This is a genomic window from Streptomyces sp. NBC_00554 (genome assembly GCF_041431135.1).
GTDB lineage: Bacteria > Actinomycetota > Actinomycetes > Streptomycetales > Streptomycetaceae > Streptomyces.
This window is the reverse complement of sequence record NZ_CP107799.1, coordinates 4,359,470-4,416,228: the sequence shown is the minus strand read 5'-3', so window position 1 is coordinate 4,416,228 and position 56,759 is coordinate 4,359,470. Positions and strand designations below refer to the sequence as shown.

At 68.7% G+C, this 56,759-nt stretch carries 48 protein-coding genes, 2 rRNA genes and 1 pseudogene (1 of these 51 cut by a window edge); 30 read left to right on the top strand and 21 right to left on the bottom strand.

Annotated features, from left to right (window positions below; translation table 11 throughout):
- The 10 genes from OG266_RS19220 to OG266_RS19175 form a co-directional block, all read left to right on the top strand.
- A 23S ribosomal RNA gene (locus tag OG266_RS19220) occupies window positions 1–1,619 on the top strand; it begins 1,507 nt to the left of the window's first position.
- Between the two features lie 87 nt (window positions 1,620–1,706).
- A 5S ribosomal RNA gene (gene rrf, locus OG266_RS19215) occupies window positions 1,707–1,823 on the top strand.
- Window positions 1,824–1,906: 83 nt separating this feature from the next.
- Window positions 1,907–2,551, top strand: coding sequence for an HAD family phosphatase (locus OG266_RS19210; RefSeq protein WP_266456888.1), 645 nt, complete (start codon window positions 1,907–1,909; stop codon window positions 2,549–2,551).
- Window positions 2,552–2,685: 134 nt separating this feature from the next.
- Window positions 2,686–3,918 (top strand): MFS transporter, encoded by a 1,233-nt coding sequence (locus OG266_RS19205; protein ID WP_371547246.1) that lies wholly within the window; start codon window positions 2,686–2,688, stop codon window positions 3,916–3,918.
- Window positions 3,869–5,041, top strand: a complete 1,173-nt coding sequence (locus tag OG266_RS19200; RefSeq protein WP_266456884.1) for an acetoin utilization protein AcuC — start codon at window positions 3,869–3,871, stop codon at window positions 5,039–5,041. Before OG266_RS19205 ends, OG266_RS19200 begins: the two co-directional genes overlap by 50 nt.
- A 366-nt stretch (window positions 5,042–5,407) precedes the next feature.
- Window positions 5,408–6,223: a phosphatase gene (locus OG266_RS19195; protein ID WP_266830710.1), complete on the top strand. Its 816-nt coding sequence runs from the start codon at window positions 5,408–5,410 to the stop codon at window positions 6,221–6,223.
- 129 nt (window positions 6,224–6,352) lie between these two features.
- The gene (locus OG266_RS19190) at window positions 6,353–6,565 is read left to right on the top strand and encodes a helix-turn-helix domain-containing protein (protein WP_004984898.1); all 213 of its coding nucleotides are present in this window, start codon (window positions 6,353–6,355) and stop codon (window positions 6,563–6,565) included.
- Between the two features lie 183 nt (window positions 6,566–6,748).
- A complete protein-coding gene (locus tag OG266_RS19185; protein ID WP_003948845.1) occupies window positions 6,749–6,847 on the top strand; it encodes a 30S ribosomal protein bS22 in 99 nt (32 codons plus the stop codon).
- 312 nt (window positions 6,848–7,159) lie between these two features.
- Entirely contained in the window at window positions 7,160–8,221 is a 1,062-nt protein-coding gene (locus OG266_RS19180) for an NAD-dependent epimerase/dehydratase family protein (protein ID WP_326721475.1), read from the top strand.
- Window positions 8,222–8,235: 14 nt separating this feature from the next.
- Complete coding sequence (locus OG266_RS19175) at window positions 8,236–9,285, top strand: lysophospholipid acyltransferase family protein (protein WP_266456876.1); 1,050 nt, start codon at window positions 8,236–8,238, stop codon at window positions 9,283–9,285.
- A 115-nt stretch (window positions 9,286–9,400) separates the two neighbouring features.
- Here OG266_RS19175 and OG266_RS19170 read toward each other — a convergent pair whose 3' ends face one another.
- The 3 genes from OG266_RS19170 to OG266_RS19160 all read right to left on the bottom strand — a co-directional run bounded on the left by OG266_RS19170 (window position 9,401) and on the right by OG266_RS19160 (window position 13,364).
- The gene (locus OG266_RS19170; protein ID WP_266456873.1) at window positions 9,401–10,630 is read right to left on the bottom strand and encodes a DUF5667 domain-containing protein; all 1,230 of its coding nucleotides are present in this window, start codon (window positions 10,628–10,630) and stop codon (window positions 9,401–9,403) included.
- 264 nt (window positions 10,631–10,894) lie between these two features.
- Complete coding sequence (locus OG266_RS19165) at window positions 10,895–11,665, bottom strand: ECF subfamily RNA polymerase sigma factor, BldN family (protein WP_266456870.1); 771 nt, start codon at window positions 11,663–11,665, stop codon at window positions 10,895–10,897.
- A 757-nt stretch (window positions 11,666–12,422) separates the two neighbouring features.
- The gene (locus OG266_RS19160) at window positions 12,423–13,364 is read right to left on the bottom strand and encodes an HAD family phosphatase (RefSeq protein WP_266456868.1); all 942 of its coding nucleotides are present in this window, start codon (window positions 13,362–13,364) and stop codon (window positions 12,423–12,425) included.
- A 159-nt stretch (window positions 13,365–13,523) separates the two neighbouring features.
- Between OG266_RS19160 and OG266_RS19155 the strand changes: the two genes are divergently transcribed.
- From OG266_RS19155 to OG266_RS19135, 5 genes are all read left to right on the top strand, one after another.
- Window positions 13,524–13,832 (top strand): glutaredoxin family protein, encoded by a 309-nt coding sequence (locus OG266_RS19155; protein ID WP_371547240.1) that lies wholly within the window; start codon window positions 13,524–13,526, stop codon window positions 13,830–13,832.
- 324 nt (window positions 13,833–14,156) lie between these two features.
- Window positions 14,157–14,918 carry a redox-sensing transcriptional repressor Rex gene (locus tag OG266_RS19150; protein ID WP_266456864.1) on the top strand — a complete coding sequence of 254 codons (762 nt, stop codon included), beginning with the start codon at window positions 14,157–14,159 and terminating at the stop codon, window positions 14,916–14,918.
- On the top strand, window positions 14,915–16,807 hold the full coding sequence (locus OG266_RS19145; RefSeq protein ID WP_371547237.1) for a glutamyl-tRNA reductase: 1,893 nt from the start codon (window positions 14,915–14,917) through the stop codon (window positions 16,805–16,807). Before OG266_RS19150 ends, OG266_RS19145 begins: the two co-directional genes overlap by 4 nt.
- Window positions 16,804–17,763, top strand: coding sequence for a hydroxymethylbilane synthase (gene hemC / locus OG266_RS19140; RefSeq protein ID WP_371547235.1), 960 nt, complete (start codon window positions 16,804–16,806; stop codon window positions 17,761–17,763). The genes OG266_RS19145 and hemC overlap by 4 nt, the downstream gene beginning before the upstream one ends.
- On the top strand, window positions 17,760–19,502 hold the full coding sequence (locus OG266_RS19135) for a bifunctional uroporphyrinogen-III C-methyltransferase/uroporphyrinogen-III synthase (RefSeq protein WP_326721469.1): 1,743 nt from the start codon (window positions 17,760–17,762) through the stop codon (window positions 19,500–19,502). Before hemC ends, OG266_RS19135 begins: the two co-directional genes overlap by 4 nt.
- Before the next feature lie 58 nt (window positions 19,503–19,560).
- Here OG266_RS19135 and OG266_RS19130 read toward each other — a convergent pair whose 3' ends face one another.
- A complete protein-coding gene (locus OG266_RS19130) occupies window positions 19,561–20,970 on the bottom strand; it encodes an FAD-binding oxidoreductase (protein WP_371547231.1) in 1,410 nt (469 codons plus the stop codon).
- 496 nt (window positions 20,971–21,466) lie between these two features.
- On the opposite strand from OG266_RS19130, the gene hemB reads away from it, so the two are divergent.
- Together hemB and OG266_RS19120 are read left to right on the top strand one after the other, a co-directional pair.
- Window positions 21,467–22,459 (top strand): porphobilinogen synthase, encoded by a 993-nt coding sequence (hemB, locus tag OG266_RS19125; RefSeq protein WP_371547228.1) that lies wholly within the window; start codon window positions 21,467–21,469, stop codon window positions 22,457–22,459.
- A gap of 132 nt (window positions 22,460–22,591) precedes the next feature.
- Window positions 22,592–23,830 (top strand): PLP-dependent aminotransferase family protein, encoded by a 1,239-nt coding sequence (locus OG266_RS19120; RefSeq protein WP_371547225.1) that lies wholly within the window; start codon window positions 22,592–22,594, stop codon window positions 23,828–23,830.
- A 10-nt stretch (window positions 23,831–23,840) separates the two neighbouring features.
- On the opposite strand, the gene OG266_RS19115 is transcribed toward OG266_RS19120, so the two are convergent.
- Window positions 23,841–24,548, bottom strand: a complete 708-nt coding sequence (locus tag OG266_RS19115; RefSeq protein WP_371547222.1) for a DUF4232 domain-containing protein — start codon at window positions 24,546–24,548, stop codon at window positions 23,841–23,843.
- Window positions 24,549–24,775: 227 nt separating this feature from the next.
- Here OG266_RS19115 and OG266_RS19110 point away from each other — a divergent pair, with 227 nt between their 5' ends.
- Together OG266_RS19110 and OG266_RS19105 are read left to right on the top strand one after the other, a co-directional pair.
- A complete protein-coding gene (locus OG266_RS19110; protein ID WP_371547219.1) occupies window positions 24,776–26,053 on the top strand; it encodes a helix-turn-helix domain-containing protein in 1,278 nt (425 codons plus the stop codon).
- A 130-nt stretch (window positions 26,054–26,183) separates the two neighbouring features.
- A pseudogene (locus OG266_RS19105) lies at window positions 26,184–27,085 on the top strand (SAM-dependent methyltransferase).
- Window positions 27,086–27,113: 28 nt separating this feature from the next.
- Here OG266_RS19105 and OG266_RS19100 read toward each other — a convergent pair.
- From OG266_RS19100 to argS, 3 genes are all read right to left on the bottom strand, one after another.
- A complete protein-coding gene (locus OG266_RS19100) occupies window positions 27,114–28,028 on the bottom strand; it encodes a DUF4253 domain-containing protein (protein WP_371547217.1) in 915 nt (304 codons plus the stop codon).
- A 54-nt stretch (window positions 28,029–28,082) separates the two neighbouring features.
- Complete coding sequence (locus OG266_RS19095) at window positions 28,083–28,988, bottom strand: hypothetical protein (RefSeq protein ID WP_371547214.1); 906 nt, start codon at window positions 28,986–28,988, stop codon at window positions 28,083–28,085.
- 289 nt (window positions 28,989–29,277) lie between these two features.
- Entirely contained in the window at window positions 29,278–31,041 is a 1,764-nt protein-coding gene (argS, locus tag OG266_RS19090) for an arginine--tRNA ligase (RefSeq protein WP_371547211.1), read from the bottom strand.
- A gap of 168 nt (window positions 31,042–31,209) precedes the next feature.
- On the opposite strand from argS, the gene lysS reads away from it, so the two are divergent.
- Window positions 31,210–32,949 (top strand): lysine--tRNA ligase, encoded by a 1,740-nt coding sequence (gene lysS / locus OG266_RS19085; RefSeq protein WP_371547208.1) that lies wholly within the window; start codon window positions 31,210–31,212, stop codon window positions 32,947–32,949.
- Window positions 32,950–33,054: 105 nt separating this feature from the next.
- On the opposite strand, the gene OG266_RS19080 is transcribed toward lysS, so the two are convergent.
- The 3 genes from OG266_RS19080 to OG266_RS19070 all read right to left on the bottom strand — a co-directional run bounded on the left by OG266_RS19080 (window position 33,055) and on the right by OG266_RS19070 (window position 36,403).
- Window positions 33,055–34,383 carry a DUF2637 domain-containing protein gene (locus tag OG266_RS19080; protein WP_329546227.1) on the bottom strand — a complete coding sequence of 443 codons (1,329 nt, stop codon included), beginning with the start codon at window positions 34,381–34,383 and terminating at the stop codon, window positions 33,055–33,057.
- Between the two features lie 163 nt (window positions 34,384–34,546).
- Window positions 34,547–35,407 carry a DUF3558 domain-containing protein gene (locus tag OG266_RS19075; protein WP_266456826.1) on the bottom strand — a complete coding sequence of 287 codons (861 nt, stop codon included), beginning with the start codon at window positions 35,405–35,407 and terminating at the stop codon, window positions 34,547–34,549.
- A 147-nt stretch (window positions 35,408–35,554) separates the two neighbouring features.
- Window positions 35,555–36,403, bottom strand: a complete 849-nt coding sequence (locus OG266_RS19070; RefSeq protein ID WP_371547205.1) for a DUF3558 domain-containing protein — start codon at window positions 36,401–36,403, stop codon at window positions 35,555–35,557.
- Window positions 36,404–36,572: 169 nt separating this feature from the next.
- Between OG266_RS19070 and OG266_RS19065 the strand changes: the two genes are divergently transcribed.
- Window positions 36,573–37,766 carry an RtcB family protein gene (locus OG266_RS19065; RefSeq protein WP_371547202.1) on the top strand — a complete coding sequence of 398 codons (1,194 nt, stop codon included), beginning with the start codon at window positions 36,573–36,575 and terminating at the stop codon, window positions 37,764–37,766.
- A 56-nt stretch (window positions 37,767–37,822) separates the two neighbouring features.
- Here the strand turns inward: OG266_RS19065 and OG266_RS19060 are convergent, their stop codons facing one another.
- The 4 genes from OG266_RS19060 to OG266_RS19045 all read right to left on the bottom strand — a co-directional run bounded on the left by OG266_RS19060 (window position 37,823) and on the right by OG266_RS19045 (window position 41,110).
- The gene (locus tag OG266_RS19060) at window positions 37,823–38,698 is read right to left on the bottom strand and encodes a hypothetical protein (RefSeq protein ID WP_371547199.1); all 876 of its coding nucleotides are present in this window, start codon (window positions 38,696–38,698) and stop codon (window positions 37,823–37,825) included.
- A gap of 146 nt (window positions 38,699–38,844) precedes the next feature.
- Complete coding sequence (locus OG266_RS19055; RefSeq protein WP_371547196.1) at window positions 38,845–40,113, bottom strand: tyrosine-protein phosphatase; 1,269 nt, start codon at window positions 40,111–40,113, stop codon at window positions 38,845–38,847.
- A gap of 47 nt (window positions 40,114–40,160) precedes the next feature.
- Entirely contained in the window at window positions 40,161–40,343 is a 183-nt protein-coding gene (locus tag OG266_RS19050; RefSeq protein ID WP_266456817.1) for a hypothetical protein, read from the bottom strand.
- Window positions 40,343–41,110 (bottom strand): SDR family NAD(P)-dependent oxidoreductase, encoded by a 768-nt coding sequence (locus OG266_RS19045; RefSeq protein ID WP_371547194.1) that lies wholly within the window; start codon window positions 41,108–41,110, stop codon window positions 40,343–40,345. The genes OG266_RS19050 and OG266_RS19045 overlap by 1 nt, the downstream gene beginning before the upstream one ends.
- Before the next feature lie 199 nt (window positions 41,111–41,309).
- Between OG266_RS19045 and OG266_RS19040 the strand changes: the two genes are divergently transcribed.
- Window positions 41,310–41,750, top strand: a complete 441-nt coding sequence (locus OG266_RS19040) for an ester cyclase (RefSeq protein WP_266456813.1) — start codon at window positions 41,310–41,312, stop codon at window positions 41,748–41,750.
- Between the two features lie 47 nt (window positions 41,751–41,797).
- On the opposite strand, the gene OG266_RS19035 is transcribed toward OG266_RS19040, so the two are convergent.
- Window positions 41,798–42,133, bottom strand: coding sequence for a YnfA family protein (locus OG266_RS19035; protein ID WP_266456809.1), 336 nt, complete (start codon window positions 42,131–42,133; stop codon window positions 41,798–41,800).
- A 139-nt stretch (window positions 42,134–42,272) separates the two neighbouring features.
- On the opposite strand from OG266_RS19035, the gene OG266_RS19030 reads away from it, so the two are divergent.
- Entirely contained in the window at window positions 42,273–42,758 is a 486-nt protein-coding gene (locus OG266_RS19030; RefSeq protein ID WP_266456807.1) for a hypothetical protein, read from the top strand.
- A gap of 211 nt (window positions 42,759–42,969) precedes the next feature.
- Here the strand turns inward: OG266_RS19030 and OG266_RS19025 are convergent, their stop codons facing one another.
- A complete protein-coding gene (locus OG266_RS19025; protein WP_266456806.1) occupies window positions 42,970–43,371 on the bottom strand; it encodes a helix-turn-helix domain-containing protein in 402 nt (133 codons plus the stop codon).
- A 135-nt stretch (window positions 43,372–43,506) separates the two neighbouring features.
- Between OG266_RS19025 and OG266_RS19020 the strand changes: the two genes are divergently transcribed.
- The gene (locus OG266_RS19020; RefSeq protein WP_371547189.1) at window positions 43,507–44,397 is read left to right on the top strand and encodes a zinc-binding dehydrogenase; all 891 of its coding nucleotides are present in this window, start codon (window positions 43,507–43,509) and stop codon (window positions 44,395–44,397) included.
- 344 nt (window positions 44,398–44,741) lie between these two features.
- Here OG266_RS19020 and OG266_RS19015 read toward each other — a convergent pair whose 3' ends face one another.
- Window positions 44,742–45,551 carry a DUF6597 domain-containing transcriptional factor gene (locus OG266_RS19015; RefSeq protein WP_371547186.1) on the bottom strand — a complete coding sequence of 270 codons (810 nt, stop codon included), beginning with the start codon at window positions 45,549–45,551 and terminating at the stop codon, window positions 44,742–44,744.
- 147 nt (window positions 45,552–45,698) lie between these two features.
- Between OG266_RS19015 and OG266_RS19010 the strand changes: the two genes are divergently transcribed.
- The 5 genes from OG266_RS19010 (at window position 45,699) to OG266_RS18990 (ending at window position 51,539) form a co-directional block, all read left to right on the top strand.
- Window positions 45,699–46,799 carry an LLM class flavin-dependent oxidoreductase gene (locus tag OG266_RS19010; protein WP_266456802.1) on the top strand — a complete coding sequence of 367 codons (1,101 nt, stop codon included), beginning with the start codon at window positions 45,699–45,701 and terminating at the stop codon, window positions 46,797–46,799.
- Complete coding sequence (locus OG266_RS19005) at window positions 46,796–47,482, top strand: CE1759 family FMN reductase (protein ID WP_371547182.1); 687 nt, start codon at window positions 46,796–46,798, stop codon at window positions 47,480–47,482. Before OG266_RS19010 ends, OG266_RS19005 begins: the two co-directional genes overlap by 4 nt.
- 122 nt (window positions 47,483–47,604) lie before the next feature.
- Window positions 47,605–49,173, top strand: a complete 1,569-nt coding sequence (locus OG266_RS19000; protein ID WP_371547181.1) for a PQQ-binding-like beta-propeller repeat protein — start codon at window positions 47,605–47,607, stop codon at window positions 49,171–49,173.
- Window positions 49,174–49,302: 129 nt separating this feature from the next.
- Window positions 49,303–50,034 (top strand): response regulator transcription factor, encoded by a 732-nt coding sequence (locus OG266_RS18995; protein ID WP_371547180.1) that lies wholly within the window; start codon window positions 49,303–49,305, stop codon window positions 50,032–50,034.
- A 74-nt stretch (window positions 50,035–50,108) separates the two neighbouring features.
- Window positions 50,109–51,539: a sensor histidine kinase gene (locus OG266_RS18990; RefSeq protein WP_371547177.1), complete on the top strand. Its 1,431-nt coding sequence runs from the start codon at window positions 50,109–50,111 to the stop codon at window positions 51,537–51,539.
- Window positions 51,540–51,659: 120 nt separating this feature from the next.
- On the opposite strand, the gene OG266_RS18985 is transcribed toward OG266_RS18990, so the two are convergent.
- Complete coding sequence (locus tag OG266_RS18985) at window positions 51,660–53,627, bottom strand: amino acid transporter (RefSeq protein WP_371547175.1); 1,968 nt, start codon at window positions 53,625–53,627, stop codon at window positions 51,660–51,662.
- 434 nt (window positions 53,628–54,061) lie between these two features.
- Here OG266_RS18985 and OG266_RS18980 point away from each other — a divergent pair, with 434 nt between their 5' ends.
- Entirely contained in the window at window positions 54,062–55,129 is a 1,068-nt protein-coding gene (locus tag OG266_RS18980) for a WD40 repeat domain-containing protein (protein ID WP_371547173.1), read from the top strand.
- Between the two features lie 144 nt (window positions 55,130–55,273).
- On the opposite strand, the gene OG266_RS18975 is transcribed toward OG266_RS18980, so the two are convergent.
- Both OG266_RS18975 and OG266_RS18970 read right to left on the bottom strand, forming a co-directional pair.
- The gene (locus OG266_RS18975) at window positions 55,274–55,765 is read right to left on the bottom strand and encodes a peptidylprolyl isomerase (RefSeq protein ID WP_266456787.1); all 492 of its coding nucleotides are present in this window, start codon (window positions 55,763–55,765) and stop codon (window positions 55,274–55,276) included.
- A gap of 67 nt (window positions 55,766–55,832) precedes the next feature.
- On the bottom strand, window positions 55,833–56,399 hold the full coding sequence (locus OG266_RS18970; protein ID WP_371547170.1) for a hypothetical protein: 567 nt from the start codon (window positions 56,397–56,399) through the stop codon (window positions 55,833–55,835).
- Window positions 56,400–56,759 lie beyond the last annotated feature (360 nt).

Below are 56,759 nucleotides of genomic sequence, written 5' to 3'. Positions count from 1 at the left end.
TGATATTCCGGTACCCGCTGTGAAGCGTCAAACATTGAATCCAGTAATGCTAAGCCCGTGAAGCCGTCCTGATCTCTTCGGAGTTGAGGGAAGTGGTGGAGCCGGTGACCCGAGCTGGTAGTAGGTGAGTGATGGGGTGACGCAGGAAGGTAGTCCATCCCGGGCGGTGGTTGTCCCGGGGTAAGGGTGTAGGCCGTGTGATAGGTAAATCCGTCGCACATTAAGGCTGAGACCTGATGCCGAGCCGATTGTGGTGAAGTGGATGATCCTATGCTGTCGAGAAAAGCCTCTAGCGAGTTTCATGGCGGCCCGTACCCTAAACCGACTCAGGTGGTCAGGTAGAGAATACCGAGGCGTTCGGGTGAACTATGGTTAAGGAACTCGGCAAAATGCCCCCGTAACTTCGGGAGAAGGGGGGCCATCACCGGTGATAGCACTTGCTGCTTGAGCTGGGGGTGGCCGCAGAGACCAGCGAGAAGCGACTGTTTACTAAAAACACAGGTCCGTGCGAAGCCGTAAGGCGATGTATACGGACTGACGCCTGCCCGGTGCTGGAACGTTAAGGGGACCGGTTAGTGCACTTTCGGGTGTGCAGAAGCTGAGAACTTAAGCGCCAGTAAACGGCGGTGGTAACTATAACCATCCTAAGGTAGCGAAATTCCTTGTCGGGTAAGTTCCGACCTGCACGAATGGCGTAACGACTTCTCGACTGTCTCAACCATAGGCCCGGTGAAATTGCACTACGAGTAAAGATGCTCGTTTCGCGCAGCAGGACGGAAAGACCCCGGGACCTTTACTATAGTTTGATATTGGTGTTCGGTTCGGCTTGTGTAGGATAGCTGGGAGACTGTGAAGCTTGAGCGCCAGCTCAGGTGGAGTCGTCGTTGAAATACCAGTCTGGTCGTGCTGGATGTCTAACCTGGGTCCGTGATCCGGATCAGGGACAGTGTCTGATGGGTAGTTTAACTGGGGCGGTTGCCTCCTAAAGAGTAACGGAGGCGCCCAAAGGTTCCCTCAGCCTGGTTGGTAATCAGGTGTTGAGTGTAAGTGCACAAGGGAGCTTGACTGTGAGACCGACGGGTCGAGCAGGGACGAAAGTCGGGACTAGTGATCCGGCGGTGGCTTGTGGAAGCGCCGTCGCTCAACGGATAAAAGGTACCCCGGGGATAACAGGCTGATCTTCCCCAAGAGTCCATATCGACGGGATGGTTTGGCACCTCGATGTCGGCTCGTCGCATCCTGGGGCTGGAGTCGGTCCCAAGGGTTGGGCTGTTCGCCCATTAAAGCGGTACGCGAGCTGGGTTTAGAACGTCGTGAGACAGTTCGGTCCCTATCCGCTGCGCGCGCAGGAATATTGAGAAGGGCTGTCCCTAGTACGAGAGGACCGGGACGGACGAACCTCTGGTGTGCCAGTTGTCCTGCCAAGGGCATGGCTGGTTGGCTACGTTCGGGAGGGATAACCGCTGAAAGCATCTAAGCGGGAAGCCTGCTTCGAGATGAGTATTCCCACCCCCTTGAGGGGTTAAGGCTCCCAGTAGACGACTGGGTTGATAGGCCAGATGTGGAAGCCCAGTAATGGGCGAAGCTGACTGGTACTAATAGGCCGAGGGCTTGTCCTCAGTTGCTCGCGTCCACTGTGTTGGTTCTGAAACCACGAACAACCGTCGTAGCCATGCCACGGCTCCGGTTGACAAGTTTCACCGTGTTTCGGTGGTCATAGCGTGAGGGAAACGCCCGGTTACATTCCGAACCCGGAAGCTAAGCCTCACAGCGCCGATGGTACTGCAGGGGGGACCCTGTGGGAGAGTAGGACGCCGCCGAACTATCTTTAGAGAAAACCCCTGTACCGGGAAACCGGTACAGGGGTTTTCTGCGTTTAGGGGTCGCTTCGTTTTATTGTCGCAGTATGCGCTACGAATTGATCATCTTCGACAATGACGGTGTCCTCGTGGACAGTGAGCCGATCTCCAACACACTTCTTGCCGCGTATCTCACCGAGCTCGGACATCCCACCTCGTACGAGGAGTCCCTCCGCGACTACATGGGCTCCGCCATGCACCGCGTACACGATCTGGTGGAGGAGCGGACCGGGCAGCGGTTGCCCGCGGACTTCGACGAGGTTTTCCACGCTCGCGTCTTCGCCGCCTTCGAGCGGGAGTTGGAGCCGGTACCCGGTGCTGTGCAGGTGCTGGAGAAGCTGGCTGCGGACGGGGTGCCGTACTGCGTGGCCTCTTCCGGGAGTCATGAGCGGATTCGGGTGGGGCATCGGAAGACCGGGCTCGACCGGTGGTTCGACGAGGGGCGCGTCTTCAGTTCGCAGGATGTGGGGCGGGGGAAGCCGGCGCCGGATCTGTTCCTGTACGCGGCCGAGCGGATGGGCGTAGCGCCGGAGAAGTGTGTTGTCGTGGAGGACAGTCCGCTGGGGGTGCAGGCGGCTGTCGCGGCCGGGATGGATGTGTACGGGTTCACGGCCATGACGCCCGCCGACCGGCTGGCGGGGGCCACTCGGCTCTTCTCCGACATGGGGCAGCTGGCTGACCTGCTCGTATGACCAGGGACGGCTGCGATTCCCGCTCGATCTTCTTGTTCGGCATCGGCCTGGGGTGCGCTGAGTTGGAGAGCTGAGCAAAATTCATCTTCGGCTGGATCTACCCACGGGTAAGCCGGGGCCCTACGCTCGCCGCCATGACAGATGTGCTGCGGCGCGGTAGGGCCTCGCTCGCGTTCAGCTTCTTCGCCCAGGGCGTCGCCTTCGCGCTGCTGGTGACGCGTATCCCCGCGATCCAGGACCGCTACGGGATATCCGACGCGTTGCTGCCCGTGTTCCTCGCCGCCGTGCCGGTCCTGGCCGGGGTGGGGAGCGTGGCCACCGAGAAGTTGGTCAAGCGAATACCCCCCAGCCGCGTGCTGAGGTGGTCTCAACCCGTCGTACTCCTTGCCCTGCTGGGTGTCGGGTCCGGTGACCACGTGGCCGAGGTGGCGGTCTCGCTCGGCGCCTTCGGGCTCGCTGTCGGTGCGCTCGACGCCTCCATGAACATGCTCGGAGTGAGCCTTCAGCGGACGTACGGGCGCAGCATCATGCTCGGGTTCCATGCCGTGTACAGCTTGGGCGGGATCGTGGGTGCGTCGCTCGCGTGGGCGGGGGCGCACTGGCATCTGTCGCTGTTCGTGTCGTATCTGCCGGTCGTGGCGGTGCTGTTGCCGGCGGCTCTTGTCGTGAGTCGGTGGTACGTCGACGGGGGCGCCGGTCCCGGTGTGGCTGAAGCTGCCGATGCGAAGGAGGGGGCGGGCGAGGCCGCGCCTGTCGTCTTCAAGTTGCTGCTGCCGCTGTGTCTGGTGATGACCTTCGCCTACATCGGGGACTCGACGGTCTCCAACTGGAGTGCGAAGTATCTGCAGGACGTGCTGGGCAGTTCGGAGCAGCTCGCGACCGTTCCGTACAACGTCTATATGGTCACGACGCTGCTGGGGCGGGCCATCGGGGACTTCGGGGTGCGTCGGTTCGGGGCCGTGGCGGTTGTGCGGCTGGGGGCGATGGTCGCGGCGCTGGGGTTCGGTGTGGTGGCGGTGGCGCCTGGTCCAGGGGTGGGGATGCTCGGGTTCACCCTGCTGGGGCTGGGGTTGTGTGTGATCGTGCCGCAGACCTTCGCGGCTGCCGGGCGGCTCTTCCCCGGGGCTTCGGATACGGCCATCGCGCGGCTCAATATCTTCAATTACGTGGGGTTCTTGATCGGTTCGCCCTTGGTGGGGGCGCTGGGGGACGCCTGGAACTACCGGGGCGCCATGCTCGTACCCATGGTGCTGGTTCTGCTGATCTTGAGGTACGCCCGGTCGTTCGACGTTGAACCGGACCGATACGGTGATGGTCATGAGCGGCCGCGCACAGCTGATGTGGGACGAGGCAGTAACGGGCTATGACTTCGGTCCGGACCATCCGATGGATCCGGTCCGGCTGGTGTTGACGAGGAAGCTCGTCGACGCGTTCGGGCTCGATCGCGACGTTGATGTGGTCGCGGCGAAGCCGGCCGGCGAGTCGACGTTGCGGCTCGTGCATCGGGAGGACTACGTGGAGGCGGTGAAGGCCGCCTCCGTGGATCCGGAGGCTGCCGACACCTCGTACGGGCTCGGGACCATGGACGATCCCGCCTTCGCCGGGATGCATGAGGTGTCCGCGATGATCGCCGGGCAGTCGGTGGGTGCGGCCGAGGCGGTGTGGCGCGGGGACGCGGTGCACGCGGTGAACTTCGCGGGTGGGCTGCATCATGCGATGCCCGGGGGTGCGTCCGGGTTCTGTATCTACAACGACGCTTCGCTGGCCATCGCTCGGCTGCTTGAGCTGGGCGCCGAGCGGGTCGCCTATATCGATGTGGATGTGCATCACGGGGACGGGGTGCAGGCGGCGTTCTGGGAGGATCCGCGGGTTCTGACGATCTCGCTGCATGAGCATCCGCGGACCTTGTTCCCGCAGACCGGGTGGCCGGAGGAGACCGGGGCCGAGAGCGCGGAGGGGTCCGCCGTCAACGTTGCGCTGCCTGCGGGGACCGGGGATGCGGGGTGGCTGCGGGCGTTTCACTCCGTGGTGCCTGAGCTGATCGCGGACTTTCGGCCGCAGGTGCTGGTGACTCAGCACGGGGCCGACACTCATTTCGAGGATCCGCTCGCGCATCTCGCGGTGTCGCTGGATGCGCAGCGGGCTGTGCAGGTGGCTTGTCATGAGCTGGCGCATGAGTACGCCGAGGGGCGGTGGGTCGCGCTGGGTGGGGGTGGGTACGCGGTGGTGGATGTGGTGCCTCGGTCTTGGACGCACCTGGTTGCCATCGCGGCGGGGCGGGAGATTGCGCCCGAGACGGTGGTTCCTGAGGGGTGGCGGCAGGAAGTGTTCGCTCGTACGCGGCAGTTGGCGCCGGGGCGGATGACTGATGGGCGGTGGCCTGTGTCCTGGAAGGACTGGGAGTCCGGGTACGACCCGGCGGATCGGTTGGATCAGGCGGTTCTGGCTACTCGGCGGGCCGTGTTTCCGTTGCGGGGGTTGTTGCCGTAGGAGTTTTTTCGCCCCCTCCGCCCCTACCCGTCCCGTTACTGGGGGCTGCCGCCCCCAGACCCCCGCATCGCGCTGACGCGCTCGTCCTCAAACGCCGGACGGGCTGAAAGATCTCTCCCCGGCCCGGGGCTGAAGAGCGCAGCCCCCACGGGTGGGTGGGGGATCGGGATGGCAGCGCCTCGTCCTCAAACGCCGGACGGGCTGAAAGGACCTTCCCCGGCCCGGGACACCATCCCGTCCCCAGACGCCGGGCGGGCTCAGAACCTCTGTCGCCGGGCGGAGCCCCATGGCACCCATTACGCCAACTGTGCGGCCTTTTCGGGATTTTCGGGGTGAAGCCCCGGCAAATGCGTCAGCATCGCTGGTGTGTTGAGCACCGGAGCGTTGCGTGCACACCTGTTGGCTGCCCGGTTGGCCGGGCCTGTGGCCACCTCGCGTGAGGAGAGTCTGCGGAGTTATCGGCTCTTCGCTGCTCGTGATCCTCGCGTACTGCTCGGGCTTGATCCCGAATGGAGCTGGCGGCAGCGGGACTTGATCGAGTTGATGGCGGACAAGTGCGGGGTTTCTGCCGACCCGGCGCACACTTCGGGGCATGATGTGATCGACCCCGAGCGGACCCTGGCGGCCCTCGACGCCTTCGCGGCGCGGCTCGGAGAGGCGGCCCGCAACCGCGAACCGGTGCTTCTCGGCACCGGGCACCCGCATCGGCTGATCAGTTTCTACGCCGCTCTGGCGGACGCGCTGTCGGCGGCGGGGTGTGCCGTCCTCACCCCCGCGCAGGGTAGCTCTGTCGACATAACGACCCGGTTCGGTCTACGCACGTACAACCTTGACTACGTACAAGGTGTCGCGCTGGTGCGCGAACCCGGCGCGCGAGCCCCCGGTAGTGCGACCGGCGCACACTCCCACTCACCCCTCCCGGTTCGCACCGTTCTGGCCGCCGCGGCGGAGGCCGGTGGGCCGCTCCCGGAGCTGGTGATCGGAGACCACGGATGGGTCTGCGGGGCAGGTCAGCTGGGGTTCGAGGCGATGGGGCTGGCGGATACGGACGATCCTGCGCTCTTCGTCGGGGAGGCAGAGGGGCGGGTGTCCGTCGTCGTTCCGCTTGATGACGCTGTGCGGTCTGATTACTACCGACCGCTTACTCGCTATGTACTCAATCGAGCGTGTCTGTCACAGTAGGCGGCCGATGACAGCTCCTCTTCCCCACTCGCATCACCCGCCTCTACTCTGGGGAGTGAGCACGCAACGACGAAGTGTCACCGGAAGGGGAAGCCGGTGACCGTCGAGTGCGGAAGGTTCAGGTGTGTCATGGCTGCAGCTGGCGAGAGGCCTCTGAACGAGGTTCAGTTCCTGACCGTGGCGGAAGTCGCCTCGGTGATGCGAGTGTCGAAGATGACCGTGTACCGCTTGGTGCACAGCGGTCATCTGCCGGCGATCCGGGTGGGGAGGTCCTTCCGGGTGCCGGAGCAAGCGGTTCACGAGTACCTCCGCGAGAGCTATGTGGGGGTGGAGACAGCCTGACGGCGGTCCGGGAGACCGTCCGGGGGTCCCGGGAGATCCTTAGGGATCACTCGGGGATCGCCTGGAGATCTCCCGGATCCCCTCGATTACGACCTCAGCGCTCGGACGGGTAGGCTGGCCCCTCATAGTCGTGTGGGCCCATGCAGCCCAGCAGCGAGTAAAGAGAAGTGAGCGAGGGTAGTCGTGGGCTCTGTTATCAAGAAGCGGCGCAAGCGGATGGCGAAGAAGAAGCACCGCAAGCTGCTCAAGCGCACTCGCGTTCAGCGTCGCAACAAGAAGTAAGCGGCGCCGCTAGAAGCGCGTACTGTGGCCCTCCACCGACTGGTGGGGGGCCACAGGCGTATCCGGCCACGAAAGGCTTTGCCATTTCCGGGCCGAATTCGGCCCGTCGCCGGCGACAGAAAGCCTTTTCATCGCTGAGCGTATGTCTGTGCGCCGAATGGCTTGGTCTGGTCGTACGTCTGTGGCTGTCGTCACTTCGTGCATCGGGCGGTCATCACAGCGCAACATCAACCCGCTAGGTTGGCGGCACACGGGGAACACGGCAGGGTACGAGCAGAGCTACGTTGCAGGTCTGGAAGGAAGGCGCTGATCTTGGGGAAGGTCGTGCTCGTGACCGGGGTGGCCCGTCGGCTGGGCGGCCGGTTCGTACGGCGGATCCAGCGTGACCCACAGGTGGACCGGGTGATCGCCGTGGACGCGGTTCCGCCCGAGCACCATCTCGGCGGTGCCGACTTCATCCAGGCCGACATCCGGCACCCGACCATCGCGCGCGTGCTCGCCGAGACGAACGCCGACACGGTCGTGCACATGGATGTGACGGGCACCGCGCTGGGCAGCGGCAGCCGGACGACGGTCAAGGAGACCAACGTCATCGGCACCATGCAGCTCCTGGGCGCCTGCCAGAAGTCCCCGACGGTCAAGCGGCTCGTCGTGAAGTCCAGTACGAACGTGTACGGGTCCGCGCCGCGCGATCCGGCCGTCTTCACCGAGAACACCCCGCCCAAGTCGCTGCCCAGCGGCGGCTTCGCGAAGGACACGGTCGAGGTCGAGGGGTACGTACGAGGGTTCGCGCGCCGGCGGCCCGACGTCGCCGTGTGTGTGCTGCGGTTCGCGAACATCCTGGGGCCGAGCGCGGATTCGCCGCTCGCCTCGTACTTCTCGCTGCCGGTGCTGCCGACCGTTTTCGGCTACGACCCGCGGCTGCAGTTCGTGCACGAGGACGACGTGATCGAGGTGCTGCGGATCGCTTCGCACGAGCCGGAGCGCGGGACGCTCAACAGCGGCACGTTCAACATCGCGGGCGACGGCGTCCTGTTGCTCTCCCAGTGCTCGCGGCGCCTCGGGCGTCCCACGGTGCCGCTGCTGCTGCCCGCGCTCACCTGGGCGGGCACGGCGGTGCGTACCCTGGGCGTGACGGACTTCTCGCCGGAGCAGCTGCGGCTGCTCACACACGGCCGCGTCGTGGCGACGAAGCAGATGCGCGAGACGCTGGGATTCCAGCCGAAGTACACGACGGCGGAGACCTTCGCGGACTTCGCCCGCAGCCGGGGGCCCGGACTCCTGCCCCCCGAGGCCGTTGCGGGAGCCGTCGACCGGATCGCCGCGCTGCCCTACCTGGGCGGCGGCCACCCCCCGACGCAGAGCGCCAACTGAGGAGCGCATCAACGATGGCGGACGCCAAGGTCATTCCGTTCGACGACGACCGGTCGCGCGGGGGTGCGGTGCAGCGCCCGCCGCGTCGCCGGAGCGCGGGTAGCCGGCGCGCGGGCGATCCCGTGGTGGTACGTGAGGTCCAGCCCCTGCCCGGCCGGGCCGTACAGCGGGATGATGTTCCCGTGACGCGTGAGGAACAGCCGCCCCAGGAGCCGCAGGAGAGCGGCGGTCTTGAACGGCGTATCGCCGGGGGCCTGGCCTTCCTGCGCCGGCGGCTCACGGGCGACTACGAGGTCGACGACTTCGGATACGACGCCGAACTCACCGACCAGGTACTGATGTCGCTGGTGCGCCCGCTCTACGAGAATTACTTCCGCGTAGAGGTGAAGGGCATCGAGAACATCCCTGCCGAGGGCGGGGCGCTGATCGTCGCCAACCACTCCGGGACGCTGCCGCTGGACGGCCTGATGATGCAGGTCGCCGTCCACGACAACCATCCCGCGGGCCGCCACCTCCGCCTCCTGGCGGCCGACCTCGTCTTCATGCTGCCGGTCGTCAACGAGCTGGCCCGCAAGGCCGGTCACACCCTCGCCTGCGCCGAGGACGCGGAGCGCCTGCTCGAACGCGGCGAACTGGTCGGTGTGATGCCCGAGGGCTTCAAGGGCATCGGCAAGCCCTTCAGCGAGCGCTACAAGCTCCAGCGCTTCGGCCGCGGCGGCTTCGTCTCCACGGCCCTGAAGCAGGGCACCCCGATCATCCCGTGCTCGATCGTCGGCGCGGAGGAGATCTACCCGATGATCGGCAACGCGAAGACCCTCGCGCGTGTCCTGGGCATTCCGTACTTCCCGATCACTCCGACCTTCCCGTGGCTGGGCCCGCTCGGCGCGGTCCCGCTCCCCACGAAGTGGACGATCCAGTTCGGCGAGCCGATCCGGACGGACGGCTACCCGCCGGAGGCGGCGGAGGATCCGATGCTGATGTTCAACCTGACGGATCAGGTACGGGAGCAGATTCAGCACACGCTGTACAAGCTGCTGGTGCAGCGGCGGTCAGTGTTCTTCTGATCCGGCCGGTGTTCTTCTGAACATGCACATACGTTTCTTCTGATTACGCGCCTGTACGGCGGTGGGGGCGCCCTTCCTGAGAAGGGCGCCCCCACCGCCGTACAGCACCTTCGGTCTAGCTCGCGTCCTCGCTGTCGATGCCCAGGCCCGGGAGCAGGCCCGGGAGGAGCGGCGGCAGGGTGACGTCCGGTTCGCCGGCGGACGGAGTGCCATTGCCGGTGGACGGGGAAGCTGAGCCGGTGGTGTCCTCGGGCGGGTCCAGGAGGCCGCCCGTGTTGCCGCCGAGCAGGCCCTCGTCCTGGCTGTCAGAGGTGGACGGCTTGGGTTTGCCGCTGCTCTGGCTGCCGGTGGAGGAACCGCCGCTGGTGGCGCTGGGCGCCGGACGGTCCGTACCGGAGGAGCCCGTGGAGTCGGAACTGGAGCCGCGGTGGCGGCCCGTGCCCTCCTGCACGGGAGGCTGCGGGAGCAGCGAGCGCAGCGGGTCGACCTCGTCGTCTATGGCGTCGAAGACCGACGAGACCTGGCTGCTCACGTCGCCGAGCTGCACGGGCAGCCGGTCTCGCAGCATGCCCCAGGCTTCTCGGTGGGACTGCGAGAAGGCGGACAGGGCCTGGATGGGGCCCAGTGAGCCGTCCCGCTGGTACGCCTCGTGCAGCAGGCGGTGGCCCTCGGCCGCGTCGTGCTGCATGCCCGACAGGGCGCGGCGGATCTCGCCCAGGGACTCGTGGTCGAGCTGCCCGGAACGGTCGCGCTCCATCAGTCGGCGTGCCTCGCTGAGCCGGGTCGAGGCCTGGTCGAGGTAGAGCTCGCCCCGGTCACTGTCCCCGTGGGCCAGGCCCAGCTTGATGTCCTCCATGCCGCGCTTCAGCCCGTAGAGCGAGTCACCGGGAAGGGCGTCGGAGCTGGCAGCGGCCACGCCGCCGAAGGCTCCCGCGGCCACACTGACGGTGAGCCCGCCCGCGGCGAGCCCCTTCGACAGCCGGGAACGGGGCCGCAACTTCCCCAGCCCTGTCGCCCGGTGCGCGCCCCTGCGGGAGCGCTGCTCGGGCACCGAAGGGCCCAAACCCTCGCCTCCCGAGGCGGTGCCCTCCAGCAGCATCGCCTCCATCGCGGCCACGAGCTGGGCTCGCTGCACGACTTTGACCCCGGGGTCCAGCCCCGGTTTGGGCAGCTCGCCGAGACCGGTGGCGAGGGCCAACAGCAGGCCCTGCTCGGTCTGTTCCGACGCAGCCTGGGACGGTGCCGACCCATCGGGCTGCTCGGCCGCCGTGCCCTGGTCGGACTGCTCCTCCAGGGCCAGGGCGAAGGCGTTCGCCCGCCGGTGTGCCGATACGTTCGCGATCACTGGCGGCACCTCCTCTCATCATGACGGTCGACTCCCCAGGGGGTCCTGAGGGTTGCACTCCCTGACCACATCCACACGATCGAGTGATCGGTGGCGGCCAGGGAGTGACCACAGGGAGCCTGTATCCCGCACAACGAGCGTCGCGGCACTTGGGTTACGGACGACGGATGATCGGACCGCGAAGTCAACAGACTTTTACGGACGGTGAGTTGAGCGTCGCTGAACGTGTGGGATCGCTATGGCGTTTGTGCCGGTGTACGGGCTTCAGCGAGCGTCGTCCGGAAGAAGCCGGGCCAGCGTGCGGACCGCCCGGTACTGGAGGGTCTTGATCGCGCCCTCGTTCTTGCCCATCACGCGGGCGGTCTCGGCGACCGAGAGCCCCTGGAGGAAGCGCAGGGTGACGCACTCCTGCTGCTGGGGATTGAGCCGTCGTACGGCATCCAGCAGTGCCGCGTTCGACAGCGACTCCAGGACGGAGTCCTCGGGGCTGCGCTCGACATCGTTCGAGTCGAGCATGTCGCCGGTGGTCACTTCCAGCCGGAAGCGGCTGGACTTGAAGTGGTCGGCGACCAGGTTCCGGGCGATGGTCACCAGCCAGGCGCCGAAGTCGCGGCCCTGCCAGGTGAAGGTTCCGATGCGGCGCAGGGCGCGCAGGAACGTCTCGCTGGTGAGGTCTTCCGCGGTCGCCTTTCCGCCGACGCGGTAATAGATGTAGCGGTACACGGTGTCGCTGTACTGGTCGTAGAGACGGCCGAAGGCATCGGCCTCGCCCGCTTGGGCGCGCTCCACGAGTTCCATCATCCGGGCGCTGTCGCTGTCTGCGGCCGGGCGGCGTGCGGTGGTGGCCGAGCTCGAGCGGCCCCGTCTGCCGACCGCCGCGCTTCCGTCGGCCAGGGCGTAACAAGGGCCGACGGGCGCGGGGCCGGCGAAGGCGGGGACGGCGTACGCGGTGGGGACGAAGCCGCGCAAGCGGTCCAGAACCGTTGCGCGCAGCGTAGCCAGGCCCGAGGCGTCAACCCCGACGTGTGAGTACACGGGACTCCCAGAGGCAGAGCTTCCATCACGTTCAGTGCGGAACCGTTCACCCGTCGTAGCGACGGAGGGGTGGCGGTTTGCGTCTGAGGAGAATAACGCTTCGTACAGGCAGCGCTACACCGAGTTGCTCAAATCACCGGTTGCGTCGCTTCTGTTGCCTATTGACGCCGATTCAAGTGCCGGACAGTGACCGATTGTTGATCGTTTGGGTCCGGGTTCCGTTTGAGTGCGGGGCGTGTTGTGGTCGTCTGTGGTTAACGGGACTGGCGGGGGCGTTGTGCGGGTAGGAACGTGGGATTGCCGGGTTTGCGTCGTGTCATGAGCATCCGGAAGCGCGTGGGCTGGGGCGTGGGTTTTTCGCCCCCTCCGCCCCTACCCGTCCCTTGCTTCCTGGGGGCTCCGCCCCCAGACCCCCGCATCGCGCTGACGCGCTCGTCCTCAAACGCCGGACGGGCTGGAAGATCTTCCCTGGCCCGGGGATGAAAAGTGCAGCCCCCCATGGGTGGGTGGGGGTTCGGGATGGTGCTGCCTCGTCCTCGAATGCCGGACGGGCTGGAAAGGCCTTCCCCGGCCCGGGGCTGAAGAGCGGAGCCCCACGGGGTGGGTGGGGGGATCGGGATGGCGCTGACTCGTACTCAAAAGTCAGGCGTGCCGGTGTTGCTCGGACGGGGTTGAAGAGCGCAGTTCCCGCGGGTGGGTGGCGGATCGGGGTGGTGTCACCGCACCGTCCTCGTGCGTCGGACGGGACGGCATCGTTTTAGCGGCGGCGGCGGTGCAGGGCGATTGCTGCTGCTGTGCCGCCTGCTACTGCGCCTACTCCTGCTGCGGCTGGGATGCCTACCTTTGCTGCTTTGCGGCCTGTGCGGTAGTCGCGTAGGCGCCATTCCAGGTTGCGGGCGTGTTTGCGGAGCTTGGTGTCGGGGTTGATGGCGTAGGGGTGGCCCACCAGGGAGAGCATGGGGATGTCGTTGTGGGAGTCGCTGTAGGCGGCGCAGCGGGAGAGGTCCAGGCCCTCCGCGGCGGCCAGGGCGCGTACCGCTTCCGCCTTGGCGGGGCCGTGCAGCGGTTCGCCGACGAGCTTGCCCGTGTAGACGCCGTTCACGGATTCCGCGACCGTGCCGAGTGCGCCGGTCAGGCCCAGGCGGCGGGCGATCACCGTCGCGATCTCGACCGGGGCGGCTGTGACCAGCCACACCTTCTGGCCGGCGTCCAGGTGCGCTTCGGCCAGTGCGCGAGTGCCAGGCCAGATGCGCTCGGCCATGTACTCGTCGTAGATCTCCTCGCCGATGGACATCAGCTCGGCGACACGGTGGCCCTTCACGATCGACAGGGCCGAGTCGCGGGCCTCCTGCATGTGCTCCGGGTCCTCGACGCCCGCCAGTCTGAACCACGCCTGCTGCCAGGCGAATTTGGCGAGATCGCGCGTCTCGAAGAACTTCCGCTTGTGCAGGCCGCGGCCGAAGTGGAAGAGCGCGGCGCCCTGCATCACGGTGTTGTCGAGGTCGAAGAAGGCGGCTGCCTTGTCGTCGCCGAGCACCGGGAAGTCCGGTTCGGCGGGGGCGTCGGGCGCGGCTTCGTGCGCGAGTTCCTCCTGCTCCTGGGAGGTTTTGCGCGCTGCCTCCGCCGAGGCCTCGCCTGCCAAGACGCTCCGCGCGGTGGCGGAGCGCCTACGGGGAGTGAGCCATCCGAGAGCGGCCATGTCGTGAGCATAGCCAGTTTGTTCGGTGGTTCCGGAGTCGTGAGGATTCGAGGCTGTGAACTCTCCGCGACCGAGTCGTTAAAGAAGTGATCTGGCCGGTGTGTCGGATGGGGATGGTGGCGCTACCGAGGGGTCCCGCGGGCCGCGGGCGGCGGGAGAATGGCAGGTATGAGTTCCATGTTCCGGCGCGGTGGGCGTCGTACGGAGAAGGTGGAGGCCGGGGTTCCCGGCGAGCAGCGGCTGGTCACGCTGATCAGGAAGCCCGGATGTCATCTGTGCGATGACGCACAGGAAGTGGTCGCGAGGGTCTGCGACGAGCTCGGGGTCGTCTGGGAGCAGAAGGACATCAGCACGGACGAGGAGCTGTACCGCGCGTACTGGGAGCAGATCCCGGTCGTGCTGGTCGACGGTGCTCAGCACACGTTCTGGAGGGTGAACGAGGAGCGCCTTCGCAAAGCCCTCACATAGTGACGGGAGGCGGATCGTGGCCCCATCGTGGCCTGACTGAGTAGTCCAAGTGGTCCGGAAAGTCGCCTAGGATCGACGGCGATTGGTCTCGGGGGCGGGATGCGTTGAGGAGAGTGTGCGGTTTTGCCCCCTTCAGGCGAGGAACGAAAGTGTCCGCGCGCCGGTTCCATAACCGCGCGCCGGGCGTGCGTGACCCCGGTCACGTTGGCCGGGCAAATCGGACACCATCTTTGTGCACGCGTTCACAAAGACATAGCCTGCATTCGACGGGGCGGTCTAGGTAAGTGTGACCGCCTGCAGCCCCGCGCTACCCGCAGGAGCACCGTGGCAACTGGCCGAACTCACCGACCGGCGACCCGCAGCCGAGGGATTCCCGAGGCCACCGTCGCCCGTCTTCCGCTGTACCTCCGCGCCCTCACCGCACTGTCGGAGCGCTCGGTACCCACGGTCTCCTCCGAGGAGCTCGCGGCCGCCGCGGGGGTCAACTCCGCGAAGCTGCGCAAGGATTTCTCCTACCTCGGCTCCTACGGGACGCGTGGTGTGGGGTACGACGTCGAGTATCTCGTGTACCAGATCTCCCGCGAGCTGGGCCTGACCCAGGACTGGCCGGTCGTGATCGTCGGTATCGGTAACCTCGGCGCCGCGCTGGCCAACTACGGCGGGTTCGCCTCCCGTGGGTTCAGGGTCGCCGCGCTGATCGACGCCGATCCCGAGATGTCGGGCAAGCAGGTCGCCGGGATCGCCGTGCAGCACAGCGACGGCCTCGAGAAGATCATCGACGAGAACGGCGTCTCCATCGGCGTCATCACGACCCCGCCGGGCGTCGCCCAGGCAGTGTGCGACCGGCTCGTCGCCGCCGGGGTCACCTCCATCCTCAACTTCGCGCCGACCGTCCTGACCGTCCCGGACGGTGTCGACGTACGCAAGGTCGATCTCTCCATCGAGCTGCAGATCCTCGCCTTCCACGAGCAGCGCAAGGCCGGCGAGGAGGCCGAGGCGCAGGCCGCGGCCGCCGTGCACCCGGCCGCTCAGGAGAACTCCGGCAAAGGACCTGACGGGGACGTCCCCGCCGTGATGCCGGCATGAGTCTCCTCGTCGTGGGGCTGAGTCACCGCAGTGCTCCGGTCAGCGTCCTGGAGCGGGCCGCGCTGTCCGCGGACGCGCAGGTCAAGCTGTTGCAGGACACCCTCGCCGCCGAACCGGCCACCGAGGCCGCGGTGCTCGCGACCTGCAACCGGATCGAGCTGTACGCCGACGTGGACAAGTTCCACGCGGGTGTCGCCGAGCTGTCCACGCTGCTCGCCCAGCACAGCGGGGTCGGGCTCGAGGAGCTCACGCCTCACCTGTACGTGCATTACGAGGACCGGGCCGTCCACCATCTGTTCTCCGTGGCCTGCGGCCTCGACTCGATGGTCGTGGGCGAGGGGCAGATCCTCGGCCAGATCAAGGACGCCCTCGCGACCGGGCAGGAACTGCACAGCGCCGGCCGGCTGCTGAACGACCTGTTCCAGCAGGCGCTGCGGGTCGGCAAGCGCGCCCACTCCGAGACCGGCATCGACCGCGCCGGCCAGTCCCTGGTCACCTTCGGCCTGGAGCAGCTGGCATCCGGCGCTCCGGTCGACGCCTGGCTCAAGGGCAAGCGGGCGCTGGTCCTCGGCGCCGGCTCCATGTCCTCGCTGGCCGCCGCGACGCTCGCGCGCGCCGGGGTCGCCGAGGTCGTCGTCGCCAACCGCACTCTCGACCGTGCCGAGCGCCTCGCCCAGATCCTCACCGACAGCGACGAAACGGACGTGCTGGCCCGCGCGGTACCGATCGACTCGGTGCCGGTCGAGCTGACACGTGCCGACATCGCCATCTCCTGTACGGGTGCGACGGGTCTCGTCCTGTCGGCCGACTCCGTCGCCGCCGCGATCGAGGGGCGTACGGCTCCGGTGGCGGACTCCCGTTCCACGGCTCCGGGCGCAGGATCCGGTCGTACGGCCACCTCCACCGGCGTACGGGACGGCCTCGCGCCGACCAGCGTCGGAAGCGAAGAGGGCTGCCCGCTCGACCTGTCCGCCGTGCAGGGCACCGCCGGCTTCTCGGTCCTCGGCGAGGCGGCGGTGGCCGGAATGGCCGCGGCCGAGCTGGAACAGCACGCGGCGTGGGTGGACAAGGGGACGGGGCGCGCCGCAGGATCCGGTCGTACGGCCGCCCTCGCCGGCTCGCCCGAGACCGCGGCCGCAGCCGAGCAGGCGCAGGGCCTGGACGCCACCGGCTTCGCCGGGGCGCCGGATGCGGCGGGTGCCATTGCCACCGTCCCGCAGGGCGCCACCGCCGCGACCTTCGGAGTCGCGCTCGACGCCGAACTCATCACCGCGCTCGCCGCCACCGCGGCCACCGTCGGCCGGGTTCCCGAGCGCCGCAAGCCCGAGCCCGTCGCCGAGGCCCCCCGGCCCGCTCCCGTACTCGCACTCCTCGACCTGGCGATGCCCCGCGATATCGACGCGGCCGTGCACCGGCTGCTCGGGGTGCGGCTCGTCGACATCGAGTCGCTCGCCGATGCCTCCGCGGATGCGCCGATGGCCGCCGATGTGGACCAGGTGAAACGGATCGTCTCCGACGAGGTGGCCGCCTTCGGCGCCGCCCTGCGGGCCGCGCACATCACCCCCACCGTGGTGGCGCTGCGGACCATGGCCGCCGATGTCGTCGCGAACGAGATCGCTCGCCTTGACGGGCGGCTGCCCGGCCTCGACGAGAAGCAGCGCGGGGAGATCACCCAGACCGTGCGGCGCGTGGTGGACAAGCTGCTGCACGCGCCGACCGTACGGGTCAAGCAGCTCGCCGCCGAACCTGGCGGCGCCGGGTACGCGGACGCGCTGCGGACCCTGTTCGACCTGGACCCCGAGACGGTTGCCTCCGTCTCACGGGCCGAGGACAGCAATACCGATACCACCGAGAACGCCGAGAGCGCCGAGAACCGAGGGCGAGCATGAGTGAGCAGGCTTTGAGACTGGGGACCAGGCGAAGCAAACTCGCCATGGCCCAGTCCGGGCAGGTGGCGGACGCCGTAAGGCAGGTGACCGGACGGCCAGTCGAGCTCGTTGAGATCACGACGTACGGCGACACCTCCCGCGAGAACCTCGCGCAGATCGGCGGCACGGGGGTGTTCGTGACCGCGCTGCGCGACGCACTCCTCGCCGGAGACATCGACTTCGCCGTGCACTCCCTCAAGGATCTGCCGACCGGCCAGCCCGAGGCACTCGCGCTGGCCGCCGTACCGCTGCGTGAGGACCCGCGTGACGTGCTCGTCGCCCGCGACGGGCTCATCTTCGAGCAGCTGCCGAACGGGGCCCGCGTCGGCACCGGTTCGCCGCGCCGCATGGCCCAGTTGAACGCGTACGCGCGCAATCACGGGATGACGATCGAGACGGTCGCGATCCGGGGGAACGTCGACACCCGGATCGGATACGTGCACAAGGGCGAGCTGGACGCTGTCGTGCTCGCCGCCGCCGGACTCAGCCGCCTCGGTCGCATCGAGGAAGTGACGGACTTCCTGTCCGTCGACACTGTTTTGCCCGCCCCCGGCCAGGGGGCACTGGCGATCGAGTGTGCCGCGGACAACGCGGACCTCGTCGCAGCGCTCGGCGAACTCGACGACCCGCTCACCCGGGCCGCCGTGACCGCCGAACGGTCCCTGCTCGCCGCCCTGGAGGCCGGCTGCAGCGCACCTGTGGGTGCACTCGCCGACCTGCTGGCCGACGGGCAGATTGTCAAGGAAATGCGCCTGCGCGGCGTCGTCGGCACGACCGACGGCTCGACGCTGGTGCAGTTGTCCACCACCGGTCCCGTGCCCGAGACGTACGACCAAGCAATGGCGCTCGGCCGTGAACTCGCTGCCGAGATGCTTGCCAAGGGCGCGGCCGGTCTGATGGGGGAGCGAGCACAGTGAGCCCCACCAACCTTCCCGCCGGTCCGGACCACGGGCACGTCACCTTCCTTGGTGCCGGACCCGGGGATCCGGGACTACTGACACTGCGCGCCGTAGAGGCGCTGGCGAACGCGGATGTTCTCGTCGCCGAGCACGAGGTGCTCGACGTCGTCCGCGCACACGCCAGACCAGGCGTCGCCGTACTGAATACGGATACCGAAACTGGTACAGGTAGTAATGCGTCGCCCGTGGGCACGCCTTCATCCGTGAGTGCGTACTCGGGTACGGGCACGCCTCAGCTAACGGTTGTTGACGGTTCGTCAACAACCGTTGGTGACCCCGTGTTGAGGGACGCTGCCAATCTTGTCATGACGGCCGCACGGGGCGGCAAGCGGGTCGTGCGTGCGGTGTCCGGGGACCCCGGACTAGATACGTACGCCGCGGAGGAAATGCTCGCCTGCGTCGCCGCGGGTGTGCCGTTCGAGGTCGTACCCGGTATCGCGGCCGCCGTCGGTGTGCCCGCGTACGCGGGTGTGCCGCTGCGGGACGCGCAGGGCGCGGACGTACGGTTCGTCGACGCGCGGACGGCCTCCGACCGGTGCTGGACCGAGGTCGGTGCATCGGACGGGACGGTCGTCGTCTCCTCGACGCTCGACTCCGTCGGTGCGGCGGCGGGTGAGCTGGTGGCCGCGGGCCGAAAGCCCGATACGCCGATGACCGTCACCATCGCCGGTACGACGACGCGTCAGCGGACCTGGGCCGCCACTCTCGGCACCATCGCGCAGACGCTGAAGCAGGCGAAGGTGCTGCCCTCCCCGGAGGGTCACCGCCCGGTGATAGCCGTGGTCGGTGAGCGTTCCGCCGCCGCCCAGCGCGACCAGTTGTCGTGGTTCGAGTCCAAGCCGCTGTTCGGCTGGAAGGTCCTCGTACCGCGTACGAAGGAGCAGGCGGTTTCGCTCTCCGACCAACTGCGGTCGTACGGGGCCGTGCCGCACGAGGTTCCGACGATCGCCGTCGAGCCGCCGCGGACGCCTCAGCAGATGGAGCGTGCGGTCAAGGGGCTTGTCACCGGCCGCTATGAGTGGATCGCCTTCACCTCGGTGAACGCCGTGAAGGCGGTGCGGGAGAAGTTCGAGGAGTACGGGCTCGATGCGCGCGCATTCGCCGGCATCAAGGTGGCGGCGGTGGGCGAGCAGACGGCCAAGGCGCTGGTCGCCTTCGGTGTGAAGCCGGACCTGGTGCCGAGCGGGGAGCAGTCCGCCGCCGGGTTGCTGGAGGACTGGCCGCCGTACGACCCGGTGTTCGACCCGATCGACCGGGTGTTCCTGCCGCGGGCCGACATCGCCACCGAGACGCTGGTCGCCGGGCTGATCGAGCTGGGCTGGGAGGTCGACGACGTCACGGCCTACCGGACCGTGCGGGCGTCGCCTCCGCCGGTCGAGACGCGTGAGGCGATCAAGGGCGGCGGCTTCGACGCCGTGCTCTTCACCTCGTCCTCCACCGTGCGGAACCTGGTGGGCATCGCGGGCAAGCCGCACAACGTGACGGTGATCGCCTGTATCGGGCCCGCCACCGCCAAGACGGCCGAGGAGCACGGCCTCCGGGTCGATGTGATGGCTCCCGAGCCGTCCGCGCTCAAGCTGGCCGAGGCGCTCGCGGACTTCGGTCTGCGGCGCCGTGCGGCGGCCACGGAGGCGGGGGATCCCGTCACCAGGCCGAGCGAGCGGCGGCCGGGGTCGAGGCGGAGACGTACGACGTAGGTGCCATTGCGTCAGGAGACTCCCGTAGCTGCTTGTGCGGCTGCGGGAGTCACTGCGTTTACGCGGCCGCGGGCGTCACCGCGTGGCCGAAGCGCAGGAGGTTCGCCGGGTCGTAGGTGGCCTTGGCGGCGCGCAGGCGGGTGTAGACCTCGGGGGTCCAGGCGCGGGCGCGGTCGGCCTCGTCGCCCGGGGCGCCATGGATGTTGACCATCGTCCTGCCCGTGCCGTACGGGGCCATCGCGGCGTTCAGTGCGACCGTGGCCGTCTCGACCGCCGCGGCGGCCTCCGGTCCCGCCAGCACACCGACCGTCTCCAGCAGGTACCCCGCGTCGCGGGCGCACACCGCGTCCTCGACGGCGGCCGGGCGTGCCAGCTCGCCGCCCATGTGGCGCAACTCGACGAGCAGCAGCGGGTAGTCGGCGGGGGCCGCCGGGCCCGCATGGTCCAGGAAGGTCCGTACGGCGTCGGGGGTCAGGTCGCGCATCAGGGCGCACGACTCCCTCGCGGGGAGCGGGTCCTGCGGCTCCGCGTACACCTGGTCCACGGCCGTGTAGTCCATCTCCGCCACCGTGTCGACCACCACCGGCGCCGCCTCGCGGATCGGCGCGAGCAGGCGCTCGCCCTCCGCCGGGTTGCCGGTCCAGATCGCCGCCACCCGGGCCCAGAAGCCGCCCCGCAGGGGTTCGGGGATCTGTGGCAGCGGGGGCAGGCGCAGGATCGAGAAGGCCGAGCACATCTGCGGGGGCAGGGTGGGGGTCCACGCCGCGAAGGCGTTCAGCAGGGCCTCCGCGTGCTCGCCGGGGCAGTAGATTCCGCCGCCTAGGACGCGGTCGAGCGGGAGCAGGTCGCAGACCAGTTCCGTCACCACACCGACGTTGCCCTTGCCGCCGCGCAGGGCCCAGAAGAGTTCCGGTTCGTGGTCGGCGTCCGCCTCGTGCAGCGTTCCGTCGGGTGTCACGACCTGGAACGAGCGGACATGGTCCGCCGCGTAGCCGTACGCCCGGCCGAGCACCGGGAGTCCGCCGCCCAGCGTGTAGCCGATGACGCCGACGTCCGTCGACGAGCCGTTGAGGGCGGCGAGCCCGTGTGGTGCGGCCGCCTCCAGGACGTGGCGCCACTTCGCTCCTGCGGCGACCGTCGCGGTGCGCGCGGTCGCGTCGATCCGTACGTCCGTCATGCGCGAGGTGTTGATCAACAGGCCGTTCTCGACGGGGAAGTTCGCACCGTGGCCGGTGGCCTGTACGGCGACGGGGGTGCCGGTGGCGGTCGCCCAGCGCATCGCGGCCACCACGTCGTCGGTACCGGTCGCGCCGACGACCAGCTCAGGGGTGTGGAGGGCGGCCAGGTTGAAGCCGGTGACTTCGGCGGCGTAGTCGGGGTCGTCGGGGCGCAGTACCGGGCCGCGGATGTCGGAGAGGGCGAAGAGATCGGGGGTGGCGTGCGGGTGGTGCGGGGCGGGGGCGGTCATCGCGTCCTCCTTGAGCGCGGGCCGGGCGGGCGGGCCGGGCGGGGTGCGCGGGGGAGGGACGGCGGCGGGTCTGGTCTGGCGTCGGCGTCGGTGCCTGCGGGGTCCTGGTTGCGGCCCGTCGTTGGGGGCCTTATTTCCAGCATGGACCTGTGGTGGTCGGCTCGCATGCGGGGGTGTCGGGGGTGTAGGTGGGGGCTGATGCCCGGTGGGTGGGTCGGGGGCGTGCCGGTACGTCCGCCCGTCGCCGCCGGATCAGACCTTGGCCGAGCAGTGAGACGTCCGGTGACGCGGGCGTACGCGACGGGCTTTGGACGTACCGGCACGCCCCCTCCCGCCGGTGGGCCGCTGCGGGTTGTGTTCGGTGTGGGTGGGTCGGCCCTGCGCTTCGGGGGCGTACGCGGGGGGTGTCGGCCCAGGCTTCCGGGTCACACTTGGGAGGCGTTCGGCCGACGTCGCGTCGGCAAAGGGGGTGTGGGGGCGGGCGTAGCGTATGTGTATGACGACGTACGGATCCTTCCCCGGTACGCGGCCGCGGCGTCTGCGGACCAGCCCCGCCATGCGGCGTATGGTCGCCGAGACCCGGCTGCATCCCGCTGACTTCATCCTTCCGGCCTTTGTGCGCGAGGGCATCGGCGAGCCTGTGCCGATCGCGGCGATGCCTGGCGTCGTGCAGCACACCCGGGACAGCCTGAAGAAGGCGGCCGCGGACGCGGTGGCGGCCGGGGTCTCCGGGATCATGCTCTTCGGGGTGCCGGAGGAGTCCAAGAAGGACGCGGTCGGCACGCCCGGGACCGATCCCGACGGGATCCTCCAGGTGGCGTTGCGCGATGTGCGTGCCGAGGTCGGTGACGAGCTCCTTGTGATGTCCGACTTGTGTCTGGACGAGACCACCGACCACGGTCATTGCGGTGTGCTCGACGAGCAGGGGCGCGTCGACAACGACGCCACGCTCGAGCGGTACGCCGAGATGGCGCAGGTGCAGGCCGACGCGGGCGCGCACGTGGTCGGGCCGAGCGGGATGATGGACGGCCAGATCGGCGTCGTCCGTGACGCCCTCGACCAGATCGGCCGCGAGGACGTCGCGATCCTCGCCTACACCGCCAAGTACTCCTCCGCCTTCTACGGCCCGTTCCGGGAGGCCGTGGGCTCGTCCCTGAAGGGTGACCGCAAGACGTACCAGCAGGACCCGGCGAACGCCCGGGAAGCCATGCGGGAGCTGGCGCTCGACCTCGAAGAGGGCGCCGACATGGTGATGGTGAAGCCGGCGGGGCCGTACCTGGACATCCTCGCGCGGGTTGCGGACGCCGTGGATGTGCCGGTGGCCGCGTACCAGATCTCCGGCGAGTACTCGATGATCGAGGCCGCCGCCGAGAAGGGCTGGATCGACCGCGACCGGGCCATTCTGGAGACGCTGACGGGGATCAAGCGGGCCGGAGCGAGGAACATCCTCACGTACTGGGCGACCGAGGTCGCGCAGAAGCTGCGCTGAGGCGGGCAATGCCGAGGGGGCCACTTGGTCCCGCTCGGTGGCCGCGTCCGTATCCCGGAAACCCGCTTGTAGACGGCACGTACATCCCTAGGCTGCGGCAGGAGTCGCTGTCGCAGCCGAAGGAGCCGAATCATGGCCGTCGTCGAGCCCGCGCCCACCCGTGCCCCCGTGCCGCCGCTCGCCGCGCGGGCCCGTTCGATCGGCGGTTCGCCGGTACGGGACATCCTCGCCGTCACCGCGCGGCCCGAGGTGATCAACTTCGCGGGCGGGCTGCCGGCGCCGGAACTCTTCGACGTCGACGGGATCGCCGCCGCGTACCGGGCGGTCCTCGCCGAGTCGCCCGCGCAGGCGCTGCAGTACTCCACGACGGAGGGCGAGCCGGAGCTGCGGGCCGCGCTCGCCGCGCGGACATCGGCACGCGGGCTGGCCACCGGCCCCGACGACCTGCTCGTCACCACCGGCTCCCAGCAGGCCCTTTCCCTGCTCGCCACCGCGCTGATCGAACCCGGGGACACGGTCCTCGTCGAGAACCCCTGCTACCTGGCGGCCCTCCAGGTCTTCGGCTTCGCGGGCGCGCGGGTGGTGGCCGTACCGGGGGACGGACACGGTGTCGATCCCGAGGCGCTGGAGGAGCTGGTGGTGCGCGAACGCCCCAAGCTGCTCTACACCGTGCCCACCTTCCAGAACCCGACGGGGCGCACCCTGCCCAGGGAGCGGCGGGCCGCCGTCGCCGCGGTCGCCGCCCGGCACGGGCTGTGGATCGTCGAGGACGACCCGTACGGCGAGCTGCGCTTCGAGGGCGAGCGCGTGCCGTGGATCGCGTCGTACCCGGGTGCCGAGGACCGTACGGTCCTGCTCGGCTCCTTCTCCAAGGTCATGGCACCCGGCATGCGGCTCGGCTGGCTGCGCGCCCCGGCCGAGCTGCGCCGCGCGTGCGCCGTGGCCAAACAGGCCGCCGACCTGCACACCCCGACCGTCAACCAGCTCGCCGCGGCCCGCTACCTCGCGGACAGTGACCTGGACGGGCATGTCGCGCGGGTCGCGGCGGTCTACCGCGAGCGCCGGGACGCCATGCTCGCCGGCCTCGCCGAGGCCCTCCCCGAAGGCTCGCACTGGGACCGGCCCGAGGGCGGAATGTTCCTCTGGGCACGGCTTCCGGGGACGTACGACACCACGGCACTGCTGCCCGCGGTGGTGCGGCAGGAGGTGGCGTACGTCCCCGGTGCGCCGTTCTACGCGGCCGAGCCCGATCGGTCGACGCTGCGGCTGTGCTTCGTGACGCAGACGCCGGAGGAGATCGGGGAGGGGTTGCGGCGGTTGGGGGCGGGGATGGGTGTGGCGATGGGCGTGCGGCCGGCGCTTGGCCGGTGAGCCCTCCGAGTCACCAGGTGAGGGCGTCGGCCATGGTCGACTGCCAGTACGAGACGCTGATCGAGTCGTCTACGTACACGCCCTTCGCGGGGAGCGACGGGCGGGCCGCGTCTCCCGTGCTGTTGTTGAGGAGGACCTCGAGGGACTTGGCCGTGTAGCCGTTGGAGCCGCTGCCGTCCGCTGCCGACAGGAGCACGCCGGCATAGCCCGATTCGCCCGGGGCCAGCGTGACCACCGCCTGCGGCTTGGAGTCCTCGAAGGCCGGCGGGACCGACTGGGCCTCGCCGAAGCGGACGGCCGGGTAGCCGATGAGGTTGCAGTTCCCCGCGCCCGTGTTGGTGACGGTGAGGAGCACGTGGTTCAGGGGGCGGGAGACCTCTGTGGCGGTGGTTCGGGTGGTGGTGCTGGAGCAGCGGGTGGAGGTGGGGGCGGAGTCGTTCGAACCCGTGGAGCCGGTGGAGTTCGTGGTGCCGGTGGAGCCCGTGGTGCCCGTCGTGTCGTTGGCGGCCTGGCCGGCTCCCGTGGATGTTCCCTCGTTCGTCTTGTCCGACGGGGACGACGGGGTGGCGGACGTGCTGGGTGACTCCGTGGACGCGGTCACCTTCGACGCGCCCTCCTCGCGGACGCCCCCTCCGTCGTTGCACGCCGCCAGCGTCAGTGTGGCGAACGTGATCGCGGCTGCGGCGAGCATGCGGTTGCGGGTGGTGCGTGCAGACATGGCTGATCCCCCTGGTGTGGAACGGGTGTTGATGCAGGCCGCTCGACCGGGTGCCGGGAGCGGCGTGCTTTGATGGCCACAGCTTGTGCGGTGATCCGTCCCAGCCGCCACAGCTGCCGGAGTTTCCGGGACGCTGGAACGCTCAAAGTGCCTCTGACCTGGTGGAACGATGTTCCCCTGGAACGCGGATCTGGGACGTGGGGATGTGAGGAACGGTGGCGGGGGACGTGGCGGGGGACGAATTCTCGGAGCTCCTGGGACAGCTGAAGCAGCGGTCCGGGCTCAGCTATGGAGTGCTGGGGAAGCGGCTCCACATGAGTGCGTCCACGCTTCACCGGTACGTCAACGGGGACGCCGTACCGACGGATTACGCGCCCGTGGAACGGTTCGCCCGGGTGTGCAAGGCGACCCCCGATGAGCTGGTGGAGCTGCATCGGCGGTGGGTGCTGGCGGATGCGCGGCGGGGGCAGAAGGGGGTCCCTTCGGGGACGGGGGCGGTGACGGAGGGGCCAACAGCATTGGCGCCGGAATCGTCGGCTGCGTCCGAGCCGGAGGACGCACCTGAGGTCGAGCGGGGGTCTGTACCGGAGCCTTTGGTGAAGCGGCGTCGGCGTACCGTCGTGCTCTCCGGTGCCGCCGTGGTCGCCGCCCTTGTGTCCGCGGCCCTCGTCGTGAACCTTGTGCCCGGCGAGGACGACGGTCAGGGCAGGAAGCAGCCTGTGGGTGCTGCCGCGCCGTCAGGTGTCAGCAGCTCTGTTGTCACCGCGTCGGCCGACGGCAAGCATTCCCCGGCCTCGCCGTCCGCCTCGCGCAGTGCCAGTCCTACGAGTCCTGCAAGTCCTACGGTGTCCGCGTCGGTGAGTGGTGGGGCCGCTGAGGTCGTGGCCGGCGCCACGGCGCCCGCGGTCGCCACCAACCCGTACAAGTGGGACGGCCCGTGCAGTCAGCACTACCTGGTGAACCAGAAGGCCGAGTATGTGCCCCCGCCGCCGAGCGAGTCGGAGGCGCGTGGGTGGGTGACCGCGCTCGGCGGTGTCGCCGCCGGGGAGCAGATGGTCGCGCTGACCGTGCAGGGCACCGGGGAGGCCACCGTCGTACTCGACGCACTGCATGTGCGCGTGGTGACGAAGAGTGCGCCGCTCGCCTGGAACGACTTCGCGATGGGCATCGGTTGCGGCGGCGGCGTGGAGACGAAGTCGTTCGCCGTGGACCTGGACGCCGGAAGCCCCGCGGTCGCGGCCAAGGCGGGGCAGCGCGACTTCCCGTACAAGGTCAGTGAGTCCGACCCCGAGGTCTTCTACGTGTTCGCGGACTCGAAGGCCCACGACGTGAGTTGGTACCTGGAGCTCGACTGGTCCAGCGGGACGAAGAAGGGCACGTTGCGCATCGACGACAACGGCAAGCCGTTCCGGACGAGTGGGAACGTGGGGCGGCCCGCGTACGCGTACCCGCTGGGCGACTCCGAGTGGTGGAGGGACGAGTACGAGCCCTACATCAAGGGCTGAGGCCGGCGGGTCGATCAAGGGCTGACACGGGCTGAGGCTTACGGTCCCGGATCGGGTTCCTGCCCTATCAAGTCCCCCTGGGAGTTAGGTTGTTGCCCGTTGAATGACGCGACTCTCCAGGGAGGGCCTTATGCCCGGTGACGCTCTCGGCCAGGACCCCGACGAGTTGAGAAGGAGGATCGACACCAGCAAGGCGCACCCCGCGCGCGTCTACGACGTCTTCCTCGGCGGCAAGGACAACTACGAGGTCGACCGGGCCGCCGCAGCTGCCGCGCTCGCCGCCAATCCGCGCGGCTACCTCGACGTCCGGCACAACCGCGACTTCCTGCGGCGCGCCGTGACCACGCTGGCCCGGGAAGAGGGCATCCGCCAGTTCCTGGACATCGGCACCGGGCTGCCGACGCAGGAGAACGTCCACCAGATCGCCCAGCGGATCATCCCGGACTCGCGGGTCGTGTACGTCGACAACGACCCGGTGGTTCTCGCTCACGCGCGTGCCCTGCTCACCAGCGGGCCCGAGGGCCTCACGGACTACATCGACGCCGACCTGAAGCAGCCCGCGCAGATCCTCGAAGAGGCCGCAAAGACCCTCGACTTCGACCGGCCGATCGCACTCGAACTCGTGGCGATCCTGCACTTCGTCGAGGACGCGGAGGCCTACCCGATCGTGCGCGAGCTCGTCGACGCGCTGCCGTCCGGAAGCCGGCTCGTCCTCAGCCACCTCACCGAGGACCTCAACCCCGAGAACGTCCGCGCGGTCCAACGGACGTACACCGAGCGCGGATTCACCTTCGTGCTGCGCTCCAGGGCGGAGGTCGAGCGCTTCTTCACCGAGAGCGGCCTGGAACTGGACGACCCGGGCGTCGTCCCCGCCCACCACTGGCGTCCCGACGGCGCGGCCCGCTCCCCGAACGGGCCGATCCCGCCTACCTGGCCACCCTCGACGACATCGAGAAGGTCCGCTACCGCGACATCAACGACGTCACGGACGCGGACATCAATGTGTACGTGGCGACGGGGCGGAAGGCTTAGCGGGTGGGGTGCGCCTGGCCGGCCGGTGTCAGTCCCACCAGAAGGACCACACCTGCTGGTCGAGGATCTCGTGCGCCGCGTACGCCCGCAGGGCCTCGTGGTTGCCCTGGGTGATGTTGTCCGGGCAGAACGCGAAGTGCTCGGCCGCGACCGCCTCCGCCTCCGCCGTGGTGGTCGGCGGGGCGGCCACCGACAGGACGAGCTGGTCGAAGGTGAGGGCGACCACGCGTATGCCGAAGCGGTCCTCCCAGGAGCGGAGTACGGCGCACAGGCGCGCGACATCACCCTCGTAGTTCACGGGACCGGACCAGCCGATCGCCGCCGGGATGTCCGCGCTGCGGCGGGCGGGGACCAGGGCGAGGCGCGGGTCCTTGAGCCAAGAGCCGTCGGCCGAGAGGGAGTCGGCGATGTCGGCGGCGCGGGTGTCGGGGTCGGTGGTGGGTGTGGTGGCGGCGGCGAGGCCCGGCCACTCCGGGCCGTACGGGGCGATCGTCTCGTCGTAGGTGTTGGGCTCGCCGAAGACTGCGACGACGGCCTCCTTGCCGGGGTAGTCCTCGTCGGCGCCGAGCTCGTCCGCCGCGTACTCCTCCCAGAACTCCGCCAGCACCTCCTCGGCGTCGTGATCCCCGGGGTACGACACCTCGTCCGGCCTCAACTCCCAGTCCTCCGGCCCGCCTTGGGCGCCGCCGACGTCCACGAGGAGGGGGAGCAGGCCGGAGGTCCGCCGGGCGGGCTCCAGCGCCGACCAGGCTCCGGGGGTCGCCGGTGCGTCGGCGTGCCAGAGCAGCGGCTCGTGGCACGCGGCCTCGCCCTCCCCCACTGCCTTAAGGGCGTGGGAGGTGCCCCCAGCGTCGATCAGTTTCCCGGGCGGGAGTTCAAGCCCGAGCGTGCGCCCGCTCGGGTCGGCCGCCAGCTTCGGCAGCGGGTTGGGGAGTGTCGCCATGGCCCTGACTTTAGGGGGAGCCACTGACAACGGGCCCGGGTGGTCCTGGTTGCTCTAACTCCAGCTCGGTGAAGGCCCTTCGGAGTGGCCGTACGGCACGGGGCGGCCGGTGAACGCGTCCAGGAGGATCCGGTCGGCCAGCGGGCGGTCCAGTTCCACCGTCACCTTCCTGGCGCGCAGATCGCTGGTGCAGGGGCCGTCCTTCGTCCCGACGACCGACGCGGACAGCACCACGCTGCCGTCCGTCTCCAGCACGGCCACGGCAGGGCCGTCGTCGCAGGATCCGTGGTTGGCGACGACGGTGACCGACCGGCCGTCGTCGGCCACTTCGGCCAGCCGGTCGAGCGGCATCAGGTGGTTGGTGGGTGTCTCCCTGGCCGGCTTGATCGGCACCTTGGGGAGCTTCGAGGGGCTGAGGGCGACCTGCTTGAGCGGGGTGTCGTAGCCGTCCAGCGTGAACATCCAGGCCGGTACGGTCGCCGGGCCACGGCTGGTCGCCAACGACATCTCGCCGAGCTTCGCCCCGGTCACGGTCAGGTGCGGTCCGTCGCCGCCGCCGCGGGCCACCGTCTCGTACGCCGCCCGCGCCCCCGTCAGCGGCAGCGTGAGCGAGCCTCCGCTCTTCCACTCCACCTTGCCGTCCTTGGGCGAGGTGTCGGGGAGCTTGCCGCGCAGGACGAAGTTCTGGGTCATGTACGCGAGCTTGTCGCCCTCGTTGCGGAAGGCACCGTCTGGCAACTGGACCGACTCGCCCATCGGGTAGTAGCCCTTGCGCCACACCTCGGCGGCCTGAGAGCCGTCCCAGGCCTCTGCGACCTGGCGGGCGCGGGGGCCCGACTCCGGGGGAGAGCTACCGGGCCATTTGTCGCCGCAGCCGGTGAGCGCTGCGGCCGCGGTGGTGAGCAGGGTCAGGGTGATGAGCAGGTGGGGTGTGCGTGGCGTGGTTCGGGTCGTGTCCATGGGTCCCCCCGGCGGCAGGCAGCTGGGTAGCTGGCGGTGACGGTGACGTCCGTACCGTTCCTGTGACGCGCCGGACTTGGGGCGCGTTCGGTTCGCGGGGGTGGGGGATTGCTTGTTGCCGCATCGTGACCGGGCGCGGTGGCCATGGTGGTGCGGGGGTGCGTTCGCAGGTGCTGGTGGGTGCTCGGGAGGGTGGGACGTATCTGCCAATCGCCCCTGCTGCCCCCGGCTTCACAGCCGGGGGCCACACGAGCCGGCCTGCAAGGGTCGGCGTCGATGAAGGGTCTGGTCAGAGTCGCTCAGGTGTCCTGATGCCCAGCAGGGCCATGCCCTGGTGGAGGGTGCGGGCCGTCAGGTCGCAGAGGAACAGGCGGTTTTCGGCGATCTCCTGTGCCGGGCGCGGCTTGATCACCGGGCACTGGTCGAAGAACGTCGTGTACAGCGACGCCAGCTGGTACAGGTACGCGGTCACCTTGTGCGGTGCGTACTCTGCCGTCGCCTCCGTGAGCAGATCGCCGAACCCGTCCAGGTGCAGGCCCAACGCCCGCTCGGCCGGGGCGAGTTCGAGCTCCGGGTGTGCGAGCGGGGACGCGCCCTCCGCCTTGCGCAGGATCGACCTGTTCCGGGCGTACGCGTACTGCAGGTACACGCTCGTGTCGCCGTTGAGCGAGACCATCTGGTCCAGGTCGAACTTGTAGTCCCGGTTCGCCGACGTCGACAGGTCCGCGTACTTCACGGCGCCGATCCCGACGTACCGGCCGTTCTCGACGATCTCCTCCTCGGTCAGGCCCACCTTCGCGGCCTTCTCGCGTACGACCGCCGTGGCCCGCTCGACGGCCTCGTCGAGGAGGTCCTCGAGCTTCACCGTCTCGCCCTCACGGGTCTTGAACGGCTTGCCGTCCGCGCCGAGCACCGTGCCGTAGCCCATGTTGTGCGCGGTGACCTCGTCGGTCAGCCAGCCCGCCCGGCGTGCCGTCTCGAAGACCATCTTGAAGTGCAGGGACTGGCGGACGTCCACGACGTAGATCAGCGTCGTCGCGTCCAGGTCGGTGACACGGTTGCGGATCGCGGAGAGGTCGGACGCCGCGTAGCCGAAGCCGCCGTCCGCCTTCTGCACGATCAGCGGCACCGGCTGGTCGTCCTTGCCCCGGATCTCGTCGAAGAAGACCACGAGCGCGCCCTCGGAGCGCACGGCGACGCCGGACTCCTCCAGGAGGCGCGCCGTCTCGGGCATCAAGTCGTTGTACGCGGACTCGCCGACGATCTCCTCGTCCCTGATCTCCATGTCGAGCTTCTCGAAGACCGAGTTGAAGTAGACCTTCGACTCGTCCACGAACTGCTGCCACAGGTCGAGGGTCTCCTTGTCGCCGGACTGGAGGGCGACGACCCGCTTGCGGGCCCGCTCCTTGAAGTCCTCGTCGGCGTCGAAGACGGCGCGCGAGGCCTTGTAGACCCGGTTCAGGTTCGACATGGCCTGCTCGCCGTCGACCTCCTCGGCGGGGGCCAGCTCGCCCGGGTTCTCGATCAGGTACTGGATGAGCATGCCGAACTGGGTGCCCCAGTCGCCGATGTGGTGCCGGCCGATCGTCTGCTCGCCGGTGAAGTCGAGCATGCCGCGCAGCGCGTCGCCGATGACGGCCGAGCGCAGATGGCCGACGTGCATCTCCTTCGCCACGTTCGGCTGGGCGTAGTCGATGACCGTGACGCCCGGCTTCTCCTTCAGCGGCACTCCGAGCCGGTCGTCGTCGTACCGGGCGGCGAGGGTCTCGATGATCGCCCTGTCGGTGATCGTGATGTTCAGGAAGCCGGGTCCCGAGACCTCGATGTCCTTGATCACGTCACCGGCCGCCACCTGCGCCACGACCTGCGTCGCCAGCTCCCGCGGGTTCGCCTTCGCCTTCTTCGCGAGGGCCAGGATCCCGTTGGCCTGGAAGTCCGCCCGGTCGCTTCGGCGCAGCAGCGGGTCAGCGGAACCGGCCTCCGGCAGAGCTGCCGAGAGAGCGTCCGCGAGGCGCTGATGGACGGAAGCGGTGAGGGACGTGACCGAGGCCATGGAGTGGCTGCCGTTCTGCTCGGGTTCCGGAACTTGCTTTACTACGGAAACCGAGTATCCCACGCCGTGAAAAGCCGTTTTCGCGGTTCAGGGCCGAGCTGGGAGAATGAGGCCGTCAGCCGTGTGACCGTACCGGCTGCTCCCGAAGGAACTCCAGAAAAAGAGGACGTGCCGATCGTGGCTCAGAGCACCGAGACCACCGACTGGGTCTCCCGTTACGCGGATGAGGTCATCGAGGAGTCGGAGCGTCGGGCCCCGGGCAAACCGGTCGTCGTCGCGTCCGGGCTCTCGCCCTCCGGCCCGATCCACCTCGGGAACCTCCGCGAGGTCATGACGCCGCACCTCGTCGCCGACGAGATCCGGCGGCGCGGCCACGTCGTACGCCACCTGATCTCCTGGGACGACTACGACCGCTACCGCAAGGTCCCGGCCGGCGTCCCCGGCATCGACGACTCCTGGGCCGAGCACATCGGCAAGCCGCTCACCTCGGTCCCCGCGCCCGCCGGCTCCTCGTACCCGAACTGGGCCGAGCACTTCAAGGCCGCGATGACCACCTCGCTCGCCGAGCTGGGCGTGGAGTACGACGGGATCAGCCAGACCGAGCAGTACACCTCCGGTGTGTATCGGGACCAGGTGCTGTTCGCGATGAGGCACCGCGGGGACATCGACGCGATCCTCGAGCAGTACCGGACCAAGAAGAGCCCGGCGAAGAAGCAGGGGCAGAAGCCCCTCGACGAGGCCGAGCTTGAGGCCGCCGAGGGGTCCGGCGCCGCTGCCGAGGACGACGGCAGCACGGACGCCGGGTACTTCCCGTACAAGCCCTACTGCGGGAGTTGCGAGAAGGACCTGACGACCGTCACCGCCTACGACGACGACAGCACCGAGCTGACGTACACCTGCTCGGCCTGCGGTTTCTCCGAGACCGTCCGGCTGAACGAGTTCAACCGCGGCAAGCTGGTCTGGAAGGTCGACTGGCCCATGCGCTGGGCGTACGAAGGGGTCGTCTTCGAGCCGAGCGGTGTCGATCACTCGTCCCCGGGCTCCAGCTTCCAGGTCGGCGGGCAGATCGTCGGCATCTTCGGCGGCAAGCAGCCGATCGGGCCCATGTACGCGTTCGTCGGCATCAGCGGCATGGCCAAGATGTCCAGCAGCAAGGGCGGGGTCCCCACCCCGGCCGACGCCCTCCAGATCATGGAACCGCAGCTGCTGCGCTGGCTCTACGCCCGCCGCCGCCCCAACCAGTCCTTCAAGATCGCCTTCGACCAGGAGATCCAGCGGCTGTACGACGAGTGGGACAAGCTCGAGGGCAAGGTGACCGACGGGTCCGTGCTCCCGGCGGACGCCGCCGCTTACGCGCGAGCCGTGGGTACGGCGGCCGGTGAGCTTCCCAGGACGCCCCGCCCGATGGCGTACCGCACCCTCGCCTCCGTCGCCGACATCACCGCCGGCGCCGAGGACCAGACCCTGCGGATCCTGAGCGAGCTCGACCCCGACAACCCGCTCGGCTCGCTCGACGAGGTCCGGCCGCGGCTCGACAAGGCCGAGACCTGGATCAACACGCAGGTCCCGGCGGAGGAGCGGACCGTCGTCCGTGAGGAGCCCGACACCGAGCTCCTGAAGTCCCTCGACGACCAGGGCCGCGAGTCCCTGCGCCTGCTGCTCGACGGACTCGACGCCAACTGGTCCCTGGACGGCCTGACCCACCTCGTCTACGGCGTCCCCAAGGTCCAGGCCGGCTTCCCCTCCGACGCCACCGCCAAGGAACTGCCCGCCGAGATCAAGGTCGCCCAGCGCACCTTCTTCGCCCTGCTGTACCACCTGCTGGTCGGGCGTGACACGGGCCCGCGCCTGCCCACGCTGCTGCTCGCAGTGGGCCAGGACCGGGTGCGCAAGCTGCTCGGGGCGTAGGGCCGCAGGGCCTTAGGACCTTTGGGCCTTTGGGCCTTCGGCTGTACGAGGATGGGGGCGCCCGGTGATCACCGGGCGCCCCCATCGACGTACGCACTGACCTTCTTACGCGATGTGGTCTTCCTGGAGTTCCGCCGTGTGGCGGTTGGTGAAGCGGTTGACCATCCGGTCGGCCTCGCGCTGCGGGAGCGTGTTGCCGTACGTCGCCTCCACGTCACCCCTGAACTGGCCCGAGGTCGGATAGCTGCCGTCTATCGACTTCTTGAAGACCATGTAGTAGTCGTCCTCGGTCGGCTCCGAGCCGCCGCCCGCACCCATTTCACGCGTCCGGCCCGGGCCCGACGGGATCGGGAAGGTACCGGTGTCCTCCGGAGAGGGCTCCGGGGCGGGGGCCGGCGGCTCCTCGTACTGCTGCGGGAACATCTGCTGCTGCTCGAACTGCTGCTGTTCCTCGAACTGCCGCCGAACCCGGAACTGCTGCTGTTCCTCGAACTGCTCGAACTGCTCGGCCTGCTGCTGCTCCGCGTACCACTGCATGTACGCGGCATCCGGGTCGTACGTCGGGTCGTAGCCGCCCTGATACGCGACGGTCTGGGGATCCCGCGCCTGAAGCCACTGACTCTGCGGCTCGGTGAGGTCCTCCGGCTGCTGCTGCACCGGGGCTGCGGGAGACTCCAGCGCGGGCTGTTCCACGGCCGCGGGCGCCGCCTCGACCGGAGTCGGCGCCGGGGGCAGGAGCGCCGGCTCGATGCCCGCCGCTGCCAGGCCCGCCGGGGCCGTCTGCGCCAGCGGGACGCCGTACTTCGCGAGCCGCAGCGGCATCAGGGACTCGATCGGGGCCTTGCGGCGCCAGGCGCGGCCGAAGCGCGAATTGAGCCGCGCCTGGTAGACGAGGCGGTCCTGCTCCAGCTTGATGACCTGCTCGTAGGAGCGCAGCTCCCACAGCTTCATACGGCGCCACAGGAGGAACGTCGGGATCGGAGAGAGCAGCCAGCGCGTGAGGCGGACACCCTCCATGTGCTTGTCGGCCGTGATGTCCGCTATGCGGCCGATCGCGTGCCGGGCCGCCTCGACCGAGACCACGAAGAGGATCGGGATCACGGCGTGCATGCCGACACCCAGCGGGTCCGGCCAGGCCGCCGCGCCGTTGAACGCGATCGTCGCGACGGTCAGCAGCCACGCCGTCTGGCGCAGCAGCGGGAAGGGGATCCTGATCCACGTCAGGAGAAGGTCAAGGGCGAGCAGGACGCAGATGCCCGCGTCGATGCCGATCGGGAAGACGTAACTGAAGTTCCCGAAGCCCTTCTGGATCGCGAGCTCGCGGACGGCCGCGTACGAACCGGCGAAGCCGATGCCCGCGATGACGACCGCACCGGCGACAACCACGCCGATGAGAATCCGGTGAGTGCGTGTGAGCTGAATGGGCGCGGACACCCGTACTCCCCTCCCCTTACTTGTCGTTGCGCGCAACAGGGTGGCACATGTGTGCGTCGCTCGGATGCCCGGTACGGCACGAGCCCGGTCCCTGTAGGGGCCGGGCTCCTGCAAATGGCCTGGTGGGGCTACGAGTTGAGCAGCAGGACCATCTCGCGACGGGTCAGCTCTTCGTCGCCGACTTGGAAGGTGACGCGCTCTTCGAGGCCGACTTCGACGGGGACGCCGACTTCGTGGCCGACTTGGACGGTGACGCGCTCGCCGTGGCGCCGCCCTCCTTGTTCGCGGCGGTCACAGCCGCCACCGCCTCCTTCGCGGCCTTCTCCGCCGACTTCAGCAGAGTGGCGGCGGACGGGGTCTTCTCGCCCGCCAGACCGGCACCGTTGTAGTCGAGCGTGACGACGACGTTCTCCACGCGCGCCACGATCGTCTGCTGCTTGAAGGCGCCTTCCTTCTTCTTCAGGTCGTAACTCACGGCCGTCGCCTCGTCGCCCGTACCGGACACCGGCGCCGACTTCGTGTTCTTCGCGCCCGTCACCGCCTTCGCGGCCGTGACCTGCTTCTCGAAGTACGTGTGCGCCTGCTCGTCGCCCGAACCACGCGTGTCCGAGTCGAAACGCAGCAGGGCCACGTTCAGCCAGCGGTACTGCGAGCCGTCCACGCCGTTGCTGTCGAGGCTCGTCCAGTAGCAGTTGCCACGCTCGGACGCATCGTCCGATGTGCCCTTCTTGCCGGACTTGGCCGCCTTCGGAACCAGTGAGCCCAGCGTCTTGTCCGACAACACCGAACAGGACTCGGGCAACGTCGCGTACGCGGCCGCCTGCACCGCGTTCGCCGAAGCGCTCGCGGAAGCCTGCGCGTCCGGGCTCGAACCGGAGCTGTTGTTCGCGTCACCGGAACCGGAATCAGAGCCGGAATCCGAGGAACAGCCTGCGGCGACAAGCATCACCGGGACGGCGGCTGCGCTGACAAGGATGCGGGTGAGTCGCGGTACTCGGCCTACTCGCTGTACTGGTCGGTGCATGGTTCCTTCACTCGTGGCGCTCGTGGTCCGGCCGCACATGGAACGTGCGACCGGTCGGGTCCGAGGGGCCACGGTACGCGGTGAGCAAGGTGGACGGTCCCGCTTCGCGGGCTTTGCGCCCACGGCCCGAACCCCCCTCCACACCCCCTAACCGTCGAGCGTGTCAGCCAGCTTCGCCGCCAGATTCCGCGCCCTGTCCTGCATTTCCTTGCTGTCCGGCACCTCGCCCGTGACCGCCGGCTGCTCGTCGTACTCGATCGTCACGATCACATTCGACGTGCGGAACACCACAGTCACCGTGCGCTGCTGAGCCGTCGAGCCGGCGGAGCTGAGGGTGTCGTTCAGGTACGCCTCGTCGCCGAGACCGTCGAGGGTGCGGGGCTGGAGGGAGGTGGGGGTCGCACTCGCGGAGGGCGAGGCGGAGGACGTCGACGAGGGGGTCGCGCTCGCGCTCGCGCTGCCGGAGGCGGAGTCCGACGGGGACGCGGAACTGCTGGCGTCCGGACTCTCCTCGCTCCCCTCACTCTCCGAGCTCGCGGAGGCGGAGGGCTCGGGGAGGTCCGCCTCCGTCTCCTTGCCCGCGTAAAGGCCCGAGGCCTTGCTGTCGTCACTCACCGAGTCGTACGACACCACGCGCTCGAAATCGACGAAGAGGTGATCGGTGGCGTTCGTCGACTCCACCTTCCAACGGCAGCCGACGCGCCGGTCGGTGTCGTACGTGAGCGTGGCCGTGCCCTCGTACGCCGTCTCGCGCTGCTCCTCGTCCGCGATCTGCTTGATGCCGGGCAGCAGCGAGTCGAGGGTGCCGTGGTCGACGGCGGCGCAGGCCTCGGGGAGCGTGCGGTACCTGCCGGGCTGGGCCGCCGGTGCCGTCGAACTGGAGCCGCCCGGCTTCGAGTCGTCCGTCGCGCCGTCGTCGCTCGAACTGCCCGTGCAGCCGGCCAGCAGCGCCGCGAGGAGCACGGCGACGCCGGGTACATACGCCTTCCGCTGCACGGTCAGGCTCCTCTCCTGTGGTTATTCGGTTGCCGCGTGGGGGCGGCCCCTGGAGACAATGTCTATCGCACGCACTGCCGTGAACGCCGGTCCGTTGTCCCATACGTAGACCTTGGCGCTGGTTTTGCGTTTTGAGACTTCTGCTTGTTTCCGGGGGAAAGGGAACGATATGTCGTACGTAGAGGTACCGGGCGCCAAGGTCCCCATCCGCATGTGGACCGACCCGGCGTCGGTCGAGGACGTGGCGCTCCGTCAGCTCCAGAACGTCGCGACCCTGCCGTGGATCAAGGGGCTCGCTGTGATGCCCGACGTCCACTACGGGAAGGGTGCGACGGTCGGGTCCGTCATCGCCATGCGGGATGCGGTGTGTCCTGCGGCGGTGGGGGTGGACATCGGGTGCGGGATGTCTGCCGTCAAGACGTCGCTCACCGCCAATGATCTGCCGGGGGATCTTTCGCGGCTTCGGTCGGAGGTTGAGCGGGCTATTCCGGTGGGGCGGGGGATGCATGAGTCTGCGGTGGAGCCGGGGCGGTTTCATGGGCTTGCCACTGGGGGGTGGGATGACTTTTGGGGGCGGTTTGATGGGGTGGCCGAAGCGGTCAAATTCCGTCAGGAACGCGCCACGAAACAGATGGGGACGCTCGGAAGCGGCAACCACATGATCGAATTGTGCACCGATTCGGTCGGTTCCGTTTGGCTCATGCTTCACTCCGGGTCCCGGAACGTGGGCAAAGAGCTGGCCGAGTACCACATCGGCGTTGCCCAGAAACTCCCGCACAACCAGGGGCTGGTCGACCGTGACCTCGCCGTTTTCGTGGCAGACACACCGCAGATGGCGGCGTACCAGCACGACCTCTACTGGGCGCAGGAGTACGCGAAGTACAACCGGACCATCATGATGGCGCTCCTTAAGGACGTGGTCCGAAAGGAGTTCAAGAAGGCTCGAGTCACTTTCGAGCCGGAGGTCAGCTGCCATCACAACTACGTCAATCGCGAGCGTTATGACGGCATGGACCTGCTTGTTACTCGCAAGGGAGCCATTAGCGCCCGGGCGGGGGAGTTCGGGATCATCCCCGGCTCTATGGGCACCAGCTCGTACATAGTGAAGGGTCTCGGCAACGAGAAGGCCTTCAACTCGGCGTCGCACGGCGCCGGTCGGCGTATGAGCCGCAGTGCGGCGAAGCGTCGCTTCACGACCAAGGATCTGGAAGAGCAGACGCGGGGCGTGGAGTGCCGTAAGGACTCGGGCATCGTGGATGAGATTCCGGGTGCTTACAAGAACATTGAGCAGGTGATGGAGCAGCAGCGCGATCTGGTTGAGGTCGTGGCGAAGCTGAAGCAGTTTGTCTGTGTGAAGGGCTGACGTGAACGCGCGATGGGGCCCCGAGCCGATTCGGCTCGGGGCCCCATCGCACTTGGTCAGTGATCGACAGCAGGCATGGCTACTTGGCCGGTGCGCAGCCGCCAGAGACGGAGGTAGCAGCTCTTCTCGGTTCGGCCCAGTTCCATTGCCGCTGCCGCGTCGTTGTCCAGCCTTAGCAGGACTCGGTCCTCCGCTGCCGTCCAGCGACGGCGTTCGGGCGCGACTCGCATGTTGGCTGGGCGTACCCAGGTGGCGAGCGAGTCAGCGGCGGTCTGCTTACGCGCCAGGGATAGGCAGCCGGGGTAATAAAGATGCGCGCTCAAAGCCTGCGCCGACTCGGTGTGGTACGTGATGTTGAAGATGCCGTCGCGTTGATTACGCCGGAGGCTGCGTTCGGTTCCCGTGATCTTCCCAGCGTAGAAGCACATGTAGGCGGCGATGGCTGTGCTTTGCGTGGTCAGGGAGACGAATGGGTGGCCCTGGCCAGTGCATCCCACCGAGCCGTCGGCGTCGATGACCCCTCGGAGGTAGTCGCACTGCGAGAACTGGCCTCGTGGCAGGGCGACTGTTTTGGACTTGCGGCCGTAGGGCAAGCCGCGGTCGTTGAGCATGGTCCTTGCTTCGAGCGAGCACACGGTCCAGGTGGCCGAATGGTGGGTCTTGGCGAAGTTCGTGGACCGGGTGCGTTCAGTGATGCTGCTGTTGTACGGGGTCATCTGCTGGAACGTGCGCAGGATCCCGATGTCTCGGATGTTGATCTCAACGGTCAACTTGCCCTTCTGCCCGACTCCTTGCTGGAGATGCCCGTCGGCCTGCAAGAAGCCGAACATGTAGGCGTACTCAGGGACCTTCAGGTCCATGAACCTTGCTGGGTCAACGCCGAGAGCGTCGTCCGGCATGAATTGGTGAGCGTTAGGCTCGCGTTCAGCCATGAGGAAGCTAGGCCTTCCTGTGTGGTCAGGCCCCCGGGTCGGGATGGCAGTCCCGGTCGGGGGCCGTCGTTTTTGATGTTGTGGTGCGAGCCTAGATCGCGAGTTCTGGTGCCGTATGGGTGATCTATCCGGTTCACCCTTGTGAGTTAGTGGAGTCGCTTCTCCAGGAGCGTCACCGCGTACGGGTCGCCCAAGCCGCTGTCCTTCGCGGCCTGTTCGCTAACGACCGTGTAGCCCGCCGCCTGGTAGTACTCGCGCAGGCGCGGGTTGCCGGCGAGGCAGTCCAGACGGGAGAAGGTGCGGCCGGTGGCTGTGATGCGGCGCTCCGCCTCTGCCAGCAGGTGGCGGCCGGTGTCGGGTGGGGCTACCCGGCGGTCGGTCATCAGGCGGTGGATGTAGGCGGCGGTGGGGGGCTGGGGGCCCCAGGCCGCCGGGTCGTCCCACCACAACTCCCAGGCGCCCGCTACCTGTTGCTTGTTCGGCTCGTCCGGTGCGTTCGGTGCGTTCGGGATGGCCAGCCAGACTTCGCCCTCTGCCAGACGGGTGCGGAAGTGAGGTTCGGTGAGTTGGCCCGGCTTCCACTGGTCGATTCCCTGGGAGAGCTGCCAGTTGGCCGCGTCGTCGCGGAGGCGGACCAGAGTGGGGATGTCCGCCTCGGTCGCCCTGCGGAAGGTGAGGGGGGCGGCGGGTTCGAGGAGGTTGGCGCGGAGGGCCGAGATGAAGGTGGTGTCCAGGCCCAGGATCTGTGTGACGTAGGACTGGATCGAGCCGTAGCGGGAGTTCAGGTCCGCCAGGAACAGGGCCATGACCTCTGCGGGGGCCTGGCCGTAGCCGGGCCACGTCAGTTCCCGGTCGGGGTTGGCCGCCCGCCAGTCCGCCACCAGACGGGCCGTCGCCAGCCCCGTCAGTGTGAAGTCCTCGACGATCGTCCGTTCCGGGACGCCCAGCAGGGCCAGGACCAAGGCCGCCACCAGGCCCGTACGGTCCTTGCCCGAGGCGCAGTGGAAGACGACGGGGCCTTCGCCCGCTGTCGCTATCAGCTCCAGCGTTTCGCGGATCTCCTTCGTGCCGTCCTTCGCGACCTCCGCGTAGCGGGCCGCCAGGTATGGGCCGGGGGCCACGTCCGGTGCCAGCGCCGACTGGTCGTACGGGCGGTGCTCGATGCTCTGGTTGTGGTAGGCGAGGGACGGGTGTGCCGGGACCCGGCCCTTCGCCTCGATCTCCCAGGGGTATCGGAGGTCGACCACCGTGCGGATGCCGAGGGACAGGAAACGGTCCCAGTCCGCGCCTTCCAGCTTGCTCAGCGAGTCCGACCGGAACAGGCGGCCCCGGCGGACCGTGCTGCCGTCCTCGGCCTGGTATCCGCCCAGGTCACGGAAGTTGTGCAACTGCGCGAAAGGTATGTCTCTGTTCACTCGCGGGAGCGTATGTCGACCCCGCCTCGGGCGAACACCCGTTTTGATCACTTCGCGTGCATCACCGCGTAGATCATTACGAACGCCACGATGTGGATGCCGAAGAGGAAGTACGCGAGGTACCACCAGACGTAGCGTTCGTCCTTTGTTTCCTGGGTCAGGCGGCGTTGTTCCTGGGCCTGGGTCTGGGCCTGTGTCGGCTCCTGGTCCCCGGTGGGGTCGTCCGGCATCACAACTCCCGGTGGACCTTGGCGTTCGAGGCCTGGGCGCGGGGGCGGACTACGAGGAGGTCGATGTTGACGTGGCTGGGGCGGGTGATTGCCCAGGTGATGGTGTCGGCTACGTCCTCGGCGGTGAGGGGCTGGGCGACGCCCGCGTAGACCTTGGCGGCCTTTTCCTCGTCGCCGCCGAAGCGGGTCAGTGCGAACTCGTCCGTCTTGACCATGCCGGGTGCGACCTCGATGACCCGGACCGGGGTGCCGACGATCTCCAGGCGGAGGGTCTCGGCGAGGACGTGTTCGGCGTGCTTGGCGGCGACGTAGCCGCCGCCGCCCTCGTACGTGCTGAATCCGGCGGTCGAGGAGAGGACGACCACCGTTCCGTCGCCGCTTGCCGTCAGGGCGGGGAGCAGGGCCTGGGTGACGTTCAGGGTGCCGATGACGTTCGTCTCGTACATCTGGCGCCAGTCGGCCGGGTCGCCCGTCGCGACGGGGTCGGCGCCGAGCGCGCCGCCGGCGTTGTTGACCAGGACGCCGATCGTCTTGAAGGCGCCGGCGAACTCGTCGACCGCCGCGCGGTCCGTGACGTCGAGGGTGTACGCCGTCGCCTGGTGGCCCGTCGCGTTCAGCTCCTCCGCGAGCGCCTCGATGCGGTCCTTGCGGCGGGCGGTCAGGACGACGCGGTAGCCCGCGGCCGCCAGCTGCCGGGTCGTCGCGGCGCCGATGCCGCTGCTGGCACCGGTGACGACGGCGATACGGGACGCGGCGGCGGGGCTCATACGGCTGCTCCTCAGGGCGGGGCTGGGCGGTGCGTGGTGCGGTGCGTGGTGCGGTGCGGTGGGTGGGGTGGATCGGACCGCCCCCGTCAGGATAGGCGGGGTGGGTGTCCGGGCGGTTGGTGGCCTGGATCTCGGATGGTCCCGGAACTGTCCTGCGTGGGAAACTGGAGTGGGTGATCCCCTGCTCAGGAGGTGGATCATGGGACAGGCACGTGAGGTCATGGACCGGCTCACCGAGGCGCTCACCTCGACCCCGGACCTCAAGGCCGTCGCCGAGCTGTACGCGGTGGACGCGGTCGCCTTCACGCCCGACGCCGGAGAGATCCACGGGCGCGACAACATCGTCGAATACTGGCGTCAGATGACGGACTCCGTCACGGGTGCCAGGTACGAGTCGGTGTACGCGACCGAGGTCGGCGACACCGCCATCGACGAGGGGTACTACAACGGGACGAACACGGGTCCGCTGCCGTTGCCCTCCGGGGAGTCGCTGCCCGCGACGGGGAAGGGTGTCAGGATTCGTGGCTGCGACATCGCGACCGTCGAGGACGGGCGGATCGTCAGCTATCGGCTCTACTTCGACCAGATGGATTTCCTGGGGCAGTTGGGGTTGTTGCCCGAGCTGACGTCTTCGTCCTGAGGATCGCGGGTGCCCCTGAACACCTGGATTCGTGAAGGGGCGCCCCCTCAGTTGCCCCGCGGCGCGTACATGATCACTGCCATGCCCGCGAGGCAGATCAGCGCGCCCGTGACATCCCAGCGGTCCGGCCGGTAGCCGTCTGCCACCATCCCCCACGCGATGGACCCCGCTACGAAGATGCCGCCGTACGCGGCGAGGATGCGTCCGAACTCGGCGTCCGGCTGGAGCGTGGCCACGAAGCCGTACACGCCGAGGGCCATCACGCCCGCGCCGATCCACAGCCAGCCGCGGTGCTCGCGTACGCCCTGCCAGACCAGCCAGGCGCCGCCGATCTCGAAGAGTGCGGCGAGGACGAAGAGGGCGGCGGAGCGGGCGATCAGCATGCGGTCACTTTTGCATGCGCGGTCAGGAGGGTTTGCGTCGCTGTTCGCTGTCACCTGATGGACGGCGCCTGGCTGCGGGCGGAGGTGGGATACATCCCGTGACGGTGACCGGCCGAGTGAAGGGAATGACCTCATGGGGATGCGAACGCGAACGCTGGTGCGGGTGCTGTGTGCGACGAGTGTCGGGGCGGGGCTGGTGGTGGGGGCGGTCTGGCCTGCTGTCGGCGCCGCGGCTCTCGCTCCGGAGGCGGATCTCGCCTACCACGGGGACGTGTCCATGGCGGAGGGCCGTGTCGACGTACGGCTGACTCCTCGGAACCACGGGCCGGGTGCCGTTCCGGACGCGACGGTTCGGCTGCGCTGGTCGGTTGCCCTGGCGGATCGGCAGAGTCTGCCGGACGGGTGTGCGCGGGCGGAGGCGCGGGCTGTGGTGTGCCGGACGGGGGCGTTGGCGGCGGATGGGGTGGGGGAGGAGATCAGGCTTGGGGTGCGGCTGAGGGGGGCGCCGGCCGAGGTGACGGTGTCGTTCGACACGGTTTGGGGTGGGGGTGCGGTGGATCGTAATTCCGGCAATGACCGGCAGCGGGTGCTGGTGCTGGATACGGGGGACTCGTATGCCTTCTAGTGGGGGGCGCCTGCGGGTCGGTGGGGGGTCGGGGTCGTGCCGGTACATCCGCCCGTCGCTTGATGGACACTTCTGTTTCTTGGATGGCTGGGTTGGCTGTGACCACGTATGCGACGGGCATGTGATGTACCGGCACGACCCCTTCCGTCGTGTTGCCGGTGCGGGGCCGTGGGACCGGGGGCCGGGGGGCCGGGGGTACGGCTGCGGGGGGTCAGGACGGTGTTGTGTCGTAGTGGTCTCTGGCCTTGTTGACCTGCTCTATGTGTAGTTCTGCCCAGTCCTTCACTGCGGCCAGGAGGTGGCTGAGGCTGGTGCCCAGGGGGGTTAGTTCGTAGTCGACTCGGACTGGGACGGATGGGGTGACCGTGCGGGTCACGATTCCGTCGCGTTCCAGTGAGCGGAGTGTCTGGGTGAGCATTTTGGGGCTGACGCCCGCGATTTTGCGGGTGAGGTCGCTGTAGCGCATCGAGCCGGTGGTGAGCGCGCAGACTACGAGGCTGACCCACTTGTCGCTGATGCGGTCGAGGAGCTGGTTGGTGGGGCAGCTCCTGATGAACGCGTCGTACTCGACGCGTGCCTGTTCGCGCCGCTGGGCCGCGGTCGTGGTCGCCATGGGCTCACCTCCGGGTGACGTACGCACCTTGAGGTGCCTACTTACTGGAAGAGAGTAACTCTTCCTAGGGTTGTTGGTGCCGGGTGGATATCGGAATCCACCGGGGTAAATGGCCTGCCGGTAGGGAGAGTTGTCATGCGTGCAGCAGTTGTTACGGCGTTCGGTGGTCCGGAGGCCGTGGAGATCGTCGAGACGGCCGTGCCGGAGCCGGGTGCCGGCCAGATACGGATCAAGGTCGCGGCCGCCGCGCTCAACCCGGCGGACGCGGGGGTGCGCGCGGGCGTTTTCGGGGGTGCGGGCAAGCGGCTCGGGCTCGGCTGGGATGTCGCCGGGACCGTCGACGCGGCGGGTGTCGCGGTGGGGTGGACGGTTGGCGAGCAGGTGGTCGGGATTTCGTACGGGGTCGCCAAGTCCCTTGGTACGCATGCCGATTACGTCGTCGTCGACGCGGACGCCGTGGCTGTCGCGCCTGCCTCCGTCGACGCGGTGCACGCGGCGACCGTGCCCTTGAACGCCCTCACTGCCGCGCAGGCGCTCGATCTGCTGGCGCTGGAGGCGGGGCAGAGCCTGCTCGTCACGGGTGCCGCGGGGGCGGTGGGTGCTTACGCCGTTCAGCTCGCCGTCCAGCGGGGGCTGGCCGTGACCGCGCTGGCCCGGGAGGGCGATGAGGAGTTCGTACGGTCGTTGGGGGCGGGCCGTTTCGTGTCGGGCGAGGTTGCGCCCGGGAGCGTGGACGCGGTGCTGGACGCGGCGGTTCTGGGGGAGCGGGCGTTGGAGTGGGTGCGGGACGGGGGCGTGTTCGTGGGCGTCATTCCGCATGCTCAGCCGGCGTCCGTGCGGGGGGTGCGGACCGATGCCGTCGAGGTGGCCCCCGATGGGGCTCGGCTCGCGGAGCTGGTGGCGCTCGTGGATGAGGGGGTGCTGACGACTCGGGTCGCGGAGACGTTTCCGCTGGAGGACGCGGCGAAGGCGCATGCGCGGTTGGGGGAGGGTGGGGTGCGGGGGCGCTTGGTTCTCGTGCCGTAGGAGCCCCGCACTTCCGGCCGGGGGAGATCTTTCAGCCCGTCCGGCGTCCGAGGACGAGGCGCTGCCATCCCCATCCCCCACCCACCCACCCACCCGTGGGGGCTGCGCTCTTCGACCCCGGGCCGGGGAAGGAATCTTCAGCCTGTCCGGCGTTTGAGGACGAGGCGCTGCCATCCCGATCCCCCACCCACCCGTGGGGGCTGCGCTCTTCGACCCCGGGCCGGGGAAGGAATCTTCAGCCTGTCCGGCGTTTGAGGACGAGCGCGTCAGCGCGATGCGGGGGTCTGGGGGCGGCAGCCCCCAGGAACGGGACGGGTAGGGGCGGAGGGGGCGAAAAACTACCCTCAGCGCACCCCCCGCGCATACGCCGTCGGTGGCACCCCCACCGTCGACGTGAAGTCCCTGACCAGGTGGGCCTGGTCGGCGTAGCCGAGGTCGGCGGCCAGGCCTGCCCAGTCGACCGGGTGGGAGGTCTCCGCCTGTTCCAGCGCTTCGTGGATGCGGTAGCGCAGGATGATCCACTTCGGGCCGACCCCGACGTACGCGGCGAAGAGGCGTTGCAGGCTGCGTACGGTCATGCCCTGGGCGTGGGCGAAGTCGCCGACCTGGCGGATCGTGCGGTCGCCGCGGATCTGGTCGACCAGGGTCATCGCGAGGTCGGCCTGGGGGTCCGGCCGGGGGTTGAGGCTCAGGAGGAACGCGTCCAGTGCGGCCACCCTTGCTTCCTCGTCGTCCGGGGTGAGTACCGCCTCGATGGCGCCCGTGGAGCCGGGGAGCACCTCCGGGAGGCGGATCCGCTGTCCCGTGAGCGACGTCACCGGCCGTTCCGGCGCGAAGGGGCGGAATCCGCCCGGCCTGAACTGGATTCCGCACACCCGTCCGCGCCCCTCCAGTTTCTGTGTGAACAGGTCGAGGCCGATCCCGGCGACTTCGGAGAAGGGGTCCTGACCTGCGTACTTCTGGAAGACGATGTTCACGGACGGGTGCGGGACGACGTGCGAGGCGTACGGCTGGGGCAGGTCCCAGTCGATCAGCCAGTAGTGCTCCAGGTATGGGCGCAGGGGTGGTGCGGGTTCGCGGCGCCGGAAGTGGACCCGGGAGAAGAGCTCCGTGGCGTCGACGATGCCTCTGGTGTCGCGGCGTGGGGCGGCCATGTTCGGATCGTAGGGCCGGGTACTGACAATCGGGCACTGACAATCGGGCGGGTGCGGGGAGAAGGGGGGAGGGTGGGAATAGGGCGGTGGTGGGTGCCGTTAGCAGGTATAGTTGAATCGTAAACAACCTGCGGAGGGTGAGCGACCATGCAGTTCGGGATCTTCAGCGTCGGCGATGTGACACCGGACCCGACGACGGGACGGACGCCGACCGAGCACGAGCGCATCAAGGCCATGGTCGCCATCGCGCAGAAGGCCGAGGAGGTCGGCCTTGACGTCTTCGCGACCGGCGAGCACCACAACCCGCCCTTCGTGCCGTCGTCCCCGACCACCATGCTCGGCTGGATCGCGGCCAAGACCGAGAAGCTGATCCTCTCCACCTCCACCACCCTCATCACCACCAACGACCCGGTGAAGATCGCCGAGGACTTCGCGATGCTTCAGCACCTCGCGGACGGCCGGGTCGACCTGATGATGGGGCGCGGCAACACCGGACCGGTCTACCCCTGGTTCGGGCAGGACATCCGCCAGGGCATCAACCTCGCCATCGAGAACTACGCGCTGCTGCACAGGCTCTGGCGCGAGGACGTGGTGACCTGGGAGGGCAAGTTCCGTACGCCGCTGCAGTCCTTCACCGCGACCCCGCGGCCGCTGGACGGCGTACCGCCGTTCGTCTGGCACGGTTCCATCCGCTCGCCGGAGATCGCCGAGCAGGCCGCGTACTACGGCGACGGCTTCTTCCACAACAACATCTTCTGGCCGGCCGACCACACGAAGAAGATGGTCGAGCTGTACCGGGAGCGGTACGCGCACTACGGGCACGGGACGGCCGAGCAGGCCATCGTCGGGCTCGGCGGCCAGGTGTTCATGCGGCACAACTCGCAGGACGCGGTACGGGAGTTCCGGCCGTACTTCGACAACGCGCCGGTGTACGGGCACGGGCCGTCCCTCGAGGACTTCACCGACCAGACGCCGCTGACCGTCGGTTCGCCGCAGCAGGTGATCGAGAAGACGCTGGCCTTCCGGGAGTACGCCGGTGACTACCAGCGGCAGTTGTTCCTGGTGGACCACGCGGGGCTGCCCCTGAAGTCCGTGCTTGAGCAGCTCGACATGCTGGGCGAGGAGGTCGTGCCCGTGCTGCGCGAGGAGTTCGCGAAGGGCCGCCCGGCCGGGGTGCCGGACGCGCCGACCCACCAGTCTCTGCTGGCCGCTGCCACGGAGAGTTCGGAAGGAGTGAACGTCGCATGAAGCTCGTCGTCGTCTCGGCGGGGCTGAGTGTCCCGTCGTCCACCCGGCTGCTCGCCGACCGGCTGGCCGCCGCCACGGTCGGGGAGACCTCCGCCGACGTCCAGGTCGTCGAACTGCGCGACCTGGCCGTCGAGATCGCCCACAACTTCACGAGTGGGTTCCCTGGGCCGGCGCTGGCATCCGCCATCGACGCGGTGCGGGCGGCGGACGGGCTCGTCGTCGTCACGCCGGTCTTCTCCGCCTCCTACAGCGGGCTTTTCAAGTCCTTCTTCGACGTGCTGAGCGTCAGCGACCAGGACGCTCTCGCCGGGAAGCCGGCGCTGATCGCCGCTACCGGGGGTTCGGCGCGGCACTCGCTCGTGCTGGAGCACGCGCTCCGTCCGCTCTTCTCCTATCTGCGGGCCGTGGTCGTGCCGACCGCTGTGTACGCGGCGTCGGAGGACTGGGGTGCGGAGGGGCTTGCCTCGCGGATCGACAGGGCCGCGGGGGAGTTGGCGGGGCTGATGAAGGGGGCTTTGGGTGCGGGGCGGGGGGAGGCTGCGCGCGAGCACGAGTCCGCGTCCGCGTCCGTTCCGGAACTGCCCGCCCAGGGCGGGGGCGTTCGGTCTGTGGCCCTCGACTCGAGCAGGAGTGGGTTCGAGGTCGTTCCCTTCGCGCAGCAACTGGCCGCGCTTCAGCCGTAGTTGGGATTTCGATGGGCCATCTTCCCTGAAGGTGGTCCGTCCTCCTCTGGCGCCATACCCTCGGCCAGGCTCTAGGCTGCTCCGGTCGATCAGCTTGGCTTGCGGTGTCCTTGGGGGGATGGATGAAGCTGGTGCCGGGGCGGGGGGACGCGGGGCTGGACCCGGGACCGCTCGAACGCGTTGACAGCGATGGGCACTTGGCCGTGCGGTGGACGCTGCGACTGGGCGTGCTCGTCGTCTTCGCCGTCGCCGGGGCCTGCGGAGTCTGCGCGCTGATGTACGGGGTGCTGGCCGTCAAGTTGATGATCGTCGACATGCCGGCCAATGAGTGCAGTGGTTCGCAGTGCCCCCGCGGCATGACCCCGGTGTTCCTGCTCGCGTTCGCCTTCGGGTTCGTCTCGGTGTGGGTCGCCCGCCTGGGCGGGAAGACAGCGGGAACGGTGTCCGCCCGCACCCTGGCCGCGGTCCTTGTGTTCGGTGTGCTGGCCGGTGTCTGGCCGGCCTGGCTCGGCTACGCCTGGTTGCGCGGACCGCACATGGATGTGGCGTGGGAGGTCGGACGCGACCGACCGTCGTCGGTGGAGGTGCTCGGTTACTGGGCGTCCGACCCCTCCACCGCAATACGCGTCCGTACCGACGGCCTGTACGCCTACGACACGGCGGGGGGCGATGTTCGCTGGAGAGCCGCCGCGCCCGCCGGGACCTCGGTGTGTGCGGTGAGCCGGAGCACGCCGGCGGGGGTCGGCATCGTCGGGTTCCAGGGCGGTGAGGGATCGTGCGGGGCGTCCGTCGGCGCGGTGGATCTGGACTCCGGGCGCCTGCTGTGGCGAAAGTCCGTCCCGCAGGGTGAGGAGGGCGGCGATACGGCGGTCATGACGGCGGCCGATTCCGTCGCCGTCGTCCAGGGCAACGGCGCCTTGATCGGTCTTGGACTGCGCGACGGCTCCCAGCGGTGGAGTGCGAAGGTGTCGCCGAGCTGCCGGATTCAGGAGCTGGACGCCGCAGGCGACCGTGTTCTGGTCGCCGAGGGGTGCACGAACGAGTCCGGCACCGGCGTGACGACGCGCCTGTCGGCCTTGGATGCGTCGTCGGGTGAACGTGCCTGGCAGAGCGTGCTGGCCACGGGCGGCGGTATGCGGTCCGTCGGCGTGCTGTCCGCCGATCCGATCGTGGTCCATGTCGACGAAGGGGATCAGCGGGAGGCCGGCGTCGTCGTCCTCTTTGATGACGCGGGTCGCCGCAAGGCCACCATCCCCGTCTCCGGGCCGGACGGCGACCTGGTGGTCACCGCATGGCCCGTGGCGCCCGGGAGCATGCCCGCGTTCCAAGTGGTGGTGAGCGGCGGGTTGTTCATCAGCGTGGTCAACGAGTCGACCCAGGGCCGCCGGCAGGAGGTGTCCGCGTACTCCCTCACGGACGGCCGGCGCGTGTGGCACACCGCCTTCGAGGACGCTATCGACAGGTTGGCTCCGGGGAGCGATGGCCGGATCAACGTCGTCACGTCGTCCCCCTGGTGGCACCATCTCTGGCGGGTGGACGCCCGCAGCGGGCAGCGCACGGGAGCATCGGTCGTACTCCGCGACGCGCCGCTGAGCTACCAGTTCGACGTACGCCCCCGGCCGGAGGGCGGCTATGTCTTCGTCAATCTGCAGAGCGACAGCGACCAGCCCGCGCTGTTCGCCGCGGACTGAGCGGACTGAACAGATTGCGCGGACTGAGCGGACCGACTTGATCCGGCCGTGGTGAGAGGCCGGTAAGAAGCCCGCCCGTACCCCCGCTCATCAGGTGGTGCGTGGCCGGGCGCCAGGCAGACTGGTGGGGTGCCCCAGAATGTGCTGCTTGCCGAGGACGATCGTGCCATCCGTCATGCGCTGGAGAGGGCGCTCACGCTGGAGGGGTACGAGGTGACGGCCGTCGCCGATGGGGTGGCCGCGCTGGCGCAGGCCCATCGGACGCCGCCGGACGTACTGGTTCTTGACGTGATGATGCCCGGGATCGACGGACTGCAGGTGTGCCGGGTGCTGCGCGCGGAGGGGAACCGGACGCCGATTCTGATGCTCACCGCGCTCGTGGAGACCGCGGACCGTATCGCGGGACTGGACGCGGGGGCCGACGACTACGTGGTCAAGCCGTTCGACGTGGAGGAGGTCTTCGCCCGGCTGCGGGCGCTGCTGCGCCGTACGCGTGGCGGAGACGGCCCCCTCGTCGACGTACCGGCGGCGAAGGCACCCCAGGAGCAGCAGGTCGCTTCGGCGCAGGTCGCCGCGGCCGGGCTGCGGATGGACGTCCAGGCGCGGCGTGTCTGGCGCGGGGCGCGGGAGGTGGAGCTGACTCGGACCGAGTTCGAGCTGCTTGAGCTGCTCGTTCGTAACGCGGGGATCGTCCTTGACCACTCCACGATCTACGACCGGATCTGGGGGTACGACTTCGGGCCCGGCTCGAAGAATCTCGCCGTGTACGTGGGCTATCTGCGGCGCAAGCTGGAAGAGCCCGGGGCGCCCGGGCTGATTCACACGGTGCGGGGTGTGGGGTACGTCCTGAGGGAGGACTGAGAGTGCCTCTGAGACTCCCCGAGGGATTCCCCGGGCGGCTCCTCGATCGGCCGGCCCGGCTTCGCCTTCGGCGGGTGTCCTCTCTGCGGGCCACCTTCACGCTGTCCTTCGCGGCCGTGGCCGCCGTCGTCACCGTTCTCGTCGGGTTTCTGAGTTACGACGCCGCCGCCCGGCTCGTACGCGTGGATCAGCAGACGGTCTTCGCCGGGGTCGTGCAGGACCTGCGGGGCGAGGTGCGCGAGCAGGCCTTGGAGCCGGAGGACTTCGCTCAGTCCGACCCCGGTCATGCCGGGGCGCTCGACAAGATCGTGCGGCCCAGCCGTACGGACGTACAGGTGCTCGGGCCGGGTGGTGCGGTCGTCGACCGCGGGCATCCTCCGCTGCCCGTCGCCGCCGTCGACCGGCAGGCCGCCGACGCCTCGGCCGCGGGGACGCTGGCCGAGCACAAGGAGGTCGAGGTCGGCGGCAACTGGTACCGGGTGGCGACCGTCGCACTCGGGGACGGGCGCGGGGCCGTCCAGGTCGCGCAGGAGTTCAGTGACACGGAGGACCTGCTGAACGAGCTTCAGCAGCGGACCGTGCTGCTTGTCGCCGCCGTCGTGATCGCCTCCGGGCTGTTCGGGTGGTGGCTGGCCCGGCGGATCACCCGGCGGCTGGTGCGGCTCGCCGGGGCCGCGGAGGACGTGGCGCGGACCGGGCGGCTGGGGATTCAGGTGCCGGTCGCCGGGTACGACGAGGTGGCTCGGCTCGGGCGGTCCTTCGACCGGATGCTCGGGCGGCTCGCGCAGTCCGAGGAGGACCAGCGGCGGCTGGTGCAGGACGCGGGGCATGAGCTTCGTACGCCGCTGACCTCGCTGCGTACGAACATCTCCATGCTCCGGCGTATCGACGAGCTGCCGCCTGCCGCGCGTGAGGAGCTCGTGGCCGACCTGGCCCTTGAGTCCCGTGAACTGACCGATCTTGTCAATGAGTTGGTGGCTCTTGCGGCGGGGCGGTCCGATACCGAGCCGGTGCGGCGGGTGGATCTGGGGGAGGTTGCCGAGGATGTTGCGGTCGTTGCTCGGCGGCGTAGTGGGCGGGACATCGTTGTGCGGGTGAGTGGGGACGTGGGGGTGGATGGGCGGCCCACCGCGTTGCAGCGGGCCGTGTCCAACCTGGTGGAGAACGCGGTCAAGTTTGACCGGGGTGGGGCTGCGGCGATTGAGGTTGTCGTTGTGGGGGGCGTGGGGGGCGTGGGGGGTGGTGGGTCTGGGGATGTTCGGGTCGAGGTTCTCGACCGGGGGCCCGGGATCGGTGAGGGGGATCTGGAGCGGGTTTTCGACCGGTTCTACCGGGCTGCCGATGCTCGGAGTCTGCCTGGGTCGGGGTTGGGGCTTTCCATCGTGCGGGAGGTTGCTGTGGGGCATGGGGGAGCGCCGTTCGCGCGGCGGCGGGACGGGGGCGGGGTCGTTATTGGGTTCACGGTGGGTGGGGAGGGCCGGGAGGGTGCGGGGGGTGGGGGGTGACGGGGGTGTTTTTCGCCCCCTCCGCCCCTTCCCGTCCCGTTCCTGGGGGCTGCGCCCCCAGACCCCCCTGTCGCGCTTGCGCGCTCGTCCTCAAACGCCGGACGGGCTGAAAGATCTGCCCTAGCCGACGTGGACCTTCGGCCGTCGCGCCCGGTCCCGTTCTGCCTCCCTCAGGACCTCTCTCGTTACCGGGGCCACCTCGCCCTGGCCGAAGAGGAAGAAGCGGAGGAAGTTGGTGAAGGGGTTGCCCTCGGTCCATTCGAAGTAGATGTGGGGGGTCTGGCCGGTGGTGTCGCGGACGTAGAGGAGGAGGGCCGCGAGGGCGTTGGGGATGGAGGAGGACTCCAGGGTCAGGACGCGGTAGCGGCCGTGCATGACTTCGCCCCGTACGTTCAGGCCCGCCTCGAACTCCGAGGCGTCGAGGACGGTGACCTCGACGAAGACGAAGTCCTCCTGGGCGGGGAGGTCGTTGTCGGCGCGGATCTGCTCGATCTTCTCGCGGTACTCGGTGATGTCGCGGTTGTCGGGCTCGTTGGCGATGAAGCGGGCCCGGCGGCTCGCGATGTCCCGTACGAACCGTTCCGCAATGGGGTCCATGGTCAGGCTGGTGACGCGCAGTTCGAAGGCGCGGGCGAGCCGGGAGAGGAGCGAGACGAGGATGATCGCGGCGATGAAGCAGGCGCCGATCTTGACGCCGTCGGGGCGCTCGATGACGTTCACGACGGTCGTGTAGAGGAAGACCGCCGAGATGACGGCGAAGGCGATCGTCCAGTTGCGCTGGCCGGCCTTGCGGGCGGCGATGGTGACCGCGACGGCGGCGGAGCTGATGAGGACGAGGACACCGGTGGCGTACGCGCCGCCCTGGGCGTCGACGTCGGCGTCGAAGATCCAGGTGACCAGGAACGCGACGAGGGTGAAGACGATGACCATGGGGCGGACCGCGCGGGCCCAGTGCGGGGCCATGCCGTAGCGGGGGAGGTAGCGCGGCATGAGGTTGAGCAGGCCGGCCATGGCGGAGGCGCCGGCGAACCACAGGATGGCGATGGTCGAGACGTCGTAGACCGTGCCGAAGACGTTGCCGAGGTACTCGTGCGCGAGATACGCCAGCGCGCGGCCGTTGGCCTCGCCGCCCGACTCGAACTCCTTCTCCGGGATGAGCAGCGTGGTGATGAAGCTGGTCGCGATCAGGAACACGCTCATGATCACGGCGGCGACCGTGAGCAGCTTCTTCGTGCCCCGGATGCGGCCGGTCGGCTTCTCCTCGGTGTCGCCGGGCTCGCCCTCCACGTGCGGCATGACCGCGACGCCCGTCTCGAAGCCGGAGAGGCCGAGGGCCAGCTTCGGGAAGACCAGCAGGGCCACGCCGATCATCGCGAAGACGTTGCCGTGTTCGGCGGTCAGGGCGGTGGACCAGTCGGTGATGACGTGGCCCTCGGTGACCACGTGCCAGAGGCCGGCGATCGTCACCACGACGTTGAGGCCCAGGTAGATGCCCACCAGGACGACCGCGACGCCGATCGCCTCCAGGAAGCCCTTGAGGAACACCGCGCCGAGCAGGGCGACGAGGATGAGGGTGATCAACACCTGTTTGCCGTGCAGGGCTTCGGTGAGGTGCGGGTTCTCCACCAGGTGGGTGGAGGCGTCCGCCGCCGACAGGGTGATGGTGATCAGGAAGTCGGTCGCGGCGAAGCCCAGCAGGGTGAGGACGAACAGCTTGCCCTTCCAGAACGTCAGCAGCCGTTCCAGCATTGCGATCGAGCCCTGGCCGTGGGGGCTTTCCTCGGCCACTCGGCGGTAGACGGGGAGTGCGCCCGCAAGGGTGACGATGACGAGCACGATGGTGGCCACGGGGGACAGCAGGCCGGCCGCAAGGGCCGCGATGCCGGGCTGGTAGCCCAGCGTGGAGAAGTAGTCGACGCCGGTCAGGCACATCACCCGCCACCAGGGCTGGCCCTTGTGCACGGGCTCCGGCTCGGCCTCCTTCCGCTGCGTGCCCTTGCCCATGTCGGACAGGCCCTGCAGCATCCACGCACGCAGACGGCTCGTGCGAGGGGGGCTCGTACGGGCGACTTTGTCGGCGGTGGCCATCGGCGTGCTCCTGACGTACTGGCAAGCGAAGGGTTCCGGCCATTGCGCGGACGACCGGGCCAGCGTATGCAACCAGTGATCCACAGGCCCAGGGTCCGGCGCATGTTGAGAGGAACGTTTCCGTCAAGACCCCGGAACGTCTCCGCCTGTTCGTGCGGCCTGTCCTTGCCCGCGCTCCCGTCACTCCACCTCCGCCCCCACGACCGCGATGGGCCCTGTCCTCCCCCGCTCGTCAAGGGGCTCGCTCTGTCCCGGGGGCCGGCCGAGGCGATGGACGGCACGCTGGTGCCGGAGGACACGCCGGGTGGGGGCGCTGACGCTGGTGATGTCGCCCGGTTTTGAGGGCACTTGACGTCTTGCGGTGGGACGATGAACGGCGGGACTACAGGACCGCAGCTGGAATGGTGCGACGCCCGTATGCATCGGAGATTGCCATGGAAGATCCCGCCTCTTTCCTTGCGCGAAAAGCCGTCAAAGGCATGGTCGGAGCGATCGGTTCGCAATACAAGAAGAGCCGTCGCGAGAAGACGAATGCAGTCGATCTAGGTGAAATTCGATTCGAGCTCTTAATGAGCTTCCGGGGTCACGCGAAGGGGCCGGGCAAGTATCAGACTGCCGCAGTTTGTAGCCTGGATTATGATTCGTCGCGAGAAATCCTCGCCACTGCCGGGGCGGACGGAACGGTAAGGATCTGGTCGAAGGATCGGCCTGACGGTCGTGTCATTCACTCCATGCCCGGGCAATCGGCTCGTTCAGTCGCGTTTGCTTCCGATGGCAGGCTGGCAATCGGTGGAGCCACCAAACGATTGATTGTCATGGAGCCGGTGTCCGCGAATGATGTGGGGCCGGAGGTGGTTCGGTCATGGGATTACAAGCACGCCCTGAGTCGCGTTGCCTGGGCGCCGCACGGCAGCGTCCTGGCTGCCTACACGTCATCGGGAGATGTTGTGACCTGCGACGCGTCCGGTGGACCACTGCAGGTCCTGTTTCATCGACGATTCGGTGACTTCGTCGGCGCGCCGTGCCTCAGATTCACTCCCGACGGCACGAGGATCGCTCGGTCCACGTACGAATCCGTCGCGGCTCACACGACGGCCGGAGATCAGGCGGAGAGCATTCGCGTGGCGAAAAGTCGCACGTGTGGATTCGACTTCTCTGTCGACGGAAGGCAGATCGCGGTAGGCGTGGATGACGGGTTGATTCACGTGTTCCAATGGCCTGGCGGAGAACCGGTACGAGTCCTGAGATCGCATGCCCCTTTGAGCGGTCTGGGGGCCACGGTTCCGGCTGTCGAGTACAGTCCGGACGGACAAATGATCGCCACGGCCGGCTACGACGGCGTATTGCAGATCTGGCGGGCGAATGACGGTGCACTCCTCGGCAGAAAGGACTGCCAGGGGGGGAATCATCTATGCGCTGAAGTGGATTTCCGGCGGCAAGGAGATGGCCGTGGCCACTGGGTTCGGAGCAGTCCAGGTCTGGGCACTGGCTCGGCCGGGTGACTGGTGAGGATCCGACTCCGTCGTGGTACGCGGAGGGCGTGCCCCGCCTTCTGTGAAGGCGGGGCCTCGTCGTTTCCTCCGTCTGCCGGGTCTGGATCACGGTGACGACGGAGTGGCCGTCAGCGCGGGCCAGGACAGCAGGTGTTAGAGAACGCCGCTGCTCTCGATGACGATGCTCGTGCTCGGCGTGCCGCTCCTGCTGCCGTAGCCCTCGATCTTCTTGACGAGGTCGAGACCCTCGACGACCTCGCCGAAGACGACGTGCTTGCCGTCCAGCCAGTCCGTCACCACGGTGGTGATGAAGAACTGGGAGCCGTTGGTGTTCGGTCCCGCGTTGGCCATCGACAGCAGGCCGGGCTTGGTGTGCTTGAGCTGGAAGTTCTCGTCGGCGAACTTCTCGCCGTAGATGCTCTTGCCGCCGGTGCCGTCACCCCTGGTGAAGTCACCGCCCTGGAGCATGAACTGGGGGATGATCCGGTGGAACCCGGAACCGGCGTAGCCGAAGCCCTTCTCGCCGGTCGCCAGCGCGCGGAAGTTCTCCACGGTCTTGGGCACCACGTCGTCGTACAGATCGAAGACGATCCGCCCCGCGGACTCGTTGCCGATACGGATGTCGAAGTAAACCTTTGTCGTCATGCCGTCAGTCTGGCATTTCCCCCGTGGGCTGCTTACCCATGGGCCCCTATACGGCCCCTATACGGCCCTAATCCATCCCCGAGACCTTGAACACGGTCATCGCCGTCTCCCGGTCGATCCGTTCCGAAACCCGGCGCAGCGCCGTCGCCCCGCAGGTCAGCGAGCCGCGCAGAGCGGAGACGCGGGCGTCCTCGTCCAGGCGGTGCCACAGCGGGGGGTTGGCGACCAGGACCCGGGGGTCGATCTCGACCGAGGCGCCGGAGGTGTCGCTCAGGACGAGGCGCTGGGCGACGCCGTCCAGGCAGCGGACCGAGACCAGGTGGTCGGTGCGGACGCGGCGGGTGCGCAGCAGGCCGCGGGAGGTGAGCCAGCCCTCGCCGGCGGCGACGCGGGTGGGGTGGAGCACGAGGAACAGCAGCAGCGCGAGCGTCACCCACAGGGCGGCCCGCGATGGTGTGAGGGTGCCCGCTCCCCAGTCGATCACCAGGAGCAGGGCGAGGAGTGCGGCGGAGCAGCGGATCGAGCTGCGCAGATCCTGGGCCCAGAGGCGGTCGTGGGCCACCTCGGTGGGGCGTGTTGCGGGTGCGTCGACCGCGGCGCGCGTGTCGTGGCGGCGTTCCGTACGGCGTTCCATACGACCGACGGTAGGGACCCGGAAGGCCGGGTGCAGCACCCCTTGACGGGACTCTGATGGGCGGGCGCGTCAAGGATCCGACAGGGGCCGGGGAGCTCTGCCGCCTGGACACGGAGGACCGCGTCCAGGTTTCCGCCGCCCCACGGGCCGGACGGTGCACTGTGGAAAACCCCGGGGTCCCCACTCGTTCGGCTTGCCTCCGAGCGCCGCGGCCCGGGCCGCCCCATAGCGTCGTACGTACGTGAGACCGCCGGGCCCGGAATCGCGTCATCGTGCGGATCCGCGAGGTCGAGGCCTACCGACCGTGGCGGCGGCTGCCGCGGAACGAGCGGGGCGCGGTCGTCGCCCACGCGGTGCGCC

Excerpts from the sequence above, each read along its gene's own strand:
- OG266_RS19210 (WP_266456888.1), top strand. The coding sequence starts at position 1,907 with ATGCGCTACGAATTGATCATCTTCGACAATGACGGTGTCCTCGTGGAC.
- OG266_RS19205 (WP_371547246.1), top strand. The coding sequence starts at position 2,686 with ATGACAGATGTGCTGCGGCGCGGTAGGGCCTCGCTCGCGTTCAGCTTC.
- OG266_RS19200 (WP_266456884.1), top strand. The coding sequence starts at position 3,869 with ATGAGCGGCCGCGCACAGCTGATGTGGGACGAGGCAGTAACGGGCTAT.
- OG266_RS19190 (WP_004984898.1), top strand. The coding sequence starts at position 6,353 with ATGGCTGCAGCTGGCGAGAGGCCTCTGAACGAGGTTCAGTTCCTGACC.
- OG266_RS19175 (WP_266456876.1), top strand. The coding sequence starts at position 8,236 with ATGGCGGACGCCAAGGTCATTCCGTTCGACGACGACCGGTCGCGCGGG.
- OG266_RS19160 (WP_266456868.1), bottom strand. The coding sequence starts at position 13,364 with ATGGCCGCTCTCGGATGGCTCACTCCCCGTAGGCGCTCCGCCACCGCG.
- OG266_RS19155 (WP_371547240.1), top strand. The coding sequence starts at position 13,524 with ATGGCAGGTATGAGTTCCATGTTCCGGCGCGGTGGGCGTCGTACGGAG.
- OG266_RS19145 (WP_371547237.1), top strand. The coding sequence starts at position 14,915 with ATGAGTCTCCTCGTCGTGGGGCTGAGTCACCGCAGTGCTCCGGTCAGC.
- hemC (WP_371547235.1), top strand. The coding sequence starts at position 16,804 with ATGAGTGAGCAGGCTTTGAGACTGGGGACCAGGCGAAGCAAACTCGCC.
- OG266_RS19130 (WP_371547231.1), bottom strand. The coding sequence starts at position 20,970 with ATGACCGCCCCCGCCCCGCACCACCCGCACGCCACCCCCGATCTCTTC.
- hemB (WP_371547228.1), top strand. The coding sequence starts at position 21,467 with ATGACGACGTACGGATCCTTCCCCGGTACGCGGCCGCGGCGTCTGCGG.
- OG266_RS19120 (WP_371547225.1), top strand. The coding sequence starts at position 22,592 with ATGGCCGTCGTCGAGCCCGCGCCCACCCGTGCCCCCGTGCCGCCGCTC.
- OG266_RS19115 (WP_371547222.1), bottom strand. The coding sequence starts at position 24,548 with ATGTCTGCACGCACCACCCGCAACCGCATGCTCGCCGCAGCCGCGATC.
- OG266_RS19100 (WP_371547217.1), bottom strand. The coding sequence starts at position 28,028 with ATGGCGACACTCCCCAACCCGCTGCCGAAGCTGGCGGCCGACCCGAGC.
- OG266_RS19095 (WP_371547214.1), bottom strand. The coding sequence starts at position 28,988 with ATGGACACGACCCGAACCACGCCACGCACACCCCACCTGCTCATCACC.
- argS (WP_371547211.1), bottom strand. The coding sequence starts at position 31,041 with ATGGCCTCGGTCACGTCCCTCACCGCTTCCGTCCATCAGCGCCTCGCG.
- OG266_RS19075 (WP_266456826.1), bottom strand. The coding sequence starts at position 35,407 with ATGCACCGACCAGTACAGCGAGTAGGCCGAGTACCGCGACTCACCCGC.
- OG266_RS19065 (WP_371547202.1), top strand. The coding sequence starts at position 36,573 with ATGTCGTACGTAGAGGTACCGGGCGCCAAGGTCCCCATCCGCATGTGG.
- OG266_RS19060 (WP_371547199.1), bottom strand. The coding sequence starts at position 38,698 with ATGGCTGAACGCGAGCCTAACGCTCACCAATTCATGCCGGACGACGCT.
- OG266_RS19050 (WP_266456817.1), bottom strand. The coding sequence starts at position 40,343 with ATGCCGGACGACCCCACCGGGGACCAGGAGCCGACACAGGCCCAGACC.
- OG266_RS19045 (WP_371547194.1), bottom strand. The coding sequence starts at position 41,110 with ATGAGCCCCGCCGCCGCGTCCCGTATCGCCGTCGTCACCGGTGCCAGC.
- OG266_RS19040 (WP_266456813.1), top strand. The coding sequence starts at position 41,310 with ATGGGACAGGCACGTGAGGTCATGGACCGGCTCACCGAGGCGCTCACC.
- OG266_RS19035 (WP_266456809.1), bottom strand. The coding sequence starts at position 42,133 with ATGCTGATCGCCCGCTCCGCCGCCCTCTTCGTCCTCGCCGCACTCTTC.
- OG266_RS19030 (WP_266456807.1), top strand. The coding sequence starts at position 42,273 with ATGCGAACGCGAACGCTGGTGCGGGTGCTGTGTGCGACGAGTGTCGGG.
- OG266_RS19025 (WP_266456806.1), bottom strand. The coding sequence starts at position 43,371 with ATGGCGACCACGACCGCGGCCCAGCGGCGCGAACAGGCACGCGTCGAG.
- OG266_RS19020 (WP_371547189.1), top strand. The coding sequence starts at position 43,507 with ATGCGTGCAGCAGTTGTTACGGCGTTCGGTGGTCCGGAGGCCGTGGAG.
- OG266_RS19015 (WP_371547186.1), bottom strand. The coding sequence starts at position 45,551 with ATGGCCGCCCCACGCCGCGACACCAGAGGCATCGTCGACGCCACGGAG.
- OG266_RS19010 (WP_266456802.1), top strand. The coding sequence starts at position 45,699 with ATGCAGTTCGGGATCTTCAGCGTCGGCGATGTGACACCGGACCCGACG.
- OG266_RS19005 (WP_371547182.1), top strand. The coding sequence starts at position 46,796 with ATGAAGCTCGTCGTCGTCTCGGCGGGGCTGAGTGTCCCGTCGTCCACC.
- OG266_RS19000 (WP_371547181.1), top strand. The coding sequence starts at position 47,605 with ATGAAGCTGGTGCCGGGGCGGGGGGACGCGGGGCTGGACCCGGGACCG.
- OG266_RS18985 (WP_371547175.1), bottom strand. The coding sequence starts at position 53,627 with ATGGCCACCGCCGACAAAGTCGCCCGTACGAGCCCCCCTCGCACGAGC.
- OG266_RS18980 (WP_371547173.1), top strand. The coding sequence starts at position 54,062 with ATGGAAGATCCCGCCTCTTTCCTTGCGCGAAAAGCCGTCAAAGGCATG.
- OG266_RS18975 (WP_266456787.1), bottom strand. The coding sequence starts at position 55,765 with ATGACGACAAAGGTTTACTTCGACATCCGTATCGGCAACGAGTCCGCG.
- OG266_RS18970 (WP_371547170.1), bottom strand. The coding sequence starts at position 56,399 with ATGGAACGCCGTACGGAACGCCGCCACGACACGCGCGCCGCGGTCGAC.